Annotated in this window: 54 protein-coding genes and 2 tRNA genes; 27 read left to right on the top strand and 29 right to left on the bottom strand. The window is 62.6% G+C overall.

What is annotated here, in order from left to right; genetic code table 11:
- Positions 1–10: 10 nt before the first annotated feature.
- The gene (locus tag F3H98_RS22090; protein ID WP_149762499.1) at positions 11–628 is read left to right on the top strand and encodes a hypothetical protein; all 618 of its coding nucleotides are present in this window, start codon (positions 11–13) and stop codon (positions 626–628) included.
- A gap of 91 nt (positions 629–719) precedes the next feature.
- Here F3H98_RS22090 and F3H98_RS22085 read toward each other — a convergent pair whose 3' ends face one another.
- The 6 genes from F3H98_RS22085 to F3H98_RS22060 all read right to left on the bottom strand — a co-directional run bounded on the left by F3H98_RS22085 (position 720) and on the right by F3H98_RS22060 (position 6896).
- Complete coding sequence (locus F3H98_RS22085; protein WP_149762498.1) at positions 720–1151, bottom strand: nuclear transport factor 2 family protein; 432 nt, start codon at positions 1149–1151, stop codon at positions 720–722.
- Between the two features lie 39 nt (positions 1152–1190).
- Positions 1191–1886, bottom strand: a complete 696-nt coding sequence (locus F3H98_RS22080) for a class I SAM-dependent DNA methyltransferase (RefSeq protein WP_149762497.1) — start codon at positions 1884–1886, stop codon at positions 1191–1193.
- Between the two features lie 120 nt (positions 1887–2006).
- Positions 2007–2816, bottom strand: coding sequence for a crotonase/enoyl-CoA hydratase family protein (locus F3H98_RS22075; RefSeq protein ID WP_149762496.1), 810 nt, complete (start codon positions 2814–2816; stop codon positions 2007–2009).
- Positions 2813–4690 carry an ABC-F family ATP-binding cassette domain-containing protein gene (locus tag F3H98_RS22070; protein ID WP_149762495.1) on the bottom strand — a complete coding sequence of 626 codons (1878 nt, stop codon included), beginning with the start codon at positions 4688–4690 and terminating at the stop codon, positions 2813–2815. The genes F3H98_RS22075 and F3H98_RS22070 overlap by 4 nt, the downstream gene beginning before the upstream one ends.
- Positions 4691–4943: 253 nt before the next feature.
- On the bottom strand, positions 4944–6188 hold the full coding sequence (locus F3H98_RS31220) for a hypothetical protein (RefSeq protein WP_188130517.1): 1245 nt from the start codon (positions 6186–6188) through the stop codon (positions 4944–4946).
- A gap of 195 nt (positions 6189–6383) precedes the next feature.
- Positions 6384–6896, bottom strand: coding sequence for a DinB family protein (locus F3H98_RS22060; RefSeq protein ID WP_149762494.1), 513 nt, complete (start codon positions 6894–6896; stop codon positions 6384–6386).
- Between the two features lie 247 nt (positions 6897–7143).
- Here F3H98_RS22060 and ndk point away from each other — a divergent pair, with 247 nt between their 5' ends.
- On the top strand, positions 7144–7566 hold the full coding sequence (ndk, locus tag F3H98_RS22055; RefSeq protein ID WP_149762493.1) for a nucleoside-diphosphate kinase: 423 nt from the start codon (positions 7144–7146) through the stop codon (positions 7564–7566).
- Between the two features lie 94 nt (positions 7567–7660).
- Here the strand turns inward: ndk and F3H98_RS22050 are convergent, their stop codons facing one another.
- The 6 genes from F3H98_RS22050 to F3H98_RS22025 form a co-directional block, all read right to left on the bottom strand.
- Complete coding sequence (locus F3H98_RS22050; RefSeq protein ID WP_149762492.1) at positions 7661–8443, bottom strand: YbaY family lipoprotein; 783 nt, start codon at positions 8441–8443, stop codon at positions 7661–7663.
- 75 nt (positions 8444–8518) lie between these two features.
- On the bottom strand, positions 8519–8992 hold the full coding sequence (locus F3H98_RS22045; protein WP_149762491.1) for a molybdenum cofactor biosynthesis protein MoaE: 474 nt from the start codon (positions 8990–8992) through the stop codon (positions 8519–8521).
- 4 nt (positions 8993–8996) lie between these two features.
- On the bottom strand, positions 8997–9251 hold the full coding sequence (gene moaD, locus F3H98_RS22040) for a molybdopterin converting factor subunit 1 (protein ID WP_149762490.1): 255 nt from the start codon (positions 9249–9251) through the stop codon (positions 8997–8999).
- A gap of 4 nt (positions 9252–9255) precedes the next feature.
- Positions 9256–9846, bottom strand: coding sequence for a CDP-diacylglycerol--glycerol-3-phosphate 3-phosphatidyltransferase (pgsA, locus tag F3H98_RS22035; RefSeq protein WP_149762489.1), 591 nt, complete (start codon positions 9844–9846; stop codon positions 9256–9258).
- A 116-nt stretch (positions 9847–9962) separates the two neighbouring features.
- Entirely contained in the window at positions 9963–12068 is a 2106-nt protein-coding gene (gene uvrC, locus F3H98_RS22030; RefSeq protein WP_149762488.1) for an excinuclease ABC subunit UvrC, read from the bottom strand.
- Entirely contained in the window at positions 12065–12829 is a 765-nt protein-coding gene (locus tag F3H98_RS22025) for an SDR family oxidoreductase (RefSeq protein ID WP_149762487.1), read from the bottom strand. The genes uvrC and F3H98_RS22025 overlap by 4 nt, the downstream gene beginning before the upstream one ends.
- Positions 12830–13224: 395 nt before the next feature.
- Between F3H98_RS22025 and F3H98_RS22020 the strand changes: the two genes are divergently transcribed.
- On the top strand, positions 13225–13887 hold the full coding sequence (locus F3H98_RS22020) for an outer membrane protein (protein ID WP_149762486.1): 663 nt from the start codon (positions 13225–13227) through the stop codon (positions 13885–13887).
- Positions 13888–14034: 147 nt separating this feature from the next.
- Here the strand turns inward: F3H98_RS22020 and F3H98_RS22015 are convergent, their stop codons facing one another.
- Both F3H98_RS22015 and F3H98_RS22010 read right to left on the bottom strand, forming a co-directional pair.
- Entirely contained in the window at positions 14035–14634 is a 600-nt protein-coding gene (locus F3H98_RS22015) for a glutathione S-transferase family protein (protein WP_149762485.1), read from the bottom strand.
- A 103-nt stretch (positions 14635–14737) separates the two neighbouring features.
- Positions 14738–15430, bottom strand: a complete 693-nt coding sequence (locus F3H98_RS22010; RefSeq protein WP_149762484.1) for a winged helix-turn-helix transcriptional regulator — start codon at positions 15428–15430, stop codon at positions 14738–14740.
- 183 nt (positions 15431–15613) lie between these two features.
- Here F3H98_RS22010 and F3H98_RS22005 point away from each other — a divergent pair, with 183 nt between their 5' ends.
- On the top strand, positions 15614–16771 hold the full coding sequence (locus F3H98_RS22005; RefSeq protein ID WP_149762483.1) for an acyl-CoA dehydrogenase family protein: 1158 nt from the start codon (positions 15614–15616) through the stop codon (positions 16769–16771).
- Between the two features lie 31 nt (positions 16772–16802).
- Here F3H98_RS22005 and F3H98_RS22000 read toward each other — a convergent pair whose 3' ends face one another.
- From F3H98_RS22000 to F3H98_RS21985, 4 genes are all read right to left on the bottom strand, one after another.
- A complete protein-coding gene (locus F3H98_RS22000) occupies positions 16803–17543 on the bottom strand; it encodes a ribonuclease T2 family protein (protein ID WP_149762482.1) in 741 nt (246 codons plus the stop codon).
- 16 nt (positions 17544–17559) lie between these two features.
- Positions 17560–18003, bottom strand: coding sequence for a hypothetical protein (locus F3H98_RS21995; RefSeq protein ID WP_149762481.1), 444 nt, complete (start codon positions 18001–18003; stop codon positions 17560–17562).
- Between the two features lie 94 nt (positions 18004–18097).
- Positions 18098–19399, bottom strand: a complete 1302-nt coding sequence (locus F3H98_RS21990) for a PQQ-dependent sugar dehydrogenase (protein ID WP_149762480.1) — start codon at positions 19397–19399, stop codon at positions 18098–18100.
- A 145-nt stretch (positions 19400–19544) separates the two neighbouring features.
- A complete protein-coding gene (locus tag F3H98_RS21985) occupies positions 19545–20456 on the bottom strand; it encodes an SDR family oxidoreductase (RefSeq protein ID WP_149762479.1) in 912 nt (303 codons plus the stop codon).
- A 106-nt stretch (positions 20457–20562) separates the two neighbouring features.
- Here F3H98_RS21985 and F3H98_RS21980 point away from each other — a divergent pair, with 106 nt between their 5' ends.
- Positions 20563–21129, top strand: a complete 567-nt coding sequence (locus F3H98_RS21980; protein ID WP_149762478.1) for a TetR/AcrR family transcriptional regulator — start codon at positions 20563–20565, stop codon at positions 21127–21129.
- Between the two features lie 12 nt (positions 21130–21141).
- On the opposite strand, the gene F3H98_RS21975 is transcribed toward F3H98_RS21980, so the two are convergent.
- On the bottom strand, positions 21142–22008 hold the full coding sequence (locus F3H98_RS21975; protein WP_149762477.1) for a 23S rRNA (adenine(2030)-N(6))-methyltransferase RlmJ: 867 nt from the start codon (positions 22006–22008) through the stop codon (positions 21142–21144).
- Between the two features lie 112 nt (positions 22009–22120).
- Between F3H98_RS21975 and F3H98_RS21970 the strand changes: the two genes are divergently transcribed.
- The 3 genes from F3H98_RS21970 to F3H98_RS21960 all read left to right on the top strand — a co-directional run bounded on the left by F3H98_RS21970 (position 22121) and on the right by F3H98_RS21960 (position 26356).
- Positions 22121–24253, top strand: coding sequence for a molybdopterin-containing oxidoreductase family protein (locus F3H98_RS21970; RefSeq protein WP_149762544.1), 2133 nt, complete (start codon positions 22121–22123; stop codon positions 24251–24253).
- Positions 24254–24682: 429 nt separating this feature from the next.
- Positions 24683–25576, top strand: a complete 894-nt coding sequence (locus F3H98_RS21965; RefSeq protein ID WP_149762476.1) for a cation diffusion facilitator family transporter — start codon at positions 24683–24685, stop codon at positions 25574–25576.
- A gap of 129 nt (positions 25577–25705) precedes the next feature.
- Positions 25706–26356 (top strand): hypothetical protein, encoded by a 651-nt coding sequence (locus F3H98_RS21960; protein WP_149762475.1) that lies wholly within the window; start codon positions 25706–25708, stop codon positions 26354–26356.
- 40 nt (positions 26357–26396) lie between these two features.
- On the opposite strand, the gene F3H98_RS21955 is transcribed toward F3H98_RS21960, so the two are convergent.
- Genes F3H98_RS21955 through purM form a run of 3 tightly spaced genes read right to left on the bottom strand, consistent with a single transcriptional unit; the run spans position 26397 to position 28714 of the window.
- A complete protein-coding gene (locus F3H98_RS21955; RefSeq protein WP_149762474.1) occupies positions 26397–26912 on the bottom strand; it encodes a SixA phosphatase family protein in 516 nt (171 codons plus the stop codon).
- A gap of 33 nt (positions 26913–26945) precedes the next feature.
- Entirely contained in the window at positions 26946–27653 is a 708-nt protein-coding gene (gene purN, locus F3H98_RS21950) for a phosphoribosylglycinamide formyltransferase (protein ID WP_149762473.1), read from the bottom strand.
- Positions 27650–28714, bottom strand: coding sequence for a phosphoribosylformylglycinamidine cyclo-ligase (gene purM, locus F3H98_RS21945; protein ID WP_188130519.1), 1065 nt, complete (start codon positions 28712–28714; stop codon positions 27650–27652). Before purM ends, purN begins: the two co-directional genes overlap by 4 nt.
- Before the next feature lie 303 nt (positions 28715–29017).
- On the opposite strand from purM, the gene F3H98_RS21940 reads away from it, so the two are divergent.
- Genes F3H98_RS21940 through hdaA form a run of 3 tightly spaced genes read left to right on the top strand, consistent with a single transcriptional unit; the run spans position 29018 to position 31413 of the window.
- The gene (locus F3H98_RS21940; RefSeq protein ID WP_149762471.1) at positions 29018–29575 is read left to right on the top strand and encodes a CDP-alcohol phosphatidyltransferase family protein; all 558 of its coding nucleotides are present in this window, start codon (positions 29018–29020) and stop codon (positions 29573–29575) included.
- On the top strand, positions 29547–30707 hold the full coding sequence (locus tag F3H98_RS21935) for an AI-2E family transporter (RefSeq protein ID WP_149762470.1): 1161 nt from the start codon (positions 29547–29549) through the stop codon (positions 30705–30707). The genes F3H98_RS21940 and F3H98_RS21935 overlap by 29 nt, the downstream gene beginning before the upstream one ends.
- A 4-nt stretch (positions 30708–30711) precedes the next feature.
- Complete coding sequence (gene hdaA / locus F3H98_RS21930; protein ID WP_149762469.1) at positions 30712–31413, top strand: DnaA regulatory inactivator HdaA; 702 nt, start codon at positions 30712–30714, stop codon at positions 31411–31413.
- Between the two features lie 65 nt (positions 31414–31478).
- Here the strand turns inward: hdaA and F3H98_RS21925 are convergent, their stop codons facing one another.
- Positions 31479–31760, bottom strand: coding sequence for a hypothetical protein (locus F3H98_RS21925; RefSeq protein WP_149762468.1), 282 nt, complete (start codon positions 31758–31760; stop codon positions 31479–31481).
- 131 nt (positions 31761–31891) lie between these two features.
- Here F3H98_RS21925 and F3H98_RS21920 point away from each other — a divergent pair.
- The 6 genes from F3H98_RS21920 (at position 31892) to F3H98_RS21900 (ending at position 33682) form a co-directional block, all read left to right on the top strand.
- Positions 31892–31968: transfer RNA gene (locus tag F3H98_RS21920), tRNA-Pro, on the top strand.
- Between the two features lie 71 nt (positions 31969–32039).
- Positions 32040–32345: an ETC complex I subunit gene (locus F3H98_RS21915; RefSeq protein WP_188130516.1), complete on the top strand. Its 306-nt coding sequence runs from the start codon at positions 32040–32042 to the stop codon at positions 32343–32345.
- Between the two features lie 46 nt (positions 32346–32391).
- A tRNA-Arg gene (locus tag F3H98_RS21910) sits at positions 32392–32468 on the top strand.
- Between the two features lie 54 nt (positions 32469–32522).
- Positions 32523–32681: a hypothetical protein gene (locus tag F3H98_RS31215; protein WP_188130515.1), complete on the top strand. Its 159-nt coding sequence runs from the start codon at positions 32523–32525 to the stop codon at positions 32679–32681.
- Between the two features lie 91 nt (positions 32682–32772).
- Positions 32773–33300, top strand: a complete 528-nt coding sequence (locus tag F3H98_RS21905; RefSeq protein ID WP_149762466.1) for a cupin domain-containing protein — start codon at positions 32773–32775, stop codon at positions 33298–33300.
- A gap of 22 nt (positions 33301–33322) precedes the next feature.
- Positions 33323–33682, top strand: a complete 360-nt coding sequence (locus F3H98_RS21900; protein ID WP_149762465.1) for a YybH family protein — start codon at positions 33323–33325, stop codon at positions 33680–33682.
- A gap of 77 nt (positions 33683–33759) precedes the next feature.
- Here the strand turns inward: F3H98_RS21900 and F3H98_RS21895 are convergent, their stop codons facing one another.
- Positions 33760–34929 carry a cystathionine beta-lyase gene (locus F3H98_RS21895; protein ID WP_149762464.1) on the bottom strand — a complete coding sequence of 390 codons (1170 nt, stop codon included), beginning with the start codon at positions 34927–34929 and terminating at the stop codon, positions 33760–33762.
- A gap of 388 nt (positions 34930–35317) precedes the next feature.
- Between F3H98_RS21895 and F3H98_RS21890 the strand changes: the two genes are divergently transcribed.
- The 5 genes from F3H98_RS21890 to F3H98_RS21870 all read left to right on the top strand — a co-directional run bounded on the left by F3H98_RS21890 (position 35318) and on the right by F3H98_RS21870 (position 40380).
- Complete coding sequence (locus tag F3H98_RS21890) at positions 35318–36346, top strand: amino acid ABC transporter substrate-binding protein (RefSeq protein ID WP_149762463.1); 1029 nt, start codon at positions 35318–35320, stop codon at positions 36344–36346.
- A gap of 73 nt (positions 36347–36419) precedes the next feature.
- Positions 36420–37610, top strand: a complete 1191-nt coding sequence (locus F3H98_RS21885) for an amino acid ABC transporter permease (protein ID WP_149762462.1) — start codon at positions 36420–36422, stop codon at positions 37608–37610.
- A 3-nt stretch (positions 37611–37613) separates the two neighbouring features.
- Complete coding sequence (locus F3H98_RS21880; protein WP_149762461.1) at positions 37614–38774, top strand: amino acid ABC transporter permease; 1161 nt, start codon at positions 37614–37616, stop codon at positions 38772–38774.
- A gap of 14 nt (positions 38775–38788) precedes the next feature.
- Positions 38789–39592 carry an amino acid ABC transporter ATP-binding protein gene (locus tag F3H98_RS21875; protein WP_149762460.1) on the top strand — a complete coding sequence of 268 codons (804 nt, stop codon included), beginning with the start codon at positions 38789–38791 and terminating at the stop codon, positions 39590–39592.
- Positions 39593–39714: 122 nt separating this feature from the next.
- Complete coding sequence (locus F3H98_RS21870) at positions 39715–40380, top strand: TIGR02117 family protein (RefSeq protein ID WP_244621844.1); 666 nt, start codon at positions 39715–39717, stop codon at positions 40378–40380.
- 2 nt (positions 40381–40382) lie between these two features.
- Here the strand turns inward: F3H98_RS21870 and F3H98_RS21865 are convergent, their stop codons facing one another.
- Both F3H98_RS21865 and F3H98_RS21860 read right to left on the bottom strand, forming a co-directional pair.
- Positions 40383–41591, bottom strand: coding sequence for an FAD-dependent monooxygenase (locus F3H98_RS21865; RefSeq protein ID WP_149762458.1), 1209 nt, complete (start codon positions 41589–41591; stop codon positions 40383–40385).
- A gap of 23 nt (positions 41592–41614) precedes the next feature.
- Positions 41615–41860 carry a zinc-finger domain-containing protein gene (locus tag F3H98_RS21860; RefSeq protein ID WP_149762457.1) on the bottom strand — a complete coding sequence of 82 codons (246 nt, stop codon included), beginning with the start codon at positions 41858–41860 and terminating at the stop codon, positions 41615–41617.
- Positions 41861–42040: 180 nt separating this feature from the next.
- Between F3H98_RS21860 and F3H98_RS21855 the strand changes: the two genes are divergently transcribed.
- Positions 42041–44245 (top strand): RNA degradosome polyphosphate kinase, encoded by a 2205-nt coding sequence (locus F3H98_RS21855; RefSeq protein WP_149762456.1) that lies wholly within the window; start codon positions 42041–42043, stop codon positions 44243–44245.
- Entirely contained in the window at positions 44242–45768 is a 1527-nt protein-coding gene (gene ppx / locus F3H98_RS21850; protein ID WP_149762455.1) for an exopolyphosphatase, read from the top strand. Before F3H98_RS21855 ends, ppx begins: the two co-directional genes overlap by 4 nt.
- A gap of 13 nt (positions 45769–45781) precedes the next feature.
- On the opposite strand, the gene rnd is transcribed toward ppx, so the two are convergent.
- Both rnd and F3H98_RS21840 read right to left on the bottom strand, forming a co-directional pair.
- The gene (gene rnd, locus F3H98_RS21845; protein WP_149762454.1) at positions 45782–46954 is read right to left on the bottom strand and encodes a ribonuclease D; all 1173 of its coding nucleotides are present in this window, start codon (positions 46952–46954) and stop codon (positions 45782–45784) included.
- Positions 46955–47029: 75 nt separating this feature from the next.
- Positions 47030–48277 (bottom strand): MFS transporter, encoded by a 1248-nt coding sequence (locus tag F3H98_RS21840; RefSeq protein ID WP_149762453.1) that lies wholly within the window; start codon positions 48275–48277, stop codon positions 47030–47032.
- Between the two features lie 165 nt (positions 48278–48442).
- Between F3H98_RS21840 and F3H98_RS21835 the strand changes: the two genes are divergently transcribed.
- Both F3H98_RS21835 and aspS read left to right on the top strand, forming a co-directional pair.
- Positions 48443–48859 (top strand): GNAT family N-acetyltransferase, encoded by a 417-nt coding sequence (locus F3H98_RS21835; RefSeq protein ID WP_149762452.1) that lies wholly within the window; start codon positions 48443–48445, stop codon positions 48857–48859.
- A 215-nt stretch (positions 48860–49074) separates the two neighbouring features.
- Positions 49075–50862, top strand: coding sequence for an aspartate--tRNA ligase (gene aspS / locus F3H98_RS21830; RefSeq protein ID WP_149762451.1), 1788 nt, complete (start codon positions 49075–49077; stop codon positions 50860–50862).
- Between the two features lie 64 nt (positions 50863–50926).
- Here the strand turns inward: aspS and F3H98_RS21825 are convergent, their stop codons facing one another.
- Positions 50927–52129, bottom strand: coding sequence for a hypothetical protein (locus F3H98_RS21825; RefSeq protein ID WP_149762450.1), 1203 nt, complete (start codon positions 52127–52129; stop codon positions 50927–50929).
- A gap of 208 nt (positions 52130–52337) precedes the next feature.
- On the opposite strand from F3H98_RS21825, the gene parC reads away from it, so the two are divergent.
- On the top strand, positions 52338–54608 hold the full coding sequence (parC, locus tag F3H98_RS21820; RefSeq protein WP_149762449.1) for a DNA topoisomerase IV subunit A: 2271 nt from the start codon (positions 52338–52340) through the stop codon (positions 54606–54608).
- Positions 54609–54901: the final 293 nt, after the last annotated feature.

Genomic DNA, 54901 nt, shown 5'->3' with positions numbered 1-54901 from the left:
GGAGTTTTCGATGCGGGTCCTGTTTTTCCTGATTTTCCTGATCGGCCTGGCTGCTGGCTTCGGGTATCCCTGGGCGGTGCGCAATGTCGGCGGCCATGACCTCGGCACCTGGCATGTCTATGACGCGGTAAAGGGTTATCAGCCGGCGGAAGTGGCGCTCAAATCGGGCGACGCGCCAGTCAATGTCGAGATCGAGATGACGACGCAGGGGACCCCGAACCTGCAAGGCAGCGGCGCCGTGCTGACGCTGGTCGCCGACAGCGGCGGCCGCACCGTGCTTGCGCAGCCGCTCACCTTTGCAACCTCGAAGCCGCGCGACACCAATCCGCAGCTGCAGGAAAAGATCTACCGCGACAGCGCGGGCGTCATCGATACGGTCGAGGATGCATCCTACCGGTTTACGGTCGGTCCGGGCGACGCCGAAGGCGTCACCGTCAAGTCGGCCGAACTGATCCTGCGTTCGCAGACCATGGCTGTCGACAGCCGCGTGCAGCCGATCGGCTTCGCGCTGACGGCAATCGGCTTCATCGGCTTCGTGCTGGCCTTGACCCGGCGCGGCGGCGGAACGCCGTCCAACCCGAATTCGCAACCGCCGCCGAAGCGCTGGGGGCGGGATGCCGCGAGCTGATAGGGCTGCGGCGGTAAACGTCTTTCTCATGGAGCGAAGCTTGGTTCGCTACTGCCGGCACAGGAGGCGGCTCCGACTGGAAGAGCGGTTTTCAGATGATTCCGTGTTTCCTTAGAAGTGCCTGCTCGTCGCCCGAAACCCAGCCGAAAACCTTCGGTTCGCCGTCCAGCTCCTGAATGAGATAATGGACATCGAAATCTATCGCGATATCCGGCTGGTCCTCGCGGGCATAGGTTGCGGTCCAAGCGACATGGGCCACGCAATGGAGTTCATCAATCGGGTACACGCGGACGTCGCGTATCCACATTTCCTTCGTACCTATGTCCCGGTAATGCGCATACCCTTGCGCCATGACTTGCTTGAGCTGGTCGTCATTCTTTCCGGTCATGATCCCGGCGGGAGAGGCCGCGATGAAATCGGAGGCATACAGCGATGCGATCTCATCCATGTCGATGTCGCCGCCGAGAGATCGATTGAAAACACTCTCGTATCGGTCGAATAGCTTCCGTACGCTAGTTTCCATCACCGCTCTCTATGTGCATCTTATGGCCCGAATGGATCGCTAGCGCCCTTTTCGCCAGACATAGGCGAAGCTGACGGGCCAGCCGAGATGCTTCCGCCATTTCGGCTTGGTTTCCAGCCAGTTCTCGTCGACGATGCACTCCAGTGCCTCGACCAGCGTCAGCCCGCTCCCGCAGCCCGCACTGAAATGATCGGCGAAGAGATGGACATGGGTTTGGACTGTGATCGCCTCGCCGTCCGGCCGGTGAAAATGCGTCGGGGTGCCGTTCATGATGAAGAACGGGTGATAGCCGATGATGAGGAACCTGCCGCCGGCTTCGAGCAGCCGCCACGCCTCGCGGTAGACAGGCCCGAGTTCGGCGAGATGCTCGTCAGCCAGCACCAGTGTGCAAAGATCGTAGGCTGATGACGCCAGCGGCGTGGCGGCCACGTCGGCGAGGTGCAGCGTATCATGCGCGCCGGCTCGCTTTGCCAGCGCCAGCATTTCAGGCGTCATGTCGACGCCGTCTATTCCCGCGACGCCCCGGTCCTTCAGCCAGCGCCCGGTGCGGCCAGTGCCGCAGGCAAGATCGGCGGCGCGGCTCGTCGTTACCCAGTCGATCGACTGGATGCGCTGCAGGAGCGGTTGATCCAGGCCTTCCGCGACAGTCGCCTCATAGGTAGCGGCCCATTCGCCATAACCTTCGGCGGCCCCGACAATGGGGTAGCCGCGTTTGTCGAAAATCCGGGAGTCCATCTCTCATTTCCCGCAAGACGAATGTGCTTTTCGCAAGTTTAGCCCAGAAAAAGCAGGCGATCCGCGAATAAAATATGCGTTTTGGTCGACGGGTAGGGCGATCCGATGGGTTCCATCGTCTCAGATTTCGCCGAAGTCGCCGGAGCGTCCCTTGCCGGCGGCGAAGCGCGCCGCGCCCATGGCGCCCTCGGAGCGGAAGGTTTCCGCGCTTTCCCACTCGTTGACCAGCGATTGCGCTGGATCCAGCGACCATTGTTCGAGGGCAGACATGCGGTCGGCGTGCATGCAGGCCTGCGGAAAGCGGGTAAGCTCGCGGGCGAGCCCGAGCGCTGTCTCCAGCGAGGCTCCATCGGGGCAGACCCTGGTGGCGAGCCCGATGGCCAGGCATTCGTCCGCCTCGACCTTGCGGCCGGTGAGGATCAGGTCCATCGCTCGTCCCTGGCCGACGATGCGCGGCAGCCGCACCGTTCCGCCATCGATCAGCGGCACGCCCCAGCGGCGGCAGTAGACGCCCATATAGGCCGACTGCTCCATGACCCTGAGGTCACACCACAGCGCCAGTTCCATGCCGCCAGCCACCGCCGGGCCGGAGATCGCCGCGATCACCGGTTTCGAAAGCAAGAGCCGGGTCGGGCCCATCGGTCCCTTGCGCGGATATTTGATCGGGTTGTCGAAACTGGCGTCGAGCTGATGCTCGGCGAACCACTTGTCGTCTTCGCCGCCTGCAGCGGCCCATTTCAGGTCGAAACCGGCGCTGAAGCTGCCGGGAACGCCGGTCAGGACCGCGACCTTCTGATTGGCATCACGTTCGAAGGCCATGAAGGCGTTGAACATCGCCAGCGCCATGTCGGGGTTGACGGCGTTGCGCGCCTCAGCCCGGTCGATGGTAACGATGGTGATGTCGCCGTCCTTCTCGACCCGGATCGTCATTCAGCCGTTCCCTCCTCATATTCCGCCGAAAGCGCCAGCCACTTTTCCTCGTGGCCGGCGAGCGTATTGGAAAGCTCGGAACGCTCCTTGGCAAGCCGCGTCGCAGTCGACGGGTCTTTTTCATAGAGCGCGGGGTTGGCGAGTTCGTCCTCGATGCCGTCGATGCGCTTGCGGATGCGGTCCATCAGCGCCTCGGTCGCCCGGATTTCCCTGGCGACCGGCTCCATCGCGGCGCGGCGCGCGGCGGCTTCGCGGCGACGGTCGGCCTTGGACGCCTTGTCCTGCTCGCGGCGCTGCCGGCGGTCGCCGGCGTCACCCGTGATCTCGCGCCGGTATTCGGCAAGGTCGTTGTCGTATGATCTTACCGAACCGTCCTTCACCAGCCACAGCCGGTCGACGGTCGCCTCGATCAAATGTGGGTCGTGCGAGATGAGGAGCACCGCACCCGAATAATCGTTCAGCGCGTGCACCAGCGCCTCGCGCGAATCGATATCGAGGTGGTTGGTCGGTTCGTCGAGGATCAACAGGTTCGGCCCGTCGAACGCGGCGAGGCCCATCAGCAGGCGCGCCTTCTCGCCGCCGGAAAGATCTTTCGCCGGCGTCATCATCTTTTCGGTCGCCAGGCCCATCTGGGCGACGCGTGCCCGCACCTTGGCTTCCGGCGCGCCCTGCATCAATGGGCGCACATGCTCGATGGCATTTTCTTCCGGGCGCAGATCGTCGAGCTGGTGCTGGGCAAACATCGCCACTTTCAGGCCGGGCGCGACGGTCATCGAGCCGGTTTGCGCCTTCAGCCGGCTGGAAAGAAGCTTGGCGAAGGTCGACTTGCCGTTGCCGTTGGCGCCAAGGAGCGCGATGCGGTCGTCCTCGTCGATGCGCAGCGTCAACTGCTTCAGGATGGCCTTGCCCGGCTCATAGCCGGTCGAAACGCCGTTCATAGCGATGATCGGCGATGCGACGGTCTTCACCGGCTCGGGAAAGTTGAACGGCTTCACGGTGTCGTTCATGATCGCAGCGATCGGCTTCATCTTCTCCAGCGCCTTCAGGCGCGACTGCGCCTGGCGCGCCTTCGAGGCCTTGGCGCGGAAGCGCTCGACGAAGGATTCCATGTGCTTGCGGGCCGCCTCCTGCTTGATGCGGCTCTTTTCCTGCTGGATCTGCTGCTCTTCGCGCTGCCGGTCGAACTGATCGTAGCCGCCGCGCCAGAAGGTCAGCTTCTGCTGGTCGAGATGCACGATGGACGACACGGCCCGGTTGAGCAGGTCGCGGTCGTGCGAGATCAGAAGCACGGTGTGCGGATATTTGCCGACGTAGTTTTCAAGCCACAGCGTGCCTTCCAGATCGAGATAGTTGGTCGGTTCGTCGAGCAGCAACAGGTCGGGCTCGGCGAACAGCACCGAGGCGAGCGCGACGCGCATGCGCCAGCCGCCGGAAAACGACGAGGCCGGGCGTTTCTGGGCGTCGGCGTCGAAGCCGAGGCCGGCGAGGATGGTGGCTGCGCGCGCCTCCGCCGAATGGGCGTCGATGTCAGCGAGCCGCATGTGGATTTCGGCGATGCGGTGCGCATCGGTCGCGGTCTTTTCTTCTGCGAGAAGTGCTGCGCGTTCAACGTCGGCCTTCAGCACGATGTCGATCAGCGGCTCTTCGGTTCCCGGCGCTTCCTGGGCAACCTGGCCGATGCGGGTGTTCTTGGGCATCGAGATCGTACCGGTCTCGGTGGCGAGATCGCCTGTGATCGCCTTGAACAGGGTGGTCTTGCCGGTTCCGTTGCGGCCGACGAGGCCAGCCTTCGATCCCGCTGGCAGCGTCAGCGACGCGTGATCGAGGAGAAGGCGGCCGGCGATGCGGAGCGAGATGTCGTTGAGGATAAGCATGGCCGGGGCGTTTTGGAGGAGAGTTGCTGATATGGCAAGAGCCACTCTCCAGGGTAGGGTAGGCCGCGCGGTCAGGACGTTCGCCCGAACCGCATCAGGCTGCTGGCCGGCCAGGAAAGCAGAAGGCCCGCATCGCTGCGGGCCTCCCTTGGAACGTGACTAGCGGTTCACTTACCCAGTATCCTGCACAGTTCGACGAGGCCGCGGTCGTAGCCGCCGGAGTTCTCCATCACGTCGACGCAGCGCTTTTTCATCAGCATGGTCTTGCTGTTGGAAAGCCCGGCGACATTGACCCCCGGCGTGCGGTCGGACTCTGCATGCCGAAAACACCGGAGTTGCCGAGGCTGCGGGCGACCACCGTCCCTCGATCATTGGTGCGGGAGTTCGGATTGCCAGGATTGTCGTGGTTGCGGGAGATCGGACCGTCGGGATTGCCTGGATTGCCACCAGGATTACCAGGCCCGCCGGGGTTGCCAGGACCTCCGGGGTTGGTCCGGGTGCCACCGAGGCCGGGCCCTATGCCGATGGATGCGAGACTCCTGCCACCGACATTGGCGCTGACGTTAGCGTTGAGGCCGCCCTGGCCGCCAACCGATGCGGCGGTGCGGGCATCGATAAGACCCCTGTTGCTGACGACAGATATGTCTTTGCCGACTCTGATTCCGCTGGCACCACCTATCGACACCCTCAGCGTCTCACTGACGAGACCTCTGCTGCTGGCGACCGATATATCGTGATTGGCCACGACGCCACCAGGTCCGCCAAGCGAAGCGCCGGCACCGACGCTGGCCAGGCCTCTGCTGCCGCCGACGTTAGCACCGACATCCGCATTGATGCCGCTGGCGCCGCCAACGCTGGCGCGAACGCCGAGCGCTCCGTTGCGGCTGGAGCTGACGGTGATGCCATTGTCGCCGCCGACATTGAGGCCGCGGCCACCGAGGAGGCCGCCACCGAGGAGGCCGCCAACGAGGCCGCCGCTACCGCCGCCGCCGACGCTGCCGCCGCCGAGAAGGCCGCCACCGAGGAGGCCGCCAACGAGGCCGCCGCCACCACCGCCAACGACGCCACCAAGGAGGCCGCCGCCGCCGCTATCGCCAACGACACCGCCAAGGAGGCCGCCGCTGCCGCTGCTGCCAACGACACCGCCGACGATGCCACCGCTGCTGCCGCCGCCGAGAAGGCCGCCCACGAGGCCGCCGCTACCGCCGAGCCCAAGCCCGCCGGTAACGCCGCTCACAGTCTCGCCGACACCGCCAACGACACCGCCAAGGAGGCCGCCGCCGCCAAGGAGGCCGCCACCGCTACCCCCCAGCCCGAGCCCGCCGGCGACGCCGCCGACAGTTTCGCCGACAGCGCCAAGTCCACCGCCTAAGTCGCCGAGGCCGTCACCGCTGCTACCGCAGCCGCAAAGGTCAGTCGCCGAAACCGGCACGCAAAGGGAAAGAATTAGAGCACCACTCGCCAACGTGTTGGCGAACCGCATAATCAACGTTGCCATTACACTCTCCTGTGGTTTCGAGGTGCAACCAACTCGCGAGCCGATTGCACCTTCAACTTACGGGAGAATTAAGCGAAAGTTTCAGAAGAAGTAAAATGTTACATGTAAAATGTAACGGTTACGCAGGTAATTTGCGTAAAAATTTAGAAATTTACTGATGAAAGAGTTTCTTGGTCTGATGAAAGCGAAACAAACTCAGGCGAAATCTCTCCCTTCTTCAGTCCTTTGGAAAAGAAACAGATCAAATTGTATCGATTGATATCCGAGTAAAGTCAGTATCATGTGGGATTGACCTCGATGATGTGTCTGGTGATTGAAGAAATGGCCAAGTGCAGGCGCCAGACGTTGTGAGATGGTGCGCATGTCAGTCATCGTCATATAGGTGAAGCGCCCGCCGAAATCCTTGTCGCCGAGCTGGTTTATCCATTTGACAATGCGATTGTCTTCCGCTTCGCGCGAGGCTTTCAGTCTGGCGAAATCGCTATGGATGATCGCGTCGAGCGCGGCCGGGGCCTCGCCTTCGCCGGTAAAGCGTTTCATCCAGATGCGGTCTGCGACGAGTATATGGTTGAGCGTGCCCATCATGGATTTGAAGAAAGCGCCGGTGTCGCGCGTGAAATCTTCTTCCGGAAGCTGCGCGGCGGCATCATACAGGCGCCTGTTGGCCCAGTGGTTGTAGGCGGCCAACATCATGAAGTGCTTTTTCATTCGTATTGTCTTTGCCATGCGAAACAGGATTGTGGCGTACCAGACGTGCCGGGGAAAAGAAGTCAATGATCATTCTGCTCCAGGCCTCGCAGCCAGCAGTGCTTGACGGGCGGCGATGACGCTTGCCCGGCCACCCGATTGATGAATTTGACGCGCAAGTCGCGCCCGAAACCGGGTTCCGTTCCGGTGAAAATTGCTCTAAAGAGCGCGCCACCTTCCGAAATCTTTATTCCCAAAGGACAAGAGCATGGCGATTGAACGCACCTTTTCGATGATCAAGCCGGACGCAACCAAGCGCAATCTCACGGGCGCCATCACCAAGATGCTCGAGGATGCCGGCCTGCGCGTCGTCGCATCGCGCCGCGTCTGGATGAGCCTGCGCGAAGCCCAGGGTTTCTACGCTGTCCACAAGGATCGCCCCTTCTTCGCCGAACTGACCGAGTTCATGTCGTCTGGCCCGACCATCGTGCAGGTACTGGAAGGCGAGAACGCCATCGCGAAGAACCGCGAAGTGATGGGCGCCACCAATCCAGCCAACGCCGCCGAAGGCACTATTCGCAAGGTGCATGCGCTGTCGATCGGCGAGAATTCTGTGCATGGCTCGGACGCGCCGGAAACCGCCGCCGAAGAAATCGCCTACTGGTTCTCGGGCACCGAAGTCGTCGGCTGAAATCGCGTTTGCGAGGCTCGCCTCGCAATCAAACAAGATGAAAAAAGCCGGGGCGCGAGCTCCGGCTTTTTGCTTGGGCTGCGAACCCCGTGACTCAGCCTGCCTGTGCGAAGCGCAGCAGCGCACGGCCGGCGGCGTCGACGAGATGGAGCTTGCCCGTGCCGTCGAAATGGAAGCCGGCGGCCTTGCTGAGCGCCTCGAAGAACTTTCGCTCCTGGTCCATGATCGCCGGCGGACAGAGCTTGCGGGTCGAGCCGATCTCGCCGATTTGCAGCTTCGTGCCTTTCACCGACGCTGTCGAAAAGTAGTTGTTGCAGGCGCCAATGCCGGAAATCTTGCCGTCGGACCCAATCCGCAAGGTGGATTGCGCGGTATCGATGACGCCGCGCTGCTCGATGTCTTCGGCGAGCCAGGTTCGGTCGAAAATCATGTCCTCCGGCCGTGTCTGCAGCGTCTCCGATTGGTGCACCATCTTCAACAGCAGGCTTTGCGGGCTGCTGGCCGCGCCCGGATCGACCGTATTGCGCATATCGGTGATGAACCAGATCGTGCTGCCGACGGTGATGCGTGCCTGCAGCGCATAGGTCCTGCCGGGTTTGATCCTGTCCGCGTCGAAGGACAGTTTGAACGGGATCGGAACCTGCCCGGCGGGCTTGATGGTCTGCTCGGAGAGGATCCTCGACGCCGCATCGGCAAGCGAAACGTCAAGCAACTGAACGAGGACCGCCGCATCCGGGGGAAGCGCGATGCGCTCGCGATAAAGCACTTCGCCGGCGATCGTCCGCTCGGCTGCCGAAAGGTTTGCCGGTATCGCGGCGAGGCCGATGAGCAGGGGCGCCACACCAAAGAAGATGAACTCGGCAACTCTGCTGATCATCGCTCCACCTCGTTTTTGTGTTTAAGCCTGAAGGAATCAGGTGATTGCGGTGGTTCCGTGGCTGCCGCGGCGATGTCAGGAACGTTTCCAGCGACGGGCGGCGGTTTCGTCCGCTTCCTTCGCATCGACCCAGTTGCCGGCAGTATCGTCGGTACGATGTTCTTTCTTCCAGAAGGGGGCCCGCGACTTCAGGAAATCCATCAGGAAGTTGGCGGCGTCGAAAGCCGCCTGCCGGTGCGCTGAGGCGGTTACCACCAGCACGATGTTCTCACCGGGTTTTATCAGGCCATGGCGGTGAATGGCGGTAAGCCCGGTCAGCGGCCAGCGTTGCATGGCCTCGGCAGCAATGCGCGCGATCTCGGCTTCAGCCATGCCCGGATAATGTTCGAGTTCGAGCGCGGCCAGCGTTCCTGCTTCGTCGCGGCAAAGGCCCGAAAAGGTGACGACCGCGCCGACATCGCCGCGCCCTTGCACCAGCCGGGCGATCTCGGCCGCAATGTCGAAATCCCCGGCCTGGATGCGCACGGTCGGAACGGCGTGCGCGCTCATAGGGTCAGCCTCCGGTCATTGGCGGAAACAGCGCGATCTCGCTCGCTCCGGCAAGGCTTTCGCGATGGTCGACATGTTCCTGGTTGATGGCGACGCGGATCACGTCGGGATACTGCAGCGCATGCTCGTATTCCTCGCCGCGCGATTTCAGCCAGCGCAACAGGTCGGCGACCGTTTTCACGCTTTCGGGCAGCGCCACAATTTCTTCCGGCTTGCCGATGCGCTCGCGGACCCAGGCGAAATAAATGAGCTTGGTCATTGTCTCACTCGTCGACGATGTGCTTCACGCCGGCACGGAAATAATCATAGCCTGTGTAGAGCGTGACGATAGCGGCAATCCACAGAAGCGTGATGCCGATCTGCGTCGTGTAGGGCAGGATTTTGTCACCGGCCGGTCCGGCGAGCAGGAAGCCGATGGCGAACATCTGAATCGTCGTCTTCCACTTCGCCAGTCGGGTCACCGGCACGCTGACCTTGAGCGCGGCCAGATATTCGCGCAATCCCGAAACCAGGATCTCGCGGCACAGGATGATGATCGCCGCCCACAGCGACCAGCCTGCGATGGTGCGGTCCGTGTCGGCGGCGAGCAGCAGCAGGCAGGTCGAAACCAGAAGCTTGTCGGCTATCGGATCGAGCATGCGGCCAATGTTCGAGGTCTGCTGCCAGGCGCGGGCGAAGTAGCCGTCGAAATAGTCGGTGACGCTGGCGGCAAGGAACAGGAACAGCGCCAGCCAGCGTGCGAAATCGCTCGATTGCAGCCGCCCCTCTAGATAGAAGCAGAGCACCACCAGCGGCACGGCGAGAATGCGGCCGTAGGTAAGCATATTGGGGAGGTTGAAGGCGCGTTTTGCCATGATGCCTGCTGCTTTCCTGATCTGCTTACTCAAAACAGGACGCCGGCCCGCCGGTCAATCGCGCGGACGCCATGGACCAATCAAAAATCGCCGTCATGCGGGAAATCGCAGCAGTTTCAGCCATTTTCATGGAAATGGTTGTATATTTGCCGGGCAATATGTTCCGAAATGCCGTCGACTGCCATCAGGTCTTCCATCGCTGCCCGGCTAACGGCTTTCGCGGTGCCGAAATGCAGGAGAAGCGCTCGCTTGCGGCCGGGACCGATGCCGCCGATCTCGTCGAGGGGATTCTTCACCATTTCCTTCTTGCGCCGCGCCCGGTGCGAGCCGATGGCGAAGCGGTGCGCTTCGTCGCGCATGCGCTGAACGAAATAGAGAACCGGGTCGCGCACCGGCAGCGAAAACGAGTCGCGACCGCGCACGAAGAACCGTTCGCGCCCGGCTTCGCGGTCCTGGCCCTTGGCGACGCCGATGGCGGTAACCAGATCGGAGACGCCGAGATCGTCGAGAATCTTGCGCACCGCCGACATCTGACCCTGGCCGCCGTCGATGAGGATGACGTCGGGCCAGGCCGGGAAGCCTGAAGCGTTGCTTTCCTCCTCGTCGGCCGCCTCGCCGTCCTCGCCGAGCGGTGTGCCATGTTCCTTGAGGAGCCGGGAAAAGCGCCGTTCCATCACCTCGCGCATCATGCCGAAATCGTCGCCGGGGGTGATCTCGGTCGAGCGGATGTTGAACTTGCGGTACTGGTTCTTCACGAAGCCTTCCGGCCCCGCCACGATCATCGCGCCGACCGCGTTGGTGCCCATGATGTGCGAGTTGTCGTAGACCTCGATGCGTTGCGGCGCCTTTGGCAGCCCGAAGGTTTCGGCAAAGCCGGTAAGCAGCCGGGCCTGCGTCGAGGTTTCGGCAAGCCGGCGGCCGAGCGCCTCGCGTGCGTTTTGCAGCGCGTGGTCCGTAAGATCCTTCTTTTCGCCGCGCTGCGGCACCGTGACCGTCACCTTGTGGCCGGTGCGTGTCGACAGCGCCTCGGCCAGCAGCGGCTGGTCCTCGACGCCGGTGGACAAAAGAATGAGGCGCGGGCAGGGCTTGTCGTCGTAGAACTGCGCCAGGAACGAACCAAGCACCTCGCCGGGTTCCAGCGCCGGATCGGCTTTTGGGAAGTAGGCGCGGTTGCCCCAGTTCTGGCCGGTGCGGAAGAAGAACACCTGGATGCAGGTCTGGCCGCCTTCCTGGTGGATGGCGAAGACGTCGGCTTCTTCGACGCCTTGCGGGTTGATGCCCTGGTAGCTCTGCACATGGGACAGCGCCGCCAGCCGGTCGCGGTAGACGGCGGCGCGCTCGAAATCGAGATCGTCCGAGGCCGCCTGCATGGCCGACGAAATCTCGGACTTCACCTTCTGGCTGCGGCCAGAAAGGAAATCCTTTGCCTCGGTGACGAGCTCGGCATAGTCGGCAGCGCCGATCTCACCGGTGCACGGCCCTGAGCAGCGCTTGATCTGGTAGAGCAGGCAGGGCCGCGTGCGGCTTTCGAAGACCGAATCGGTGCAGGTCCTGAGCAGGAACGCCCGCTGCAGCGAATTGATGGTGCGACCGACTGCGCCGGCCGACGCGAACGGCCCGAAGTAGTCGCCCTTGCGCGAGCGCGCGCCGCGGTGCTTGAAAATGCCGGGCGAAGGGTGATCGCCGGTCAGAAGAATGTAGGGAAACGACTTGTCGTCCCGCATCAGAACGTTAAAGCGCGGCCGTAAGCGCTTGATCAGATTCGCTTCGAGCAGGAGCGCTTCAGTTTCGGTGCGGGTGACGACGAATTCCATCGTCGAGGTTTCGCGCACCATGCGGCCGATGCGGTTGGTGTGGAAACGGCCCTGCGCGTAGTTGGTGACGCGCTTCTTCAAATTGCGCGCCTTGCCGACATAGAGCACGTCGCCCGACGCATTCATCATGCGGTAGACGCCCGGCGAATTGGGCAGTTGCCTGACCAGCGTCTGGATCACCTCGGCGCCGAGCATGCCGTCGGCGTCGCCCGCATGGGCTTCCCAATCTATCGCGACGAAGGGCAGGGCAGGACCGTCGGCGGCAGCCGCTTCGGCCAGTGGCGCGTCGTCGGCCGAGCTGTCGTCGTCCTCGTATTCGTCGCCCGGCACGTAGCCGGCGATATCGTCGCTGGCGCCGGACGGGCCGCGCGGCCGCTTCGGCGTTTTATTTTTCTCTTCGTCGTTCATTCAATCATGCCTGTCACATCCGGCGTTTGCCACGCAAGATGCTGCCCGCCGTCCACGGCGATCATCTGGCCGGTTACCGACCGTGCTTCCCATAGATAGCGTATCGTCGCGCCGAATTCATCGAGTGCAGGTCCGTGGCCGAGAACAAGGCCGTCAAGCTGCGCCTGAAAGTCCTCGGGCCGCTGGCGGGTGTTGGCAAGCGTGGGGCCGGGGCCGATGGCGTTGACGCGGATGCGTGGCGCCAATGAAAGCGCCAGTGTCTGCGTGGCCGTCCACAGCGCCGACTTGGACAGCGTGTAGGAAAAATAGCGTGGGGTGAGCCGCCAGACCCGCTGGTCGATAATGTTGACGATCAGGCCTTCGCCTTCTTCCGGCAGCTGGACCGCGAAATCGCGCGCAAGCTGCGCGGGAGCTTTCACATGAACGGCGAAATGCCGGTCCCAGTCTCCCCAGTCGAAATTTTCAGCCGAATCGCCGACGAACACCGAAGCGCAGTTGACCAACAGGCCGATCGGGCCGATCGCCGCCGTGGCCTCGGCGACGACCTTCGCCGTCGCGTCGAGATCGGTCAGGTCAGCCTCCACAACGGCGGCGCGTCCGCCTGATGCATTGATTTCAGCTGCCAATCTTGCTGCGTCCTCGCGCGATGTGTTGCAGTGGATCGCCACGGCGAAACCATGCGCCGCCAGGTCTTCGACGATCGCCTTGCCGATGCGCCTGGCGCCCCCGGTGACGAGCGCGGTTCTCTCGACATTCGCCATCTTCGCTTCTCCGGATCGCCGGAATGCGGCGCCTGCCCCATTCCCTGGTAAGGTTGCGTTCGGTCATGGGGCAGCAATGTGGCAGTGCCCAACGGCGGGGCTGCGGAATCGCTTTTCGAAGGGCGACCGAAGCAGGAATATAGAGCGGCTAACCCCTTGTACCAAGAGGGTTAAAGCCGTTGCGCCGCCACTCTGCTGACAAAGCTGTTGCCGAACGGCAACGTCATTTTTCCGCCTTTTTGGAGCCGGGGAATCACCCAACTTCAGGTCTGGTGATGCCTCAATTCGACCCGACATTGGGAACTGTCTGACGCGACAGCCGTTTCCCCTCCCGCGGTTGCTCGAGTGTCAATCGGAAAAGGTCACGAGTTCCCTGGTGACCAAGGAGTAAAAGAATGAAAGCCAATTTGAAATCTACCGCGGCTGCTCTCGGGTTGCTCGCTCTCGGCATGGCCCCCGCCTTCGCCGCCGATGCTGTGATGGAAGAGCCGCCGGCACCGGCCGCTCCGATGGAACAGCCGCCGCTCAACACCTGGTCCGGCCCCTACGCGGGTGTGACGCTCGGCTACGGCTTCTCGGGCCAGACCGACGTCGGCGACCCGACCCTCGAGATCGACACTGACGGCTTCCTGGCGCACGGCTTTGCCGGTTACCAGATGGAAAGCAACGGTTTCGTCTACGGTCTCGAAGCCGATCTCGGCTACGGCGGCTACAAGGGCGACAACGCTGGCATCGAGTCGAAGGCCGATCTCGACGGCTCGCTCCGTGCCCGCCTTGGTGTTGCGGTGACCCCGGATATCCTGCTGTACGCCACCGCCGGTGGTGCGCTGCAGAACAACAAGATCACCGACACCGTCACGGGCAGCAGCGACAGCCAGACCCACCTCGGCTGGACGGCCGGCGTCGGTACCGACATCAAGATCACCCAGCAGGTGTTCGGACGCGTCGAGTATCGCTACACCGACTTCGGCTCGGAAGACTACGCCATCAATGGCGGCACGGTCTCGTCCGACTCGAAGGATCACCGCGTTCTGTTCGGCGTCGGTATGAAGTTCTGATCCGGCGACAGCCAGAGATCAGGAAAAAGCCGGGCGGCGACGCCCGGCTTTTTTTGTTAGAAGCGAATAGCGAATAGTAAGTAGCGAATAGGGTTTGCCAGCGCTGCACGGCATCATTTTGCCTATTCGCTATTCGCTATTCGCTCCCTATGCCGCCGGCACCAACACCGTCAATTCCGGGTACTTCTGGTCGAATTTTTTCGCCCAGCGTTTCAGCTTCGGCCGTCCAGATTGCCATTTCCCGGCAAAGCGCAGATCCAGGTAGCCAAGCGCGCAGCGCAGGGCCATCTGCCCGGCGTGCACCTTGCCGGTAAGCTTCGGGGGCGCGGCTTCGAGTTCGTCAAGCGAACGGACGACTTTCGACCACAGCCGGTCGAGCCATGGCTGGTGGATCTTCTCCTCCGGCCGGTGCCTGCGCTCGTAGACCTGCGCCAGCAGGCTGTCGCACATGCCGTCGGCCAGCGCTTCCAGCTTTTCGGCCTCGGTGCGCTTCTCCGGGTTGCGCGGGAACAGCGCGTTTTTCGACAAGCGGTTGAGATATTGGGTAATAGCGCGGCTGTCATGCACGGAAAAGCCGTCGTCGGTGACCAGCGTCGGGATCTTGCCGAGCGGGTTTGCCGCCAGGAGTTCGGCTGGGTCGGCGTTGGTGTCGGTCTTGACGGGTTCCAGCGCGATGCCGGCATGGGCGGCCGCCATGAGAACCTTGCAGCTGTAGGGCGAAGCGGACGCGTAGAATAGTTTCGGCATGGGCGATTCCTGATTCTGACGTGCGCAGGCTAGGGGGCAGAGTAGCCCTGGGCAATCGCCATTGCTTGAGCCAACCTGTATTCAGTGCCGCAGGGCGTAAAAATCAGGCAACCTGGCGCGAACCACCGGCAAAACCGCTGAGACCCAGCCATTTCTGCATGGCGCTGGCGATCGACGGCTCGCCGTCGAGTTCCAGCCGTCCGGCGTCGATCTCCCGGCTCACCGCCGCCATGCCCATCCACACTGCCGTCATCGATTTGAGCGAACCGCGCACCAGCAGGTCGACCTCGTAGCCAGGGTCGAAACCACACAGGTCGACGACGCCGTTCTCGACCACCAGCCACCAATTTTTCTGCGCTTCGGGCAATTCGGGGTACTGAAACTGAATCGTGCAGCGCCGGGGCGGCAATGGCTGCGGATTGAGATTGCGGCGCATGTCCCACATCAGCAGGGAAGGGTCGAGATTTTTCAGCGAAAGCCGCGATTCGACCCAGCGGTGGCCCCAGAATCCCATCGACATGACGATCGGGCGAAGCTCTTCGCCGGCGGGCGAAAGCCGGTATTCGTGCGTGCCCGAAGCTGTCGGCGTGGTCACGATGACGCCGGCTTTTTCCAATTGCTTCAAGCGCTTGGACAGGAGGGCCGGCGACATGCGGGGAACGCCGCGCCTGAGATCGTTGAACCGGGTCGAGCCGCAAAGAAGCTCGCGAACCACCAGTGTGGTCCACCGGGTGCATAATATTTCGGCTGCCATCGCAACGGGACAGAATTGGCCATATCCGCCGCTGTCTTCCATGCAGAAGCCTCCGGGAAGTCTTTTGGTCGGATAGAATACCGGCCCTCTGCGTTGCTGCCAAATCACGCTTTTGACTGCTTTTGCTATGAAAAGAGCTGAAGGAGGTACAGTTCGTGAACTGGATTGATGTGAAAAGACGGTGAATCTTTCCATCCGTGTCACTGTGACCAAGGGAGATGAACCATGACAAATGCTATGAGGGTGGAGAATGCCGCACCGCGCGGCGTTGGAATTGTGGAGACGGCGCGCGCGCTCGGCGTCGAATTCGCGAAGCGGGCGGCCGAGGCGGACGAGAACGACCGTTTCGTCACCGAAAACTATCAGGCGCTCAAGCAGGCAGGCCTGGTCGCCGCCGGCGTGCCGCAGGAACTGGGCGGCGGCGGCGCCGAGGTCGCCGAACTTGCCGAGATGCTGCGCGAGCTCGCGCATCATTGCGGCTCCACGGCGCTCGCCTTTTCCATGCATACCCATCAGGTCGCCATCCCGGCGTGGCGCTGGCGGCACCAGAAGGTGGCGGCCGTCGAGCCGTTGCTGCGGCGCGTGGCGACGGAAAAGATCGTGCTCCTGTCGAGCGGCGGCTCCGACTGGATCGCCGGTTCCGGTTCGGCGGTGAAGGTCGATGGCGGCTACCGCGTCTCGGCGCGCAAAGTGTTCACATCGGGCGCCGAGGCCGGCGACGTACTGATGACCGGCGCTGTCGTGCAATCGGAAACGGAGCCGGATGCGGTGATCCATTTCCCGGTTTCGATGAAGGCGCCGGAAGTGAAGATACTCGACACCTGGCGCACGCTCGGCATGCGGGGCACCGGTTCCAATGACGTGCTCATCGAAGGGCTGTTCGTGCCCGACGCAAGCGTTGCCGTGTCGCGCAAGAGCGGCGAGTGGCATCCGCTGTTCCAGATCATCGCCACGATCGCCTTCCCGCTGGTCTATGCCGCCTATCTGGGCGTTGCGGAAAGCGCTCGCGACATCGCGGTGGGACTGGCGAAACAGAAGCGCCAAACGCCCTATGCGGTGGAACTCGCCGGCCGCATGGACACCACATTGCGGGCAGCGCAACTCGCGCATCGCTGGATGATCAGCATCGTCGAGCGCAACGCGCCTTCGGCCGAAACGATCAATGAAGTGATGATCGGGCGCAGCCTCGTGGCGGAGCACGCCATCAAGACCGTCGAACTGGCGATGGAAGTGGCGGGTGGCGCCGGCTTCTATCGCAGCAACGGGCTGGAGCGCCGCTTCCGCGATGTCCAGGGCGCGCGCTTCCATCCGCTGCAGCAGGGGCCGCAGGCGCATTATGCCGGCGCCATGGCGCTCGGCCTGCCGGTCGCGAACATCTTCTGACGCTGGATGTTCCGAGGTGCCGCCGGTGTGGCTACCCGCCACGCATCGGCGGCATCACCGCTTTCGACAGCCGGCAGGCGCGGCGGTCGACCTCCGGGCAGGACCGGAAGGAAAGGTCCTTGCTCATGCAGATGCGCACCTCCCTGAGGTAGCGCTTGTCGCAAGTGACGGCCAAGCCGTCGGGCGCAAGCCCTGGATTCGACTGGAGAAATGCGCCTTCGACCTCCATCGGGTCAACGGTCTTGTAGTTGTCGAGGCGGCGGAACTCGGCGGGGATGACTATTCTGTCCCGGGCGGCGCGCAGCACCCTGAAATAGTCGTTCTGCGCCATGTTCGTGCAGGTGCCGTGCTTCTTCCATTGGTAACGGATCAGGCCGGCCGACGGCATGATGTCGTAGAGCGTGCGCAGCGTATCCCTCGGAACATTGGGATTCTGGGTAGCGCAATCCTCGGGATATCCGCGCTCGAATTGCGGCCACAGCCCGTGCACGACAAAGGCATAGAGCCGCCCGGCGGCGCATTGCTGCTGGTTGGCGTCCTCGCCTTCCGCCTCGCAGTAGCTCGGCGACCACGAGAGCGACAGCACGTAGAAATCGAACCCCGAACCGGTCGGCAGCGCATCGGTCCTGGCGACCGGCGCTGCTGGGGCAGGGCTGTCGATCGGTGCGTTCGCCGTCGATTTCTGCTCAGGCGCGGGCTCGCATGCCGCAAGCAGCGCCAAAGACCCAGCCGCAAGCACGGCCGCCCTGAAAATTGACCTCACGGCGTTCATTGGCCGTCCGGAAAAATTACCTGAGGATGCGGCACTGCCCGTTGTAGACCATCCAGCGGTCGAAGCCGGCAACGCAGAATTCGACATTGTCGCCGATCGAGGCAAAACCCTGGCCTTCCTCGATCAGGTACCAGATGTCACGATGGTCGCCGTCGGAAAGCGCGACGGTGGCGCCGCAATAACGCCGACCGATCGGCCAGCGTTCCTGCGCAGGCAGGTATCCGTTCTGGTGGATGCGGTGGAAATCGGTGATCGACACGTCCGGCAGGTTCGGCACGTGCCTTACCTGGTAGTCGAAACGCTTGCTGATGGTGTTCAGCACCCATGCCTGGCCACAGATGCCGGGATCCTCGACATAGACGCCGGTGGACAGATCCGCGGCAAGAACCTTGCCTTCGGCGAAAACCGCGGCACCGGCAGCAACAAGAGCGGTGAGGGCAAATGAGGCAAGACGTTTCATGGCAAACTCTCCGTTGCCGGCGATGATTCAACGCTGATGTTACAGCAATGTGCTAGCGAAGTGCTAAACGGTCAAGCGGTATGCCGAGGGAGGGTCAAGCGCCGGTGACCCGCCAGATCGCGTCGCCGACGTCGTCGGCAATCAAGAGAGAACCGTCCGGGCCGATGGTCACGCCCACCGGCCGCCCGTAGGACGCCCTCTCGTCGGGCGACAGGAAGCCGGTGAGGATATCGCGCGCCGGACCGGAAGGGCGCCCGTCCTCGAATGGCACGAAGACGATCCTGTAGCCGCTCAAGGTGCTACGGTTCCACGAACCGTGCTGGCCGATCACCATGCCGTCCGGGAAGCCGGGCAGGGTGCCTGCCGGCATCCAGCACAGGCCGAGCGAGGCGGTGTGGCCGCCAAGCGCGAAATCGGGCGTCAGCGCCGTTGCCACCAGTGCCGGATCCTGCGGCACGCGGCCGTCGACGGTTTTTCCCCAGTAGCAATAAGGCCAGCCATAGAAGCCCCCATCGCTCACCGAGGTCAGGTAGTCGGGCGGCGTCTCGTCGCCGAGGCCGTCGCGCTCGTTGACCACCGTCCACAAGATGCCGGTGGTCGGCTCCCAGGCAAGGCCGACAGGGTTGCGCAGGCCGGCGGCGAAGATGCGGCTCGTACCGGTTTCCAGGTCCAGTTCGTAGATACAGGCGCGGCCTTCCTCGGCCTGCATGCCTTTTTCGGCGATGTTGCTGAGCGAACCGACCCCGGCATAAAGCTTGCGCCCGTCCGGGCTTGCCAGCAGGCTGCGCGTCCAGTGCCCACCGGGCTTGAAATCGGCCAGCTTGCGGCCTCCCGTGTTTTCGATGCGGGTGGCTCCCGCTTTGTAGGGGAAGGCCAGCACGCCATCGGTGTTGCCGACATAGAAAACTTCGCCGACCAGCGCCATGCCGAACGGCTGGTTCAGGCCGTCCATGAACGCTTCGCGGGTTTCGGCGACGCCGTCGCCATCGGCGTCGCGCAGCAGCGTGATGCGGTTGGGGCTGATGCCGACAGCGGCGGCGCGCTTCATGGTGCTGAGCATGGCGTAGTCGAAAGCGGACCTGATGCCGCCCGGCTCGCTCAACGCCTCGGCGGTCAGCACGTCGCCATTTGGCAGGACATGGATCCAGCGCGGGTGCTTGAGGCCGGCCGCGAAGGCGTTCACCTTGAGGCCGGGTGCGGCGAGCGGGGTCTGGCCAGCGGCCCAGCCTTTCGCAGTCGGCATTTTGAGCGTCGGAATACCCTGGGGTTTTGCCGGGGGAATGTTCGGGGCGGCGCCGAACGCCTGTTCCAGCGGACCGTCGCTCCGGTGCCTGATAAATATCGCGCCAGCGCCGATCCAAGCCACCACGCGCGCAAAAATGCTGGAAAAACTCATCGCACCCTTCCTGTGATTTGCGCGGACGCTACATGATGCGGCTCAGCGTTGGAACCAGCGAAATACGGCGGTGAATGTCGGTCTCACAAGAAGGAAAAGCCGATGACGGATGCGACCACCGGCGGTAAGACCCTGCCTTCCGACGTCACCGGTAGCCGGTGACGTCCGAAGGTTTGCCGGCCTCGCGCACTTCGAGGAGGTAGCGCCAGCAATCCGGTCGCGAGCCATCGACATCGTCGAAGCCGTATTCCTTGGCGATCTGGCCGCTCGACACCGACTGGCCATTCCAGCGCGCCTTGTCTTCGTCGGCTGCGAGTGCCGCCACGGCACGGCCGACGAAACGAGGCGTTTCGGAAATGGCGAAATCGGGCTGGTTTGCGATCGCGTCGCGCCATGTCGCTTCGGTTACGTTGTAGTGTTCGAGCATCATTTCGGAGCGCATCCAGCCCGGCGTGATCGAGAGCGCCGTGCAGCCGTACTTTTCCAGGTCTTTCGCATGCGCCCAGCTCATGCGGTCGGCCGCGACCTTGCAAAGATCGTAGAAGACCGACAGCCGGTAATGCGTCTCGTTGTAGGCGCGGGTGCCGTCGGTGACTTCGACCAGCAGGCCGCCGGGACGTTCGATGAGCAGGGGCAGCGCATAGTGTGCAGTGATCAGATGGGTATCGATCGCGAGCCGCAGCATGCGCAGGCCGTTGTCGAGATTGTGGTCCCAGACCGGTTTGTCCCATTCGAACAGGTTTTCACCGCCCCAGATGTCGTTGACCAGCACGTCGAGACGGCCATGATCGCGGCGGATTCGTTCCAACAGAGCCTGAACCTCTTCCTTTTCGAGGTGGTCGACACGCACGGGAACCGCCTTGCCGCCGGCTGCTGTGATGATCTCCGCGGTCTCGTCGATTGTTTCGGCCCGGTTGATTTCCGATCTCCGGCCATGCGTCGAGCGGCCGGTGACATAGACGGTGGCGCCCGCAGCGCCGAGTTCGACCGCGATGCCGCGTCCGCCGCCACGCGTGCCGCCGGTGACAAGAGCAACTTTTCCTTCCAGTGGTTTCATGATCGTCTCCTCGCGAAAAAAGCAGGCCGCCGGCGAAACCGGACGCTTGTCATGCCTTCAATGATGCTATATATAAACTAATATTCACTTATTTTCTGGATTGCAAGTGCCCCGCAAAAAAACGCTTTCCGATACCGACCTGCTCGACCGCGTGCTGACGCTGATGCGGCGTTCGGGGCCGCAGGGCGTTACCTTCGCTGCCGCCGCCAGCGAAACAGGGCTTTCCGGCCCCACTCTGGTGCAGCGCTTCGGAACCCGCGACGGCTTGCTGCATGCCGCGCTGCTCAGGGCGTGGGACCTGCTGGACGAACGCACCGAGACGGCAATCGCGACACAGCCGAAAACGCCGGCGGGGGCGGTCGCCACCCTCGTAACCTTGTCCGGCGATTTCGGCTCCGGCGAAAACTACGCCGAAGGCCTGCTGGTGTTGCGTGAAGATCTTCGCAACCCCGAGCTCCGGGCACGCGGGGACAAATGGGGCAAGCGCCTGGCCGATGCGCTGGGGCAGTGCTTTGCCGATGCAAGCGGGGCGCGGCCCGACCTCGGCCGGCTGCTTGCTGGCCAGTGGCAGGGCGCGCTTTTGTGGTGGGGTTTTTCGCGCAACGGCATTCCGGCCGAGGCGGTGAAGCAGGATCTGACCGCTTTTTGCCGGGCAATAGGCCGGGAAATTTGATCGAATCCGACTTTATTCGCCGTGAGAAGCAGCCTCGCCGGCTATCCATTCCGTGCCCCACCGCGCATGCGGGCTTTCCGCCAGGAGCGTCTTCAGCGCCGGCAGCAGCGTGCGCAATTCGGTCTCCAGCCTGAACGGTGGATTGACGACGATCATGCCGGTGCCGTCGAGCCTCGGTTCGGGCGAGGGCGGGCGCACCTCGAAACGGATGTCGAGAATTTTCGCAACGCCGGTCTGCGCGAGATCCGTGCGGAACCGGTTGACGGCGGCACGGTCCTTGAGGGGATACCAGAGCGCATAAATGCCGCCTGGCCAGCGCCGGTGCGCCTTGACGAGCCCGTCAACCAACCTGTCGAACTCGCCGTCTCGCTCGAATGGCGGGTCGATCAGCACCAGCCCGCGCTTTTCCTTGGGCGGAAGATGGGCGCCGAGCGCCAGCCAGCCGTCGAGCTCCAGCACCCGCGTCTGGAAGTCGCCGGCGAAGCGCTCCTTCAGAAGCCTGGCGTCGGCCGGATGCAGTTCGATCGCCGACAGACGGTCCTGCTTGCGAAGGAGATGGCGCACGATCAGCGGCGAACCGGGGTAGAAGCGCACGCCTCCTTCCGGATTCATTGCATGAACAGCATCAAGCAAGGGGTTCAGAAGATTCGTGATTTCCGGCTCGAGCCTGGCGCTCTCAAGGCGACCGATGCCATCGCGCCACTCGCCGGTTTTCTGCGCCTCGTCCGACGAAAGGTCATAGAAGCCGATGCCGGCATGGGTATCGATGACGCGGAAAGCCTTCGCCTTGAGCTTGAGATAGTCGACGATGCGGGCAAGCACCGTGTGCTTGACGACATCGGCGAAATTTCCGGCGTGATATGCGTGGCGGTAGTTCATTTCGGATGCCTGCTCTCCGCGAAAAATCCGATTGTCGAATTCGTCGGCTGTAACAATGGTTTTCGCACGGCGCGTCTACACGCAAGCAAGGAAAACCGCTAGTTTCCCGACCATGAACCAGCACACCAAGCTCAGAATCGGCCATTCGGCCTGTCCGCACGACTGCCCGTCGACCTGTGCGCTCGATGTCGAACTGCTGGACAGCAGGACCATCGGCCGCATCCATGGCGCCAAGGGCAACAGCTACACCGCTGGCGTCGTCTGCGCCAAGGTCGCCCGCTATGCCGACCGCGTGCATCATCCCGACCGTCTGCTGAAGCCCTTGATCCGTTCCGGCGCCAAGGGCGAAGGAAACTGGAAGGAAGCGAGCTGGGAGGCGGCCCTCGACCTCGTCGCCGAAAAATTCGTCGCGGCGGAAGAAAAATACGGCTCGGAGACGGTGTGGCCGTACTTCTACGCCGGCACGATGGGGCTGGTGCAGCGCGATGGCATAGAGCGGCTGCGCCACGCCAAGAAATATTCCGGTTTCTTCGGCTCGATCTGCACCAACCTTGCCTGGACCGGCTATGTGATGGGCACCGGCGCGCTGCGCGGCAGCGATCCGCGCGAAATGGCGAAATCCGATTGCGTGGTGATCTGGGGCACCAATGCGGTGGTCACGCAGGTCAATGTGATGACCCATGCCATCAAGGCGAGAAAAGAGCGCGGCGCCAAGATCGTCGTCATCGACATCTATGAAAACGCCACGATGAAGCAGGCCGACATGGGCCTGGTGCTGAAACCCGGCACCGACGCCGCGCTGGCCTGCGCCGTCATGCATGTGCTGTTCCGCGAAGAGCTGGCCGACCGCGCCTATCTCGAAAAATATACCGACGATCCCAAGGGGCTTGAGGCGCATCTGGCGAACAAGACGCCGCAATGGGCGGCGGATATCACCGGGCTTTCGGTGGAGGAGATCGAGGCCTTTGCTCGGCTGATCGGTACGACCAGGAAGACCTTCTTCCGCCTGGGCTACGGCTTTTCGCGCCAGCGCAACGGTTCGGTGAACATGCACGCGGCCCTTTCGGTGGCCGCGGTGACCGGCTGCTGGCAATATGAAGGCGGCGGCGCGTTTCATTCAAATTCGGGTGTGCTGAAGCTGAACGGCGAGCTTCTGGAGGGTACGCGCTTTCGCGACCCCAACATCCGCTATCTCGACCATTCGCGCATCGGCCCGGTGCTGATGAACCACGAGGATGCGCTGTATGGCGGGCCGCCGGTGACGGCGCTGCTGATCCAGAACACCAATCCGATGAATGTCGCGCCCGAGCAGCGGCTGGTCAAACGGGGTTTCCTGCGCGACGACCTGTTCACCTGCGTGCACGAGCAGTTCATGACCGACACCGCCAAGGTGGCGGATGTGGTGCTGCCGGCGACGATGTTCCTCGAGCATGACGATATCTACAAGGGAGGCGGCAACCAGCACATCACGCTCGGGCCGAAGCTGATCGATCCGCCGGAGGGGCCGCGCACCAACCATTATGTCATCGAGGAACTCGGCAAACGGCTGGGTGTTTCGCACCTGCCGGGCTTCGGCATGACCGAGCGCCAGCACATCGATGTGATGCTTCAGAAGAAGGGGCTCGGCGATTTCGATTCGTTCAGGGAAGAGCGCTGGGCCGACCTGCAGCCGGATTTCGACGACGCGCATTTCCTGAAGGGTTTTGGCCATCCCGATGGCAAGTTCCGCTTCAAACCGCAGTGGGACGGCGGCATCGCACCCAACAAGCCGCCGAAAAGCATGGGCATTTTCGGGCCATATCAAAGCCTGCCGGAATTTCCCGATCATGTCGACCTGATCGAGGTGGCAGATGACGAACATCCGTTCAGGCTGGCGACCTCGCCGGCGCGCAACTTCTTGAACTCGACATTTGCCGAAACGCCGGTGTCGAAAGCCAAGGAAGTCCGCCCCGAACTCTTGCTGCATCCTGAGGATGCAACGGCGCTCCGAGTGGCCGACGGCGATCGTGTCGAGGTCGGCAACGCGCGTGGCGAGGTGGTGTTGCATGCGAAACTGTTCGACGGCATCAAGCGTGGCGTGGTCATCGCCGAAGGTATCTGGCCGAACAGCGCCCATGAGCGCGGCGAGGGCATCAACGTGCTGACCGGCGCCGACGCGCCGGCGCCTTACGGAGGGGCGGCCGTCCACGACAACAAGGTGTGGATCAGGCCCGCCGCGGCGGATACGGCGCATACTCGACTTTGAGGCACCATTAGCGACAACTATGCGCACGGGGAGATAGAGAATACCCCCGCTGACGAAGCCGCCTATGACCTCCGCCACCTGAAGACGCCGGGCGATCGAGGTACATCTGCAAGAGAGGTTCGACCTGCACCACCACGCTTCAGATGGAACGCGAGCACTGCGTGCCGCTGGAGATCATTCATTGACGCCGCCTCTGCGTCATGCTGTCGCAACAATTCGATTGTCCTTTTTCCTCTAGCAACTAGAGGTTTAATATTTGTTTGAGAAGATGCAGAACGACCCGGAGATGATCGATGGGCGGACATGGCTTTCAAAACAAACACAATGGCCGGGGACGTTCGAAGTACGGCGGGGCCGCCGTACACGACAACAAGGTGTTGATCAAACCTGCCGCCCGGGATCCAGCGGCGCAATCTGCGTGAGGACACCATGAGCGGCGACCATGATCACGGTGATATGCAGAACACGCCTGTATCGCGGCTCTGGATGGCGCTGGGCCTGACCGGCACCTTCATGGTGATAGAGGTAATCGGTGGTCTCGTCACCGGCAGCCTTGCCCTGATTTCCGATGCTGCGCACATGCTGACCGACGCGACGGCGCTTGTGATCGCGCTGCTGGCGAACAATCTCGGTCGCCGCCCGGCGGACCTGCTGCGTACCTACGGTTACGCCCGTTTCGAGATACTGGCGGCTGCTTTCAACGCGCTGCTGCTGCTCGGCGTCGCCTTCTACATTCTCTACGAGGCCTATAAGCGGCTGTCTGAGCCGCAGGACATCCAGTCGGTCGGAATGTTCACGATCGCGGCCATCGGCCTCGTCGTCAATATCGTCTCGATGCGGCTGCTGACCGGCCACAAGGACAAGAGCCTTAATGTGAAAGGCGCTTACCTCGAAGTTATGGCCGACATGCTTGGCTCGGTCGCGGTCATCGTTGGCGCCGCCGCCATCTGGCTGACCGGCTGGCAGTGGGTCGATTCGCTGTTGGCGGTCGGTATCGGCTTCATGGTCTTCCCGCGCACCTGGGTGCTGCTCAAGGAATGTATCAATATTCTGCTCGAGGGTGTTCCGCCGGGCATGAAGCTGGACGAGGTGGAAAACTCCATCGCAACCGTGCCAGGCGTCGCCTCTGTGCATGATTTACATTTGTGGGCGATCACCCAAAGCCAACCGTCCCTGACCGCCCATGCCTTGCTTGCCGAGGGAGCGGATGCTGAGACAGTGCGCCGTGCGATCGAGGCGATCTTGCGCGAAAAGTTCGATTTGCATCACTCGACGTTGCAGATGGAACGCGAGGCATGCATGCCGCTAGAGCGGATTCATTAGCCCGGCCAGAACAAGAGCGGCATTCTGTCTCGTCGGTCCATTGGGTCTTTTATCTCTAGTCACTAGAGATTTTATATTTGGTAAGCTGATAAAGTGATCGGCGCTGGTCAACGGATTGGAGATAAATCGATGGACTGGCAAGATTACAAGAACGGCAAGCACGGCGGCAAGCGGAAAGGAGGCCATGGCGCCCAATGCTACAGGGATTCGCAAGGCACCGCGCATAGATCGAAAGACCACGGGAACGACAATCTCGGTGGCTTGCTTGGTTCAGTGCTCGGAGCGATCGGCGGCGGAGATTCGCGGGGTGACGAGATGGCCGACCGCCGCTACAACGAGCGCCGCGGCCAGGCTGAGGAGCGGGACGCCGGCGAATATGGTTCGCCAAGCCGTCCGTTTGGCCGCGTCGATGCAGCCCCACTCGATCGTGGCTCACGCGTGAAGAAAATGGGCTTCGGCGTTGCGCTTGTTGCGTTGGTCATTTGGTCCCTCATTGCATGGATTGCATACGGCCTGGCCGACGGCCTCATAGCTTGGACGTCCACCAATGCCGGCGCGATCATGCAAACCGGAAAGGACGCAGCGACGGCAACGGGTCTCGGCAAGGAAATTGTCGGCACGTTCGACGTGGCGCAAGGCTCGGGCTTTGTCGCCGGGTTCCTCAATCTGATCGGTGCGTTCCTGCGACCGGTAGTCGTCATTGGCTGGATGATCGGCGCGGCAGTCATCCTGGCCGCGCCATGGCTGCTGTCACGCCTTTTCAGCCGCCGGTTTCACTGACGACCTGTACCGCGTGGCGTCCGTACCGGTTAGGGCCCTGTCACTCCAAATCCCTTGGCCGCAGGAAATGGGTCAGCTTCGCCTTGCCGGTGGACAGATCGGCCCACTGGCCATCAAAGGCGAAGCGGGCAAGTGCCGCAGTCGGGAACTTTTCGCTTATTCCCGCAAGTGCGTTGGGGTCTGAGCCAGAGCCTGCAAGCTGCAAGGCAAGTTCTTCCATCCCGGGATTGTGGCCGACCACCAGCAGCGTTTGTTTGGTCGCCGCGACCTTTTGGATGCGCTGGAGAAGTTGCTCGGGCGATGCCATGTAGAGCGGCTTCGCGAACATGGCTTTCGGCGCTGCGGGCAGTTCGGCTGCGACCAGCGCCCACGTCTGGCGGGTGCGTTTTGCCGGAGAAACCAGCACGGCTTCCGGCAACCAGCCGCGCGATGCGAGTTCGGCGCCGATCGCTGGCGCAGCATTTCGGCCGCGCTTGGCCAGTGGCCGGTCGAAATCCTCGAGGGCGGGATCGTCCCGGCTCGATTTGGCGTGGCGCAAAAGAAGCAGGCTCTTCATGATGCAATCTCCACGCTATCGGGCTGCGCGCCCTTACGGTGTGAAACGCGCCAGATCCTCGAGGTCGCTGGCGCCCTGCCAGGTGCCGGGAACCATGATGACGCCGCTGTCGCCGGTATGATCGACGCCCTCGAATACCGTACGCCCAGCCTCCATGCGCGCCTTGCCGCTGGCGACCAGCGCCAGCGCCAGCGGATAGAGCTTGTGCTCGGCCTTGAGCACGCGCGCCGTAAGCCTTTCCTCGGTGTCGTTGGTCAGCACCGGAACCGCGGCCTGCGCCACGACTGGCCCGTCGTCCATGTCCCTGGTGACGAAGTGCACCGTGCAGCCGTGGACGCGCAACCCGGCGTCGAGCGCGCGCTTGTGGGTGTCGAGCCCCTTGAACATCGGCAATAGCGAGGGGTGGATGTTGATCATCCTGCCCAGCCATTTGTCGACGAAACCCGGCGTCAGAAGCCGCATGTAGCCGGCTAGGCAGACAATATCCGCGCCCATCTTTCGCAGCGCGGCGTCGATCGCCGCGTCATGCGCTTGCTTGCTGGCATGGTCGCGCCGCGGGATGGCGCGTGTCGCGATGTGGAAGCTTTCCGCAGCCTTCAGCCCTGCTGCGTCAGGCTGGTCGGATATCACGCCGACGATCTCGGCGGGATAGTCGGCTTCCCTGGCAGCCTCAATCAGCGCGGCCATGTTGGAGCCACGGCCGGAAATCAGGACAACGATGCGCTTGCGTTTTGTGCTCATAGCTCGATCGAACCGCGATAGATGACGCCGGCGTCACGGCGCGGCACGATGCGGCCGATCGGCTCGACGGTCTCGCCGGCCTCCTGCAGCACCGCGGCCACCTGCGCGGCCTGGCCTGACGCCACCACCATAATCATGCCGATGCCGCAATTGAAGGTGCGCATCATCTCGGCGGGAGCGACGCCCCCCGTCTTGGCCAGCCACGAAAATACCGGCGGCACCGCGATCGACTCGAGGTCCAGTTCGGCGGCGAAATCCTTGGGCAGTACGCGCGGGATGTTTTCCGGAAACCCGCCGCCGGTGATGTGGGCCAGCGCCTTGATGCCATGGGTGTTGCGGATCGCCTGCAGCACCGGCTTCACATAGATGCGCGTCGGCTCGAGCAGCGCTGCACCGAGCGTCTTGCCGGCTGCGAAAGGTGCCGGAGCATCCCAGCCGAGCCCCGATTGCTCGACGATGCGGCGCACCAGCGAAAAGCCGTTCGAATGGACACCCGACGAAGCAAGCCCGAGCAGCACGTCGCCCTCGACGATATCGTCCGTCGGCAGCAACTGGCCGCGCTCGGCCGCGCCCACCGCAAAACCCGCGAGGTCGTAGTCGCCGCCCCGATACATGCCGGGCATTTCCGCCGTTTCGCCGCCGATCAGCGCGCAGCCGGCCTGCCGGCAGCCTTCCGCAATGCCGCCGACGATCGCCGCGCCCTGTTCGGGATCGAGCTTGCCGGTGGCGAAATAGTCGAGGAAAAACAGCGGCTCGGCGCCTTGCACCACGAGGTCGTTGACGCACATGGCGACGAGATCGATGCCGACCGTGTCGTGGATGCCGGCATCGATCGCGATTTTCAGCTTGGTGCCGACGCCGTCGTTCGCAGCGACCAGCACGGGGTCGGAGAAGCCGGCCGCCTTGAGGTCGAACAAGCCGCCGAAGCCGCCGATCTCTCCATCGGCTCCGGGCCGCCGGGTCGACCGTACCAGCGGCTTGATCTTCTCGACCATGGCGTTGCCGGCATCGATGTCGACACCTGCTTCGGCGTAGGTGAGGCCGTTCTTGCGCTCGCTCATCATTGTCCTCTGCGTGGCGCGAATATTCTGCCCGGGCTCTTCGCATGAAGTGCGGGGCATCGCAACAGAATGCCGCGCCCGAGGCGTCGGCCGAAGGCAAAAACCGTGGACATGTACTAGCGGCATACTGGCGCCTTGCGGCTTGCCATGCTTTCAACCATGTAACGGCTGCTGCATAATTCCTTAGATCGGAATCGATTCAAGGGCAAAATCATGCAGCGAATCAAGGTGCTACAGCGGCCTTTGCGCTTTTGAAGAGTTACGGCGCTGCAGGTACCGGCACGGAAAGGAGGAGCAGCCCGCGTGACCATACCGAACATGATCACCATTATGCGTTTCGTGCTTGTGCCGGGCGTGGTTTTCGCTCTGTTGACCGACAAGATGGGTTGGGCGCTTGCCGGCTTCCTCATTGCCGGCATTTCCGATGGCATCGACGGTTTCATTGCCCGCCAGTTCAACCAGCGCAGCGAACTCGGCGCCTATATGGACCCGATGGCCGACAAGCTGCTGCTGGTCAGCGTGTTCCTGGTGCTCGGTTTCATGGGCGAGCTGCCGTTGTGGCTGGTCATCGCGGCCGTCTCGCGCGACGCGCTGATCGTCGGCGCCGTGCTGTTGTCGACGATCATGGGCAACCCCGTGGAGATGAAGCCGCTCTTCGTTTCCAAGGCAAACACTGCGGTCCAGATCGTGCTGGCAGCCACGGTGCTTGCGGAACTCGCTTTCGCCACCCAGTTCGGGCCTTCCCGCGTTGTCCTCATATTCGCCTCCGGCCTCTTGACCGTCACTTCCGCCGCGGCCTATCTCGTAGCCTGGCTGAGGCACATGAACGGCGATGGCGAAAGCAAAAGTCCAACCGGATGACGAGGCGGCCAACGAGGCCGTGGCTGCCGCATTTCGCCGGCAAATCCGCTTCTGGCTGATCGCCGCCGTCTTCTTCGCTGCGTTCCTTTATCTCTTCAGCGACATCCTATTGCCTTTCGTGGCCGGCATGGCGCTTGCCTATTTCCTCGATCCGGTAGCCGACCGGTTGCAACGCCTGGGACTGTCGCGGGTAATGGCGACGGTGGTCATCCTCGTCTGCTTCATTATCGTGCTGACACTGGCGCTGGTTGTGCTGATCCCGGTGCTTGCCTCGCAGATGGCCGACTTCGCCGTGAAGGTGCCAGGCTATCTCGAAAGGCTCCAGCAGCTGGTGACCAATTTCAATCCGCAATGGCTGGAGCAGCGGTTCGGGGTCGACGCGGCCGAACTGCGCGAAGGGCTCAGTTCACTGCTGAGTAGCGGCTTCGGCTTCGTGTCGACGGTGTTCCAGTCGATCTGGAGCTCGGGCGTGGCGCTGTTCTCAATCGCCAGCCTGTTCATCATCACGCCGGTGGTGGCTTTCTACATGCTGCTCGACTGGGACCGCATGGTCTCGGTCGTCGACAGCTGGGTGCCGCGCGACCATGTCGAAACGGTGCGCCGGATCGCCATCGACATCAACACCGCCACGGCTGGCTTCGTGCGCGGGCAAGGCACGCTTTGCCTGGTGCTGGGCGTCCTCTACGCAATCGGCCTGACCCTAGTGGGGCTGAATTTCGGCATTCTGATTGGCATGTTCGCCGGTCTGATCAGCTTCATTCCCTATGTCGGCTCGCTGGTCGGCCTGGTGCTTTCGGTCGGCGTCGCCTTTGTACAGTTCTGGCCGGACTGGCCATGGGTCGTGGCCGTGGCGTGCGTGTTTTTTGTCGGCCAGTTCATCGAAGGCAACATCTTGCAGCCGCGACTGGTCGGCAAGAGCGTCGGCCTGCATCCGGTCTGGCTGATGTTCGCGCTGTTCGCGTTCGGCGCTCTGTTCGGCTTCGTCGGGCTTCTCATCGCCGTTCCGGCCGCAGCGGCCATTGCCGTTCTGGTGCGCTTTGCGATCTCGCGCTATCTCGAATCGCCGCTCTACAAGGGGCATCGGGACGAGCCCGCGATAAAGGCTGCACGGGGCGGCAAGGCGGACGCCTGATCCGATGGGCGAGAGAGGGACGCCGCGGCAGTTGCCGCTCGATTTGCAGCATGACGCAGCTTTCTCGCGCGACGATCTCGTGGTTTCGCCGGCCAACGCCGATGCGGTCGGGCTGATCGACCGCTGGCCTGATTGGCCAGCGCCGGTCGTTGTGCTCGCCGGCCCGGCAGGTTCGGGAAAAACCCATCTCGGCGCGATCTGGCGGGAAGTGTCGTCGGCTGCCGAATTCGAACCTGGCGCCATCGGTGAAAGCGCGATCAAGGCAGCTGAGGCCGGTCCCGTGTTCATCGACGACGCAGACCGGGCAGGGCTCGACGAACAGGGGCTGTTTCACCTCATCAATGCGGTGCGTGGTGCGGGAACGCAGCTGCTTTTGACCGCGCGCCGCTTCCCGGCTGCCTGGGGGGTGAAGCTGCCCGACCTCGCATCCCGGCTGAAGGCGGCGACGACCGTCGAGATCGGCGAGCCGGACGACCTGCTTTTGGCCGGCGTCATCACCAAGCTTTTCGCCGACCGTCAGGTCGAGGTCGAGCCGCATGTGGTGCAATATCTGGTGCGCCGCATCGAGCGGTCGCTGTCGACTGCCATCCGCGTCGTCGACCGGCTCGACCGGGCAGCGCTCGAGCAGCAGTCGCGCATCACGCGTGCGCTTGCGACGGAGGCGGTCAGCGCACTGGACGAAGGACAGCGCGAACTCGACCTCTGACGGAGTTCAGGAACTCCGCGGTTGGTTCTCCGGAAAAGCTGCGCCGAAGGGGATCTGGACGCCGGCTACGAGGTCAGCCTGAGATAGGCGGCTCTCACCGCCAGCAGCACCGCCAGGATCGTCAGGTTGGAGACGAGGCCGACCAGGATCGTGTGGACGAGGTCCATGCCGGCGGTGGTTCCGATCGCAGTGGGGATCAACACGGCGACGAAGGCGAGGCCGAGTCCGATCGGTATCCACCGGTTCAGCGCGGCTTCGGTGTTTGCCGCCGTGAACAATAGCGCGACTAAGAGGCCGACGCGGAACGGATCCGCAAGCTGCGCGAGATAAATATCGACAAGGTGCAATTTCGCCTCCCAAAGCTATCCGTTTTTGAGCAGGTCCAGAGCGATGTGTCGAGAGCTATGACGCCTGCGCGGTTTTACCGCTTGCCAATGCGAACCGAAAACACTAGGCACTGCAACGCCGAGGCACGGCACGGAGCGTAGCGCAGTCTGGTAGCGCATCTGGTTTGGGACCAGAGGGTCGCAGGTTCGAATCCTGCCGCTCCGACCAATCGCCTCCGCTCGCTGGCCACGGCCCGGCGAGCAGCATGGGTTAGACAGTCAGAATTCAAGGTGATGCGCATGTCCGCCCGCATTTTCAGCCCCGCCAAGACAGCCATGCAATCCGGCAAGGCCAAGACCGGCCACTGGGTGCTCGAATTCGACCCCGAGAAACCGCGCAAGATCGATCCGCTGATGGGCTACACCACGTCGGGCGACATGAAGAGCCAGATCCGCCTGATCTTCCCGACACGCGAGGAAGCAGTCGCCTACGCCGAGAAGCACGCGATAGCGTTCCGTGTCGAGGAACCCAAGGAAGCCAAGCGCCGGCAGATTTCCTATGCGGAGAATTTCCGCTATGACCGCAAGATACCCTGGACGCACTGAGTTTTCGCGCTTTCAGGCACGCTGCCGGGCGTTCCCCCGACGCGACGGTCCCGTAGCTCAGCTGGATAGAGCACCGGCCTTCTAAGCCGATGGTCGCAGGTTCGAATCCTGCCGGGATCGCCATATCCTTCACGCAACAGCCAGGGCGCTTGCCGAGGCACGAGGAAATTTCGACCGATGCGGCAATTGTTTGTTGCGACTCTTCTTTCCGCCTCCACCTTTCTGGCCGCATGCCAGACCGAAACACCCCAATACCATGGCAATTGCGGCTGGCGGGCGGAGAACGCCGGCCTCTGCGGCGACAAGGTCAATCCAGGCGGCTTCCGCGGCGACTGATTTTCTCCCCGCGCTGTCATATCGAAGAGGCTTGCGATTGCCATTGTCGGCCGGTCGCGGGATGATCCGTTTCAAAGCGAAGGTGAACCCCATGGCCTCGAATGACCGCCCGTCCATCATTGCGAACTGGACCGAGATCGAGAACCCGGATGGCGCGCTGTTCATCGGCAGCGACGAACTCCGCAGCATCGACGCCTCGTTCGGCCCTCGGCTCGGGCTTCAGCAACTGGGCATACATCACGTTCGCATGCCACCAGGCCGGCGCACCTCGTTCCCGCACGCCGAAAGCGCCGAGGAGGAATTCGTCTACGTGCTGGAGGGCGAGCCGGATGTCTGGCTTGACGGGACGCTGCACCGGCTGAGGCCGGGCGACGGCGTTGGCTTTCCTGCCGGCACCGGCCTTGCCCACAGCTTTTTGAACAACACCGAGACGGAAGTGCGGCTGCTGGTGGTTGGCGAGACGGACAAGGAGGAAAATCGCATAATCTACCCGGTCAACCTCGAGCGCAAAGCCATACGCGACGACTGGTGGGATGACGCGCCGAAGCGCGTCCTTGGCGACCATGACGGCATGCCGGACAAGGTCCGCGCCCGCAAGGCCGGAAAGGACCAGGCTTGATGGCCGTCGCAGTGGCTCGCTCATGAACAAAGCGATCAAGCGGGAACCGGTTTATGATCCCCAGGATCTGGAGCGCTTGCTGGTGGCTCGACAAAATGCGGGGGATGTCGACGGCATGGTCGCCTTGTTCGAACCCGACGCGGTGATCGACTGTGGCGACGGGCGGCTGGTGCGCGGCCTTGAGGCGATCCGCAGCTTTTATGTCGAGACTGTCGCCTCCGGGCGAAAGTTCGCGTTCGGGGAGCAGCGGCCGGCATTGATCTGCGGCGATCTTGCCCTCACGTCGACGCGACTTCCCGACGGCGACGTGACCTCCGAGGTCGCCCGGCGACAGAGCGACGGAACCTGGCTTTGGGTGATCGACAGGTATTCCGTCAGCTGACGCGGAGTGCACGTTGATTCGCGCACTCCGCACCATCTGTTTGTTGGTCAGGCCAGAGCCACGCCCACGGGGCGGAATCAGACCCGTGCGGCGGAGAGGCCTTTCGCGATATCGGCCTTCAGGTCCTCGACATCTTCGAGCCCGATCTGCAGCCGCAGGATGGGCCCTTCATATGAGTTGGTGGTGATCGTGCGGTCGCCAATCGACACCGGCACCGCGAGGCTCTCGTAGCCGCCCCAGGAATAGCCAAGCCCGAAGATCTCGAGCGCGTCGAGGAAGGCATGCGCCTGCTTTTGGCCGCCGCCGGCGAGCACAATGGAAAAGATGCCGCTGGAGCCCAAGAAATCGCGCTTGAAGATGGCATGGCCGGGATGGCTTTCGAGACCGGGATGCAGCACCCGCGCCACGCCGGGCTGCCCTTCCAGCCAGCGGGCGAGGGCAAGCGCGCTGCGCTGGTGGTGCTCCAGGCGCACGCCCATGGTCCGCAGTCCGCGCAGTGTTTGGTAGACATCGTCGGGGCCGGAGCAGCAGCCCATCGTGGTGAAGGTGTCGAACAGTTGCTTCCAGTGGGCGGCATTGGCCGAAACGGTGCCGATGACGATATCTGAGTGGCCGGCCGGATATTTGGTTGCCGCGTGGATCGAGATGTCGACGCCATGGTCGAGCGGTCGGAAATAGAGCGGCGTCGCCCAGGTATTGTCCATCATGACGACCGCGCCATGGCTGCGGGCCACGCGCGCGATCGCCGGAATGTCCTGCATCTCGAATGTGTTGGAGCCCGGCGATTCGGTGAACACAACCTTGGTGTTGGGTTTCATCAGCTTGGCGATGCCGGCGCCGACGAGTGGATCGTAATACTCGACCTCCACGCCGAGGCGCTTCAGCATCGTGTCGGCGAAATTGCGGGTCGGAAAGTAGACCGAATCGGTGACCAGCACATGGTCGCCGGCCGAAAGGAAGGCCAGAAGCGGAATGGTCACCGCGGCCAGTCCCGACGGCACCACGATGGTCCCGGAAGAGCCTTCCAGCACGTCAATGGCGGTCGCCAGCGCGTCTGAAGTCGGGGTGCCGCGGGTTCCATACGTGTATTTCTGGCTACGCCCGGCCATCGTCTTGGCATCGGGGAAAAGCACCGTCGATGCGTGGACGACCGGCGGGTTGACAAAGCCATGGAACTCGCGCGGGTCATTGCCGATATGGGCGAGCTTCGTGTTGACGCCGGTGTTCGAATAATCGCGCTTGGCCATGACTTCCCGCTGCAACTGCTTGAGACGGGGCTACGCATAAGGCTCCGGCGTCGGTGGCGCAACAACAAGAGGGCAGCCACCGATTGGACCAAATGCGGGGCGCGCGCCGCCGGCTGCCGCCCGCCAAATCGGCAATGGCCTGCACGTTTCGCCGGCATCCAGCTGCTGAGGCGGCAAATTGACGGATGTAGCTTTCCAAAGGTGGCGCTTTCAGTCATTCGCCCTTGACCGCCAATCAATAATCGCCTTCGATGGGGCACGTGAATGGGAGACGGAGCACACGCGTCAGATAAGATGCGGCGTTCCGGGCACGGGCCGGGACGGGAACTGGCTTCCGCACGAGATCACTCAGGGATGGTTCCTGAATAACAGAAAAGGGTTTGTGGGTATGAAAAACGTACTGACAGGTGTTCTGGGCGCGGCCGCTTTGGCGTTTACCGCGCCGGTCGCGTCGGCCGACACACTGAGCGACGTGAAGGCCAAGGGCTTTATCCAGTGCGGGGTCAACACCGCTCTGGCCGGGTTCTCGGCGCCGAACGACAAGGGCGAATGGACCGGTCTCGATGTCGACTTCTGCCGTGCCATGGCGGCGGCTGTGTTCGGCGACGGCACCAAGGTGAAGTTCACCGGCCTGAGCGCCAAGGACCGTTTCACCGCCTTGCAGTCGGGCGAAATCGATGTTCTCTCGCGCAACACGACCTGGACGATCAACCGCGATACAGCACTTGGCCTGAACTTTGCCGGCGTCACCTACTATGACGGCCAGGGCTTCATGATCAACGCCAAGAAACTGCCCGGCGTGAACTCCGCGCTCCAGCTTTCGGGCGCCGCCGTTTGCGTGCAGGCCGGCACCACCACCGAACTGAACCTCGCCGACTACTTCCGGGCAAACAAGATGGAATACAACCCGGTGGTCTTCGAGAAATTCGAAGAGGCCAACGCCGCCTATGACGCCGGTCGTTGCGATGCCTACACCACCGACCAGTCCGGCCTCTATGCCGTGCGCCTTCAGATGAGCGCGCCGGACGACCATGTCGTTCTGCCCGAGATCATTTCCAAGGAGCCGCTCGGGCCTTCCGTGCGCCAAGGCGACGACAAGTGGCTGGATATCGCGAAGTGGACCTACTACGCGCTGCTCAATGCTGAAGAAGCCGGCATCACGCAGGCCAATGTCGAGGAAATGAAAGCCTCGGAAAACCCCGACATCAAGCGCCTGCTTGGCGTCGAAGCTGAAACCAAGATCGGCACCGACCTCGGCCTCGACAACGCCTGGGTGGTCAACATCATCAAGGCGACCGGCAATTACGGCGAGATCTTCGAGCGTAACGTCGGCTCGGGCAGCCAGCTGAAGATCGCGCGCGGCATCAACGCGCTGTGGACCAAGGGCGGCCTGCAATACGGCATGCCGATCCGCTGACCGACACACCGGGCCGGAGGGATATCCCTCCGGCCTTCTGGTCTTCGGACCCAAATCAGGGAAGGGGAACCCTGTGGCGTCACAAGAAGCGATTCGTACGAGCGAGCCCACCAAGGCTTCACTTTTCTATGATCCAAAAATCCGTAGCCTGGTATTCCAGGCGCTGCTCATTTTCTTGTTGATCCTCGGCGTCTGGTGGATCATCGACAACACGATTGAGAATTTGCGCCGTTCGAACATCTCGACCGGCTGGGCTTTTCTGCGTGGCCGCGCGGGCTTCGACATATCCGACAGGCTGGTTGAATACACATCAGATTCGACCTTCTTCCGCGCGCTTGTCGTGGGCATTCTCAACACACTGAAGGTCGCTATCGCCGGCATAATCGTCGCGACGGTGGTCGGCTTCCTGGTCGGCATCGGCCGCCTATCCAACAACTGGCTGATCCGCAAGATTTGCACAGTCTATGTCGAGATATTCCGCAACATTCCGCCGCTCCTGGTCATCCTGTTCTGGTATCAGGGCGTGCTGGCCGTACTGCCGGCGGTGCGGGAGAGCATCGAGCTGCCGTTCAACTCGTTCCTTAACGTTCGCGGCTTCTACTTGCCGGCAATTGTTTGGAACGGCAGCGGTTTGATGGTGCTGGGCGGATTAGCAATCGGCCTGGTGCTGAGCTGGTATGTTGCTCGTCGGGCCTATGCTCGCCAGATGGCCACAGGCCAATCCTTTCCGGTGCTATGGGTGAGCCTCGCGCTGATCGTTGGCATGCCTTTGCTGGCCTATTTGTTGAGCGGCATGCCGGCCACAGTCGATTATCCCCAGAAGGGCAACTTCAACCTGACTGGCGGCTCCAACGTGAAGCCGGAATTCCTGTCGCTGTTGCTGGCGCTGTCCTTCTACACGGCCTCGTTCATCGCCGAAATCGTGCGCGCCGGTATTATGGGCGTGCCGAAAGGACAGACAGAGGCCTATTCGGCGCTCGGTCTGCGGCCAGCCAAGGGCCTTCGCCTGGTGGTCATCCCGCAGGCGCTGCGCATCATCATTCCGCCGCTCACGAGCCAGTATCTCAACCTGACCAAGAACTCGACGCTCGGCGTTGCGATCGGCTACCCTGAACTCTACTCGGTTGGCGGCACCATCCTGAACCAGACAGGACAGGCGATCGAGGTCGTGGTGATCTTCATGATCGTTTATCTGTCGATCAGCCTCATCACCTCCGCCTTCATGAACTGGTTCAATACCAAAATGGCGCTGAAGGAGAGATAAGCCATGCAGGAACATGATCTCTCCTGGGTGCGCACCGAGATGGCGCTCGCGCAGGCAGCGCCCAGCTCGCAGGTCGGTGCTGGAGCGTGGATGCGAAAGAACCTGTTCGCGTCGCCTTTCGACACTGCCCTGACGATCCTTGCCGCGCTGGCGCTCGCCTGGGCGCTGCCGCAGATCCTCAACTGGCTGTTTTTCAGCGCCGTGTGGAGCGGCGCCGACCGCACCGCCTGCCTGACGACGGAGCAGGGCGGGTCCTTGCCGGCCGGGTGGACAGGCGCATGCTGGCCTTTCGTCGAGGCGCGCTTGGGCTATTTCACATTCGGCCGCTACCCGCTGGAAGAACGGTGGCGCGTCATTCTGTGCGGCGTCATCTTCCTGGCGCTGCTGGTTCCGCTGCTGACCCCGCGCATTCCGTTCAAGCGGCTGAACGCCATCCTGTTCTTTGCGGTGTTTCCGTTCATAGCATTCTTCCTGCTGCTCGGAGGCTATTTCGGCCTGCCCTATGTCGAGACGCCGCTGTGGGGCGGACTGCTGGTCACGCTGGTGATTTCCTATGTGGGTATCGTCACCTCGCTGCCGCTCGGCATTATCCTGGCGCTCGGGCGGCGCTCCAAAATGCCGATCGTGAAGCTGCTCTCGGTGGTGTTCATCGAGACCGTGCGCGGTGTGCCGCTGGTCGCGGTACTGTTCATGGCGAGCTTCATGCTGCCGCTGTTCGTGCCGCCCGGCATGACTTTCGACAAACTGCTGCGAGCACTGATCGGCGTGGCCCTGTTCTCGTCGGCCTATATGGCCGAGGTGATCCGCGGCGGGCTGCAGGCGATCCCGAAGGGTCAATATGAAGGCGCCGATTCGCTGGGCCTCGGCTATTGGCAGAAGATGGGCCTCATCGTCATGCCCCAGGCGCTGAAGTTGGTGATACCGGGCATCGTCAACACGTTCATCGGCTTGTTCAAGGATACGACACTGGTGCTGATCATCTCGTTGTTCGACCTGCTGGGCACGGTGAAGCAGAGCATTTCGGGCGACCCAACCTGGGCGACGCCGCAAACAGCCAAAACCGGTTACGTATTTGCTGCTGCGGTCTTCTGGATATTCTGCTTCGGCATGTCGCGTTATTCGCAATATATGGAGCGCAGGCTCGACACCGGGCATCGGAAATAAAAGGGGAATATTCGATGGCTATCGAAAACGCAGTTAGCGCCGAAGAGATAAAGGTCGACGCCAAAAAGATGCACGTCTCCGATACGGACGTGGCGATCGACATTGTGGGCATGCACAAATGGTATGGCGAATTCCATGTCCTGAAGGACATCAATCTTCGGGTCATGCGCGGCGAACGCATCGTCATCTGTGGACCCTCCGGCTCCGGCAAATCGACCATGATCCGCTGCATCAACCGGCTGGAAGAGCATCAGAAGGGCAAGATCATTGTCGACGGGAAGGAACTTACCAATGATCTGAAGAAGATCGACGAGGTGCGCCGCGAGGTCGGCATGGTGTTCCAGCACTTCAACCTGTTCCCGCACCTGACCATCCTCGAAAACTGCACTCTTGCACCGATCTGGGTGCGCAAGACGCCGAAGAAGCAGGCCGAGGAAATCGCCATGCACTTCCTGAAGCGGGTGAAGATCCCCGAGCAGGCCAACAAGTATCCGGGCCAGCTCTCCGGCGGCCAGCAGCAGCGCGTGGCGATCGCCCGCTCACTCTGCATGAACCCGCGCATCATGCTGTTCGATGAACCGACCTCCGCGCTCGATCCGGAAATGATCAAGGAAGTGCTGGAGACGATGGTGGGGCTCGCCGAAGAGGGAATGACCATGTTGTGCGTGACCCACGAAATGGGTTTTGCGCGCAAGGTCGCCAATCGCGTCATCTTCATGGACCAGGGCCAGATCGTCGAGCAGAACACGCCTGTCGAGTTCTTCGACCATCCCCGCCACGAGCGCACGAAACTGTTCCTCAGCCAGATCCTGCACTAGGCGGGTCCCCACATGCCTGCAAACGGCGTCGCGAAGTCCGCGGCGCCGTTTTCTGTTGGCACGCAACCCCAAACGCGAAGCGTCCGATGCGAAGAGAGCAACCTCATGGGAGGCATGCTGTCTTGAGACGCTTTTTGCGTGGGCTGTTTGCATTAGTCCTGATCGTGGTGCTGGCCTTCGTGCTCGGAACCATGGTGCCGCGTCCCCTGTTTCACGCCACGGCGCAAGCTGTCGAGCCGCGGAAAATCCTGGTCCTCACCAATCCGATCCACACCGACATCGCCATTCCGGTCGATGCGGCCATGCTTGAGCGGTTCGCTTTTCTGGCCGAAGCCGGGTTGCCGGCAGATCATCCCGAAGCCCGCTGGCTTGTTTTCGGCTGGGGTAGCCGCGCCTTCTATATCGAGACGCCGACCTGGAGCGATCTGAAGCCAGGCCCGGTGTTGAGCGCGCTGACGCTCGACAACTCCGTCATGCATGTCGCCATCTCTGGCGCCATCGACGAAAAAGATCCCGCCGTAAGATCGTTCGGGATTGGCGAAGCCGAATTCGGCAGGTTGGTTGGATTTATCGAGGCGACCTTCGCACGGGAATCCGGCGGCCCCATCTTCATTCCTGGCAAGGGTTATGGCCCGAATGATGGCTTCTTCGAAGCCAATGGCTCATTCACCGCGCTGCTTGGCTGCAACACCTGGACCGCGAGGGGACTGCGAGAAGCCGGCCTGCGGACCGGCTGGTGGAACCCGCTGCCGGCGACGTTGGCCCTGTCGCTGGGACTGCACAATTGAGGCTATACGCCCGGCCTCCACCCGTACAGCCAGTCCACGTCAGCGGCGAGAGCATCCGGCGAGCGGGCTTTCAGGAACAGATCGCGGGCAAGCGCGACCGGACCGCGCGCATGCCAGGCGAAGCGGTTGAGTGCGCCGCGGCGCGCGACGCGTTGGACGCGCAAATGGCGGTCCGCTTCCCACCGGCGAAGTGCTTCCGCTGGATTGTCCCGTGCATCCGAGACCGCGTCGGCCAGCGTTACCGCGTCTTCGATCGCCATCGCAGCACCCTGCGCCGCAAACGGCGTCATCGCATGGGCGGCGTCGCCGATCAGCGCGATCTGCCCCTCGCGGGTCCACGGCCCGGAAGCATCGACGGCATGGACAGGCCATTGGGTCCACGGCCCGGAAGACTGCACCAGTTGAATCAGTTCCGCAGCCGATCCGCGCAAGGCGTTGAGGAGATTGGTGGTCTCCGCCTTGGCCGACCAACCGTCGGCAACACGTTCGCCCGGTGTGAAGGCGACGAGGTTGAAGGCTCTGCCGCCGCGCACGGGATAGACGATCATATGAGCGCCGGGATGCAGGAAGGCGGTAACGACATTGCCGGCGTCGATCCCGGCAAGCATCCTGCCGCCGTCGCTGTCGCTCGATATCGTGGTGCGCCAGGCGAGTTCGCCGACGAAGCGGCTGACAGCCGCCGGGTTGACGAGGCCGCGCGCGGCCGACCACACGCCGTCGGCGCCGACCAGCAGGCCGGTCTCGACACTGGCAGCATCGGCGCCGCTGTTCACTCTCACGCTTATTGCGGAATGCACGACGGAGACACTCTCGAAGGTCATGCCGGTGACGAGTTCGATTGCCTGAACCTGGAGGACCTTTTGCAGGAGGGCCGCCTGCAGGTCGGCGCGATGCGCGACGAGATAGGGCGCCTCCCAGCGACGTTCTGCTGCTTCGCCGAGCGGCACGTGCGCCAGGTCCTTGAGCGTCGCGGCCTTGCGCAGGACGATTGCCTCCGGCTGAACCGCCAATGGCCTCAGCAGGTCGAGCACGCCGAGACGGTCGAGCAGGCGGGTCGCGTTGGGGGAAAGCTGCAGCCCCGCACCGACTTCCTCGAGCTTCTCGGCCCGCTCGAAAACGCGGACGTCAAACCCCTTGGAGGCAAAGGCGAGCGCAGCAGTCAGGCCGGCAATACCGGCGCCGGCAATGACAATCTTTTTAGGCTGCTTCATGGCCCCGTCAGGACCGGAAGAAATCAGGCGACGCGGTCGAGGTAGAGGCAGCCGTCGGGGCGCGTCTCGCTTGCCTTCAAGCCGGCGTCATAACGATAGAGTGTCGAACAGTAGGGGCAGACCTTTTCGTTTTCGCTGCCCATGTCGAGGAAGACATGCGGGTGGTCGAACGGCGCGTTGGCGCCGACGCACATGAATTCCTTGACGCCGATGTCGATCGCGGCGTGGCCGGCATCGTTCTGGAAATGCGGAATGGAGCTGCCCGCCATCATCTTCTCCCGTCAGTGGATCAAGCGCATGATCGGAACCGAATTCTGCGCAAGCGTTTGTAACATAAAGGGCGCGTTTGCAAGCTGTGTGATATCAAACTGTCGCAAAACCCTGTCACGAGATAAAATGATGGGGACCTCACGTCCAGCTGTCATGACGCCGTCACGAAAGAGCCAGAGATGAACGAATTGAAGCCGGTGAGAAGCGATTTTGTCGGCAAGACTGCGGCTGAGGCGGTAGCAGGCAATCCGGACCGCTTCGTCAACCGGGAATTCTCCTGGCTCCAGTTCAACCGGCGTGTGCTCGAGGAATCGCAGAATCCGCACCACCCGCTGCTGGAGCGGGTGCGGTTCCTGTCGATCTCGGCGGCCAACCTCGACGAATTCTTCATGGTGCGCGTCGCCGGTCTCGCCGGGCAGATACGGGAAGGAATTGCGATCAAAAGCCCGGATGGCCGTACGCCTGAACAGCAGCTGGAACAGCTTCTGGTCGAGGTCGAGCGTTTGCAGGCGGATCAGCAGAACAGCCTTTCGGGGCTCGCCGACCTGTTGAAAAAGGAAGGCATCGAAAACGTCCGCCCCGATGCGTTGAACCGCGACGACAAGGCATGGCTACAGGAGCATTTCCTGGAATCGGTGTTTCCGGTCCTGACCCCGCTGTCGATCGACCCCGCGCATCCGTTCCCGTTCATTCCCAATCTGGGTTTCTCGATCGCGCTGCAGCTGCGTCACTTGAAGAACGGCGGTGAAATGACGGCGCTGCTGCGCCTGCCGGTGGCGCTGCGGCGTTTCATCAGGCTGCCCGACCGCAAGGCCGCCGTCCGCTTCATCAGGCTGGAAGACACGGTCGGCATTTTCATCGGAAAGCTTTTCCCCGGCTATGAGGTGAAGGGCTCCGGCACATTCCGCATCATCCGGGACAGCGATATCGAAGTCGAGGAAGAGGCCGAAGACCTGGTGCGGCTTTTCGAGACGGCGCTGAAGCGCCGCCGCCGCGGATCAGTGATCCGCATCGAATTCGACAGCGAGATGCCGGAGGCGCTGCGTGAATTCGTTGCTGGCGAACTCGGCGTGGCGTCATCCCGCATCAGCGTGTTGCGCGGCCCGCTCGCGGTGAACCAGATTTCGGAAATCGTGGCGCTTCCTCGCGACGACCTGAAATTTCAGCCTTACAACCCGCGTTTTCCCGAGCGAATCCGCGATCATGGCGGCGATTGCTTTGCGGCCGTGCGCGAGAAGGACATCGTCGTTCATCACCCCTACGAATCCTTCGACGTTGTCGTGCAGTTCCTGCGCCAGGCTGCCATCGATCCCGAGGTCGTCGCGATCAAGCAGACTCTCTACCGCACCTCCAACGACAGCCCCATCGTTCGCGCGTTGATCGACGCCGCCGAAGCTGGCAAGTCGGTGACGGCGCTGGTCGAGCTCAAGGCGCGTTTCGACGAAGAGGCTAACATCCGCTGGGCGCGCGACCTGGAACGCGCCGGCGTGCAGGTGGTGTTCGGCTTCATCGAATTGAAGACGCATTCCAAAATGTCGCTGGTAGTGCGCCGCGAAGACGGCAAGCTGCGCAACTATGTGCATCTCGGCACCGGCAACTACCATCCGATCACCGCGCGCATCTACACCGACCTGTCCTACTTCACCACGGACCCGGGCATCGCGCGCGATGTGGCCCAAGTGTTCAACTTTATCACCGGCTATGCCGAGCCGGCGCAGGAGATGCGGCTCGCCATCTCGCCGTTCACGCTGCGCAACCGCATCCTCGATCACATCGCCGCCGAGATCGCGCATTTCCGTGCCGGCAAGCCGGCGCGCATCTGGATGAAGATGAATTCGCTGGTCGATCCGATCATCATCGACGCGCTTTACGAGGCAAGCCGCGCTGGCGTCGAGATCGATCTCGTCATCCGCGGCATCTGCTGCCTGAGGCCGCAGGTGCCCGGCCTGTCGGAAAACATCCGGGTCAAATCGATCATCGGCCGATTCCTAGAACACAGCCGCATCTTCTGTTTCGGCAATGGTTGCGGCCTGCCCTCCGACGAGGCGCTCGTCTACATCAGCTCCGCCGACATGATGCCGCGCAACCTCGACCGGCGCGTCGAGACGATGGTTCCGATCACCAACCCGACTGTGCACGAACAGGTGCTCGGCCAGATCATGCTCGGAAACATAATGGACAACCAGCAAAGTTTCGAAGTATTGGCAGACGGTACCTCGAGGCGCATGGCGCCGGACGAGGGAGAGGAACCGTTCAACGCGCAGGAATACTTCATGACCAATCCGAGCCTGTCCGGACGGGGTGATGCCCTGAAATCGCACGCGCCCAAGCGCATCGCGCAGTTCAAGCGCCAACGAAAAGCAAACGCAGCGCAGGGCGTATGATCGCAAATTCACAGGGCCGGTTGCAGGATCGCCGGCCACTGTCCATCATCGACATCGGATCGAACTCGATCCGCCTTGTTGTCTATGAGGGCATAGCACGCTCGCCGACGGTTCTGTTCAACGAGAAGATGCTGGCAGGCCTCGGCCGGGGCCTCGTCACCACGGGCAAGCTGGATCCCGAGGCGGTCAAGAGGGCGGTTTCGGAGTTCAAGCGGTTCCGTGCCTTGTCCGATCAGGCGGGCGCCGAGGAACTTCACGTCATCGCCACCGCCGCGGCGCGCGAGGCTGAAAACGGCCTTGATTTCATTCACCAGGCCGAAGAGATCCTCGGAACCAGGATCAGGGTGCTTTCCGGCCGCGAGGAAGCCTATTATTCGGCGCTCGGCGTCATTTCGGGCTTTCACCCGGCAAACGGCATTGCTGGCGATCTCGGCGGCGGCAGTCTCGAACTGATCGATGTCAACGGCGAGCAGGTTGGCGACGGCATCACCTTGCCGCTCGGCGGTCTGCGCTTGCAGGACATGGCCAAGGGATCGCCGGTCGAAGCCGCCAAGATCGCCAAGCGAGAACTCGCCCGCGCCAAGCTGCTGAAGGCCGGCGAGGGCAGGGTATTCTACTGCGTCGGCGGCACCTGGCGAAATCTTGCCCGGCTGCACATGAACGCGACCGGTTACCCGCTGAGCGTTATGCATCATTACGAGTTCGGCGCCGAAAGTTCGGCGGCGTTCCTGCGCCAGGTCGCCAGGGGCGACATCGAAAAGATCAAGGGCGTCGAGCGTATTTCGAAGAACCGCCGCGCGCTTCTGCCTTATGGCGCCGTCGTGCTGCAGGAAATCATCGCTGCGATGAAGCCGTCGAAGATCGTCGTCTCGGCGCTCGGGGTGCGCGAGGGCTTCCTCTATTCGCTGCTGTCGCCGGAGGATCGCGCGACCGATCCGCTGATTTCGGCGGCGGAGGAACTGGCCTTGCTCAGGGCGCGTTCGGTGACCCATGCGCACGAGCTTGCGCGATGGAGCGGCGAATCGCTGGCCGCGTTCAATATCGACGAAACCGAGGACGAGGCGCGCTATCGCGAGGCCGCCTGCCTGCTTGCCGACATAGGCTGGCGCGCGCATCCCGAATACCGCGGCATGCAATCGCTCAACATCATCGCCCATGCGTCCTTCATCGGCGTCGACCATCCCGGCCGCGCCTACATCGCGCTGGCCAACATGTTCCGGCACGAAGGCGTCTTCGACGATTCGGTTGCAACTGAAATGCGCACCCTGGCAACGCCGCGCTATCTGGAACGGGCGCGCCTGCTCGGTGCGCTGTTGCGGGTGGTCTATCTCCTTTCGGCGTCGATGCCGGGCGTTATCCCGAAGCTGAAATGGCGATCGCAACCGAATGGCGGGCTGGCGCTGGTTATCCCGGCTTCGCACGCCGGGCTGGACGGTGAAAGGCCGGCCGGACGGCTGGCGCAACTGGCAAGGATCACCGGACGCAATCTCGAACTGGTTGTCGGGCCGCCCGAGCCGACCTGATCGAAAGCCGGGCTCAGGCGTCCGCGGTCTGCTTGCGCGTCTCGAAGACCGCGATCTTGCGCTTTTCGAATTTCAGGGCGATCTCGCCGCGCACCAGTTGCAGCGCCTTGTCGCCGAACACTTCCTTGCGCCAGCCATGCAGGGCGGGAACGTCGGCCTTCTCGCCTTCGGCGGCAAGGCGGTCGATGTCGTCGCCGGAGGCCAGCACCTTGGCGGCGACGCCTTCGGCCTCGGCGACCAGGCGCAGCAGCACTTTCAGGAGTTCGGCGGCGGCACTCGACCCCTCCTGCGATTGCGGAACCTTCGGCAGTTTCGGCATGGCGTCCTTGGGGAGGCCGAGTGCCGTGTTGACCACCGCCAGCAGCGCGGTCGCCGTGGACGACCGCTCCCAGCCCTTTGGCGTGGTGCGCAGGCGCCCGAGCGCCGTCGCGTCGCGCGGCGCCTGCTGCGCCACCTCATAGATCGCGTCGTCCTTGAGCACACGCCCGCGCGGTACGTTGCGTTCTCGCGCCTCCCGCTCGCGCCATGCCGCCACTGCCTGTACGACGGCCAGTTCCTGCGGCTTGCGAAGCCGCATCTTCAGGCGCTTCCAAGCGTCTTCGGGATGCGGATCATAGGTCTGGCGCGAGGTCAGCACTTCCATCTCTTCGTTCAGCCAGTGGGCGCGGTTCTCGCGCTCCAGCTCGGCCTTCAGATGGACGTAGACGTCGATCAGGTGGGTGACGTCGGCGACCGCATATTCGAGCTGCTTGTCCGACAGCGGCCGGTGGCGCCAGTCGGTGAAACGCGACGACTTGTCAAGACGCACGCCGGTGATCTTCTGCACCAGCTGGTCGTAGGAGACGCTGTCGCCGAAACCGCAGACCATCGCCGCAACCTGGGTATCGAAAACGGGATGCGGGATGAGGCCGCCGCGATGGAAGATGATTTCGATGTCCTGGCGGGCGGCGTGAAACACCTTGGTCACCGCCTCGTTGGCCATCAGATAGAAGAAGGGCTGGAGGTCGATGTCGGGCGCAAGCGGATCGACAAGGGCAGTGATGCCCGGCGCGGCCATTTGAATCAGGCAAAGTTCCGGCCAGAACGTCGTCTCGCGGATGAACTCGGTGTCGACGGTGATGAATTCGGATTTCGCAAGCTCGCGGACAACCGAATCCAGTTCATTTTGTGTTTTTATCAGATGCATCAAGGTCTCTTTAGGCGAGGAATGCGGTCTTGTCTCGCGCGACGGACGATTTCGGTAGGCCATCCACCGTTCTGTTTAGGGTTTGCTTGGCGGCTTGTCGCTGTCGCCGTTGCGTTTGGCCAGGCGGGAAAACACCGTCGATGTCCTCAGCAAATTCATGAAGTGGCTACGTTGACCGGCCGGCACGCTGCCGCGCGCGCTCATGCGGTAGAAGATGATCAGGATAAAGATCGCGTAGACGGTTGCCGTGAAGATAAACAGCGATTGCGGCCCGAAACGTTCCATGACCCAAGACGCGGCGATCGGTCCGCCGATCGCTCCGAACGAATAGAACAGCATGAGTGCGGCGTTGATGAGCACGAACTCTCCCTTGCCGGCCCGATCGTTGGCATGCGCGGCCGACAGCGAGAACAGCGGCATCGCGAACGAGCCGAAAATGAAAACGAGGACGAAATTCGCCAGGGGGTTGGTGCCGGCGAGAAAGACGATGCCGAGTGCGGAAAGCAACGCGCCGCTGGTGCTGAGCAGCAGCACCATGCGCCGGTCCCACAGATCCGACAGGTAGCCCAGCGGATACTGGATGATGGCGCCGCCGACGATGCCGACGCTTACAAAGGTGACGATATCGGCCACCGACATGCCGATTTCCTCAGCATAGACGGGCGAAAGCGTACGGAACGCACTGTTGGTGACGCCGACGGCGATGCAGCCGATGCAGCCGAGCGGCGATATCAGCCAAACGCGCCCCAAGTCGAGCTTGACGTCTTCCGGTGGCGTGGGATTGGAGCGGTCCCCCAGCGACACCGGCACCAGCGACAGGGTGATCATGATCGACATGATGGCAAACAGCGTGAAGCCGCCTGAACCAAAGATCGGGATCATGAACTGCGCCCCGGTGACCGAACCGATATCGACGATGCGATAGAGCGCCAGCACGCGCGCGCGATCGTGATTGGAGACACCGGAATTGAGCCAGCTCTCCATCACAGTGAAGAGGCCGGCAAAACAGAAGCCGCTGGCGAAGCGGATCACCGACCAGGAGATGGGATCGATGATCAGCACCAGGAGCAGCGTGCCCGCCGAAGCGATCGCCGCCAGCGCGGAGAAGGACCGCACATGGCCGACCGCCTTCATGATGCGCGTGATGGCAAGGCAACCGAGCAGAAAGCCGCCGAAATAAGATGTGCCCATGAAGCCGATGACAGCCGGCGAAAAGCCTTCCTGCGCGCCGCGAAGCGCGATCAAGGTGCTTTGCATTCCGTTGCCGCCGAGCAGAATGCCGGCGGCGATCAGAAGCGGAATCAACAGACGGATGGAGGACATTCAAGCGGGTGCGCGAAGGAAAGGATATTTCTCTATAGTCGCAACCGCGGTGCAATGCGACCTTGCATCGTCTGGAACGATGCATTTGGCGGCTCTGCGCCAATCCTCTTTGTCCGGGTTCGAGACTACGTGTTGCGCAGCCGAGGCCGAAGAAGGGACGCGGACATGATCACCTTGAACGTCAGTACGAGCATCGACGACGAAGCCGCCCGTTTCATCGGCGACGGTCTGGACAACTATAATGTCGAGAATGCCGGACCCTACAACGAGGAGGATCTTTGGATCGTCGCGCGCAACGGCGATGGATCGGTGATCGGCGGCCTCAAGGGCGTGTCCGAATATTCCTGGCTGTTCGTTGCCTGGCTGTGGATCGGCGCCGAACACCGCAAGCTGGGCCTCGGCGTACAACTGCTGGCCAAGGCCGAGGAAATCGCCAGGCAGCGCGGCTGCCTCGGCATCTATCTCGATTCATTTACGTTCCAGGCCCCGGAATTCTACAAACGGCAGGGATATGAGGAGTTTGGGCGTATCGACAATTTCCCGCCCGGCCATTCGCGCGTCTGGCTGAAGAAGGCGCTTTGAAGCGAAGTCCGCTCTTTACGTAAGGCGAGGGGGCGGCATCATCTCCTTGCTGTGCTCCATGGCCGCGAGGTTCGCGGAACCAGAGTATAATGCCGCCTTTCTCCTCACCTTGACAAAAGCCGGCACCCATGCGCTTTTCCCGCAAATTTTCGGGCCCGGCGCATGCTGTGCCGCCCGGTCAAAATGAATCCTTCAAAAACCGGAATGCCAGTCTCATGCACCGTTACCGCAGCCATACCTGCGCCGAACTGAAGAAATCCGATGTCGGCTCGACCGTCCGCCTCTCTGGCTGGGTGCATCGCGTGCGCGATCACGGCGGTCTTCTGTTCATCGACCTTCGCGACCATTACGGCCTGACGCAGATCGTCGCCGATCCGGATTCGCCGGCCTTCAAGGCAGCCGAGACGGTGCGCGGCGAATGGGTCATCCGCGTCGACGGCGAGGTCAAGGCGCGTGCGCCGGAGACCATCAACGCCAACATGCCGACCGGCGAGATCGAGATCTATGCTGTCGACATCGAGGTTCTGTCGGCGGCGAAGGAATTGCCGCTGCCGGTGTTCGGCGAGCCGGATTATCCAGAAGACATTCGCCTGAAATATCGCTTCCTCGACCTGCGCCGCGACACGTTGCACAAGAACATCATCGCCCGCACAAAAATCATCGCCGAGATGCGCAGGCGCATGGGGGAGGTCGGCTTCACCGAATTCTCGACGCCGATCCTGACGGCTTCGAGCCCGGAAGGCGCGCGCGACTTCCTGGTGCCGTCGCGCATTCATGCCGGCAAGTTCTATGCGCTGCCGCAGGCGCCGCAGCAGTACAAGCAGCTGATCATGATGTCGGGCTTTGACCGCTATTTCCAGATCGCGCCCTGCTTCCGCGACGAGGACCCTCGCGCCGACCGCCTGCCTGGTGAATTCTACCAGCTCGACCTCGAAATGAGCTTTGTCGAACAGGACGATGTGCTGAGCACCATGGAGCCGGTACTGCGCGGCGTCTTCGAGACGTTTGCCAATGGAAAGCCGGTGACGCAGAAATTCCCGCGCATCCCCTATGATGTCGCCATGCGCAAATATGGTTCCGATAAGCCGGACCTGCGCAATCCGATCGTCATGGAAGCGGTTTCCGACCATTTCCGTGATTCCGGCTTCAAGGTTTTCGCCAATATCCTTGCCAACGACCCCAAGGCCGAAGTCTGGGGCATTCCGGCCAAGACCGGCGGTTCCCGCGCGTTCTGCGACCGCATGAACTCATGGGCGCAGGGCGAGGGCCAGCCCGGGCTCGGCTACATTTTCTGGCGCAAGGAAGGCGACAAGCTGGAGGGTGCGGGCCCGATTGCCAAGAACATCGGCGAGGAGCGCACCGAGGCAATCCGCCAGCAACTCGGCCTGGCCGACGGCGACGCTGCATTCTTCGTCGCCGGCGATCCGAAGAAGTTCGTCTCGTTTGCTGGTGCTGCGCGCACCCGCGCCGGCGAGGAACTGAACCTCGTCGACCGCGAGCGGTTCGAACTGTGCTGGATTGTCGATTTCCCGTTCTTCGAGTGGAACGAAGAGGAAAAGCGCGTCGATTTCGGCCACAACCCCTTCTCGATGCCGCAAGGCGGTATCGATGCGCTCGCGAACGAAGAGCCGCTCGGCATCAAGGCGTTCCAGTACGACATGGTCTGCAACGGCTTCGAGATCGCTTCCGGGGGCATCCGCAACCATCTCCCGGAAACCATGGTCAAGGCGTTCGAGATCGTCGGCCTGAACCGCGAGACGGTCGAGCAGAATTTCGGCGGCCTCTACCGCGCCTTCCAGTATGGCGCGCCGCCGCATGGCGGCATGGCGGCCGGTGTCGACCGCATCGTCATGCTTCTGGTGGGAGCAAAGAACCTGCGCGAGATCACCATGTTCCCGATGAACCAGCAGGCTCAGGATCTCCTGATGAACGCGCCCTCCGAAGCGACGCCGACGCAACTCAGGGAGCTGTCGCTGCGCGTGGTGCAGCAGAAGAAGGACTGAGGTTCTTCCCGTAATCAAAAAGCCCGGCATCGCTGCCGGGCTTTTTTGTTTGGGCGGTGTGCCTCTATTCCGCGACCTGGTTCGCCGTGACGGTGACGCCGAGCGTCTTCGGCAGTTCCTGCGGCGCAGTCATCGCGCCGGCCGCCAGCAGCGCAAACGGCACCGGCGAGGCGGGGGCGGCAGCGATCTCGATCGACTTCGGGTCGTCGAGATAGGCATTCACCGCTTCGCTGACGTTCTTCGTCAGATCGGCGTTGTTGAGCTGCGCCATCAGGAAAGGCACTACCGCCTTCGTCTGCGTGGCGATGTCTTCGGGCTTCGCGCCCTGCTGCCTGGCGACGTATTCCAGCACCTTTCCGGTCAGCGAATCGTCGTCGAAGCGGATCGTTGCAGCGTTGAAGGTGAGCTGCTGCATCAGACCAAGCATGGCCAAGCCCTGGGCGGAATTGTCGGCGCCGGCAGGTTGTTGCGCCATCTTCTTCTGCATCTCCTGCATGGCCTTGATGAAGTCCGGCGTGTAGCCGGCAAGATCGAATGTCAGGCCCAGCCTGCCTGCGTTCTCGATCGTGATGTCATACTGGGTCAGCCCCATGCGCCCGTCCACAGGCTGCCACGTTCCCGCCATCTCGAAAGTGCCGTTGACGGTGTTGTAGCCCAGTGCCTCGACGACCTTCCGGGCTTCCGTGTCCTCCACTGCAGACATTAGGTCGGCGCTGAACTTTTCGGCGGCGCCCGAAAACGCCAGCGGCGCGCCATCCTTCGGCGCGGTGATCTGGACATGCAGATCGTTCATCGAAAACAGCTGTTTGTCGGCCCTTCTTACCGAAACGGTGCCGAGTTCGGCGGTCTCGTAAAGCATGATCGAAGCCAAGGGATCGGTCGACCCTTCAGGTGGCAGCGACAGGCCGGTCAGTTGGGCGCCAGAAATGTCGATGTTCAAGCCGCTTTGCGCGAGCGCATAGGTCGGCAGGGTAACCTTGCCGATGCGATAGCCGCCGTTGACCTCGGAGATTTCGTCGAGCGTGACATCTCCGATCAGGCTGGTCGCCGGTTCGTTCGCGAGCTTCAAACTGGCGCCTTCGAGCACGATCCGGGGGCCGGTTTCGGTGACCTTGGTCCAGCTGACATCCATGCCCTGGCCGGCCAGCAAGGCCTTCAGGCGATCGGCGACAGCATTTGCTTCCAGCGCCTGGGCGGCCGACAGCGGCAGCACGACAAGAACAACGGAAAGCGCAAGCTTCTTGAGAAGCGGGGGGTGGATGGTCATGGCACTGTCCCTGAGAGATTTTTTTGAAACTGTAGCACCGTTCCTGTCGCGGAAGAACTGGACTGGAAGAAGGCGCGCGGCGTGGAGATTGGTCGAAATTTTCGGAAAAAGGCAAATCGAAAACGCCCAAAGCTGCGGATGACGTTAAGCGGACCTTTCCACGGGCCCGCCTCTTGCCGCGAATCAGTGGCTCGGATAGTCCAAAACCATGGGAAAAAGCCATATTCCGCCCGGTTCCGACGGCGGTGATCACATCGAGCCGGTCGATCTGAAGAAGGCGCTGGAAGAGCGCTATCTCGCTTACGCGCTGTCGACCATCATGCACCGGGCGCTGCCCGACGTGCGCGACGGCCTGAAGCCGGTGCACCGCCGCATCATGCATGCGATGCGGCTCTTGCGCCTCAACCCCGACCAGGGTTTCGCCAAATGCGCCCGCATCGTCGGCGAGGTGATGGGCAAGTTCCACCCGCATGGCGACCAGTCGATCTACGACGCGCTGGTGCGCCTCGCCCAGGATTTCGCGGTCCGTTATCCGCTGGTCGACGGCCAGGGCAACTTCGGCAATATCGACGGCGATAACGCCGCCGCCATGCGCTACACCGAGGCGCGCATGACCGAGGTGGCGACCGAACTGCTTTCGGGCATCGCCGAGGACGCCGTCGATTTCCGCCCGACCTACAACGAGGAGGACGAGGAGCCGGTGGTGCTGCCCGGCGCCTTCCCGAACATCCTCGCCAACGGCTCGTCGGGAATCGCGGTCGGCATGGCGACCTCGATCCCGCCGCACAATGCGGCCGAACTCTGCACCGCGGCGCTGCACCTGATCGACAACCCCAACGCGCCTGTCGAAGCCCTGATGAGCAAGGGGCATGAAGACGGGCTGGTGCAAGGACCGGATTTCCCGACAGGCGGCATTGTCGTCGATAGCCATGCGTCGATTATGGAAGCCTACGAGACCGGCCGCGGCGGCTTCCGGGTCCGTGCCCGCTGGCACCAAGAAGACCAGGGCAGGGGCACCTGGAACATCGTCGTTACCGAAATTCCCTATCAGGTGCAGAAGGCGCGGCTGATCGAGAAGATCGCCGAGCTTCTGGTGGCGCGCAAGCTGCCGCTTTTGGAAGACGTGCGCGACGAGAGCGCCGAGGACATCCGGCTTGTGCTGGTGCCGAAGAGCCGTGCCGTCGACCCCGGCCTTTTGATGGAATCGGTGTTCAAGCTGACCGAGCTGGAGAGCCGTTTTCCGCTCAACATGAACGTGCTGTCGCGCGGCAAGGTGCCGAATGTCCTTTCGCTGAAGGACGTGCTCAAGGAGTGGCTGGAACACCGCAAGGACGTGCTGGTGCGCCGTTCCAGGCACCGGCTGGCCGAGATCGAGCGCCGGCTGGAAGTGCTCGGCGGCTACCTCATCGCCTATCTCAACATCGACGAGGTCATCCGCATCATCCGCGAGGAGGATGAGCCCAAGCAAGTGATGATGGCCAAGTGGGCGCTGACGGACGTCCAGGCCGAGGCTGTGCTCAATCTCAGGCTGCGTCAGCTGCGCAAGCTCGAGGAAATGGAGATTCGCAAGGAGTTCGACGGGCTCTCCGCCGAAAAGAAGCAGATCGAGGCGCTGCTCGGCTCGGTCGAAAAGCAGTGGAAGACGATCCGCTGGGAGGTCGAGCAGGTGCGTGAGAAGTTCGGCACGGATACCGAACTCGGCAAGCGCCGCACCACCTTCGCCGATGCGCCCGAGCACGACCTGACCGACATCCACCACGCGATGATCGAGAAGGAGCCGGTGACGGTGGTCGTCTCCGAAAAGGGCTGGCTGCGGGCGATGAAGGGGCATCTGTCGGATTTCTCGACACTGACCTTCAAGGAAGGCGATTCGCTCAAGCTCGCTTTCCCCGCCCAGACGACCGACAAGATCATCGTCTTCACCACCGGCGGAAAATTCTACACCATCGGCGCCGACCGGCTGCCGGGTGGGCGTGGCCATGGCGAACCGATCCGCATCATCGTCGACATGGACAATGACCAGGACATCGTCACCGCCTTCGTGCACAATCCGGAGCGCAAGCTGCTGGTCGCCTCGCACCAGGGCAACGGCTTCGTTGTCCCGGAAGCGGAGGTCGTCGCCAACACCCGCAAGGGCAAGCAGGTGATGAACGTCAAGGCGCCGGACGAGGCGACGCGCTGCGTGGCGGTGGCGGGGGACCATCTGGCGATCGTCGGCGAAAACCGGAAACTGCTGGTGTTTCCGCTGGCCGAAATCCCCGAAATGGGACGCGGCAAGGGCGTGCGGCTGCAGAAGTACAAGGACGGCGGCGTGCTCGACCTGAAAACCTTCGCCATGGAAAGCGGGCTTTCCTGGCTGGATTCGGCCGATCGCGTATTCACCCGCAGCCGCGAGGAACTGGCCGAATGGATCGGCGCCCGGGCGTCGGCCGGCCGCATGGTGCCGAAGGGTTTCCCGAGAACCGGCAAGTTCGGGTAGGACAGCGGCGACGGTCATTTCTGACCTGTTTCTGTTCACGTCCACGCTGCCCCTCACCCTTACCCTCTCCCCGTGAAGGACGGGGAGAGGGGCGTTGCGTTCCTCCGTGTTTCTCTGGTCTGCCAGCTTCTGCTCCTTGTTCGGAAGGACCCCCTCTCCGTCTCGGCTTCGCCTCGACACCTCTCCCCCATTTTCATGGGGGCGAGGAACCCAAGCTGGAAGGGCGCTGGCATCGCGGCAGCGGTTCCTCGCCCCTGCGAAGCGGGGGAGAGGTGTCGAGGCGAAGCCGAGGC

Origin of the sequence: Neomesorhizobium albiziae (assembly GCF_900114255.1) — a bacterium.
Lineage (GTDB): Bacteria > Pseudomonadota > Alphaproteobacteria > Rhizobiales > Rhizobiaceae > Neomesorhizobium > Neomesorhizobium albiziae.
This window is presented reverse-complemented; position numbering and strand designations above follow the sequence as displayed.

Excerpts from the sequence above, each read along its gene's own strand:
- F3H98_RS22090 (WP_149762499.1), top strand. The coding sequence starts at position 11 with ATGCGGGTCCTGTTTTTCCTGATTTTCCTGATCGGCCTGGCTGCTGGC.
- F3H98_RS22085 (WP_149762498.1), bottom strand. The coding sequence starts at position 1,151 with ATGGAAACTAGCGTACGGAAGCTATTCGACCGATACGAGAGTGTTTTC.
- F3H98_RS22080 (WP_149762497.1), bottom strand. The coding sequence starts at position 1,886 with ATGGACTCCCGGATTTTCGACAAACGCGGCTACCCCATTGTCGGGGCC.
- F3H98_RS22075 (WP_149762496.1), bottom strand. The coding sequence starts at position 2,816 with ATGACGATCCGGGTCGAGAAGGACGGCGACATCACCATCGTTACCATC.
- F3H98_RS22070 (WP_149762495.1), bottom strand. The coding sequence starts at position 4,690 with ATGCTTATCCTCAACGACATCTCGCTCCGCATCGCCGGCCGCCTTCTC.
- F3H98_RS31220 (WP_188130517.1), bottom strand. The coding sequence starts at position 6,188 with ATGGCAACGTTGATTATGCGGTTCGCCAACACGTTGGCGAGTGGTGCT.
- F3H98_RS22060 (WP_149762494.1), bottom strand. The coding sequence starts at position 6,896 with ATGAAAAAGCACTTCATGATGTTGGCCGCCTACAACCACTGGGCCAAC.
- ndk (WP_149762493.1), top strand. The coding sequence starts at position 7,144 with ATGGCGATTGAACGCACCTTTTCGATGATCAAGCCGGACGCAACCAAG.
- F3H98_RS22050 (WP_149762492.1), bottom strand. The coding sequence starts at position 8,443 with ATGATCAGCAGAGTTGCCGAGTTCATCTTCTTTGGTGTGGCGCCCCTG.
- F3H98_RS22045 (WP_149762491.1), bottom strand. The coding sequence starts at position 8,992 with ATGAGCGCGCACGCCGTTCCGACCGTGCGCATCCAGGCCGGGGATTTC.
- moaD (WP_149762490.1), bottom strand. The coding sequence starts at position 9,251 with ATGACCAAGCTCATTTATTTCGCCTGGGTCCGCGAGCGCATCGGCAAG.
- pgsA (WP_149762489.1), bottom strand. The coding sequence starts at position 9,846 with ATGGCAAAACGCGCCTTCAACCTCCCCAATATGCTTACCTACGGCCGC.
- uvrC (WP_149762488.1), bottom strand. The coding sequence starts at position 12,068 with ATGAACGACGAAGAGAAAAATAAAACGCCGAAGCGGCCGCGCGGCCCG.
- F3H98_RS22025 (WP_149762487.1), bottom strand. The coding sequence starts at position 12,829 with ATGGCGAATGTCGAGAGAACCGCGCTCGTCACCGGGGGCGCCAGGCGC.
- F3H98_RS22020 (WP_149762486.1), top strand. The coding sequence starts at position 13,225 with ATGAAAGCCAATTTGAAATCTACCGCGGCTGCTCTCGGGTTGCTCGCT.
- F3H98_RS22015 (WP_149762485.1), bottom strand. The coding sequence starts at position 14,634 with ATGCCGAAACTATTCTACGCGTCCGCTTCGCCCTACAGCTGCAAGGTT.
- F3H98_RS22010 (WP_149762484.1), bottom strand. The coding sequence starts at position 15,430 with ATGGAAGACAGCGGCGGATATGGCCAATTCTGTCCCGTTGCGATGGCA.
- F3H98_RS22005 (WP_149762483.1), top strand. The coding sequence starts at position 15,614 with ATGACAAATGCTATGAGGGTGGAGAATGCCGCACCGCGCGGCGTTGGA.
- F3H98_RS22000 (WP_149762482.1), bottom strand. The coding sequence starts at position 17,543 with ATGAACGCCGTGAGGTCAATTTTCAGGGCGGCCGTGCTTGCGGCTGGG.
- F3H98_RS21995 (WP_149762481.1), bottom strand. The coding sequence starts at position 18,003 with ATGAAACGTCTTGCCTCATTTGCCCTCACCGCTCTTGTTGCTGCCGGT.
- F3H98_RS21990 (WP_149762480.1), bottom strand. The coding sequence starts at position 19,399 with ATGAGTTTTTCCAGCATTTTTGCGCGCGTGGTGGCTTGGATCGGCGCT.
- F3H98_RS21985 (WP_149762479.1), bottom strand. The coding sequence starts at position 20,456 with ATGAAACCACTGGAAGGAAAAGTTGCTCTTGTCACCGGCGGCACGCGT.
- F3H98_RS21975 (WP_149762477.1), bottom strand. The coding sequence starts at position 22,008 with ATGAACTACCGCCACGCATATCACGCCGGAAATTTCGCCGATGTCGTC.
- F3H98_RS21970 (WP_149762544.1), top strand. The coding sequence starts at position 22,121 with ATGAACCAGCACACCAAGCTCAGAATCGGCCATTCGGCCTGTCCGCAC.
- F3H98_RS21965 (WP_149762476.1), top strand. The coding sequence starts at position 24,683 with ATGAGCGGCGACCATGATCACGGTGATATGCAGAACACGCCTGTATCG.
- F3H98_RS21960 (WP_149762475.1), top strand. The coding sequence starts at position 25,706 with ATGGACTGGCAAGATTACAAGAACGGCAAGCACGGCGGCAAGCGGAAA.
- F3H98_RS21955 (WP_149762474.1), bottom strand. The coding sequence starts at position 26,912 with ATGAAGAGCCTGCTTCTTTTGCGCCACGCCAAATCGAGCCGGGACGAT.
- purN (WP_149762473.1), bottom strand. The coding sequence starts at position 27,653 with ATGAGCACAAAACGCAAGCGCATCGTTGTCCTGATTTCCGGCCGTGGC.
- purM (WP_188130519.1), bottom strand. The coding sequence starts at position 28,714 with ATGAGCGAGCGCAAGAACGGCCTCACCTACGCCGAAGCAGGTGTCGAC.
- F3H98_RS21935 (WP_149762470.1), top strand. The coding sequence starts at position 29,547 with ATGGCGAAAGCAAAAGTCCAACCGGATGACGAGGCGGCCAACGAGGCC.
- hdaA (WP_149762469.1), top strand. The coding sequence starts at position 30,712 with ATGGGCGAGAGAGGGACGCCGCGGCAGTTGCCGCTCGATTTGCAGCAT.
- F3H98_RS21915 (WP_188130516.1), top strand. The coding sequence starts at position 32,040 with ATGTCCGCCCGCATTTTCAGCCCCGCCAAGACAGCCATGCAATCCGGC.
- F3H98_RS31215 (WP_188130515.1), top strand. The coding sequence starts at position 32,523 with ATGCGGCAATTGTTTGTTGCGACTCTTCTTTCCGCCTCCACCTTTCTG.
- F3H98_RS21905 (WP_149762466.1), top strand. The coding sequence starts at position 32,773 with ATGGCCTCGAATGACCGCCCGTCCATCATTGCGAACTGGACCGAGATC.
- F3H98_RS21900 (WP_149762465.1), top strand. The coding sequence starts at position 33,323 with ATGAACAAAGCGATCAAGCGGGAACCGGTTTATGATCCCCAGGATCTG.
- F3H98_RS21895 (WP_149762464.1), bottom strand. The coding sequence starts at position 34,929 with ATGGCCAAGCGCGATTATTCGAACACCGGCGTCAACACGAAGCTCGCC.
- F3H98_RS21890 (WP_149762463.1), top strand. The coding sequence starts at position 35,318 with ATGAAAAACGTACTGACAGGTGTTCTGGGCGCGGCCGCTTTGGCGTTT.
- F3H98_RS21880 (WP_149762461.1), top strand. The coding sequence starts at position 37,614 with ATGCAGGAACATGATCTCTCCTGGGTGCGCACCGAGATGGCGCTCGCG.
- F3H98_RS21875 (WP_149762460.1), top strand. The coding sequence starts at position 38,789 with ATGGCTATCGAAAACGCAGTTAGCGCCGAAGAGATAAAGGTCGACGCC.
- F3H98_RS21865 (WP_149762458.1), bottom strand. The coding sequence starts at position 41,591 with ATGAAGCAGCCTAAAAAGATTGTCATTGCCGGCGCCGGTATTGCCGGC.
- F3H98_RS21860 (WP_149762457.1), bottom strand. The coding sequence starts at position 41,860 with ATGGCGGGCAGCTCCATTCCGCATTTCCAGAACGATGCCGGCCACGCC.
- F3H98_RS21855 (WP_149762456.1), top strand. The coding sequence starts at position 42,041 with ATGAACGAATTGAAGCCGGTGAGAAGCGATTTTGTCGGCAAGACTGCG.
- ppx (WP_149762455.1), top strand. The coding sequence starts at position 44,242 with ATGATCGCAAATTCACAGGGCCGGTTGCAGGATCGCCGGCCACTGTCC.
- rnd (WP_149762454.1), bottom strand. The coding sequence starts at position 46,954 with ATGCATCTGATAAAAACACAAAATGAACTGGATTCGGTTGTCCGCGAG.
- F3H98_RS21840 (WP_149762453.1), bottom strand. The coding sequence starts at position 48,277 with ATGTCCTCCATCCGTCTGTTGATTCCGCTTCTGATCGCCGCCGGCATT.
- F3H98_RS21835 (WP_149762452.1), top strand. The coding sequence starts at position 48,443 with ATGATCACCTTGAACGTCAGTACGAGCATCGACGACGAAGCCGCCCGT.
- aspS (WP_149762451.1), top strand. The coding sequence starts at position 49,075 with ATGCACCGTTACCGCAGCCATACCTGCGCCGAACTGAAGAAATCCGAT.
- F3H98_RS21825 (WP_149762450.1), bottom strand. The coding sequence starts at position 52,129 with ATGACCATCCACCCCCCGCTTCTCAAGAAGCTTGCGCTTTCCGTTGTT.
- parC (WP_149762449.1), top strand. The coding sequence starts at position 52,338 with ATGGGAAAAAGCCATATTCCGCCCGGTTCCGACGGCGGTGATCACATC.